At 42.0% G+C, this 56181-nt stretch carries 40 protein-coding genes and 3 pseudogenes (1 of these 43 running past the window's edge); 20 read left to right on the top strand and 23 right to left on the bottom strand.

Features of this window, described 5'->3' with window-relative positions; all coding sequences use genetic code 11:
• Window positions 1-329: 329 nt before the first annotated feature.
• The 3 genes and pseudogenes from V7K32_RS13535 to V7K32_RS13525 all read right to left on the bottom strand — a co-directional run.
• A complete protein-coding gene (locus V7K32_RS13535) occupies window positions 330-884 on the bottom strand; it encodes a pyridoxamine 5'-phosphate oxidase family protein (protein WP_334993948.1) in 555 nt (184 codons plus the stop codon).
• Window positions 885-1071: 187 nt separating this feature from the next.
• Window positions 1072-1596: a DUF937 domain-containing protein gene (locus V7K32_RS13530; protein WP_334993946.1), complete on the bottom strand. Its 525-nt coding sequence runs from the start codon at window positions 1594-1596 to the stop codon at window positions 1072-1074.
• Between the two features lie 128 nt (window positions 1597-1724).
• Window positions 1725-1961: pseudogene (locus V7K32_RS13525) on the bottom strand (sensor histidine kinase); the annotation flags it as partial.
• Between the two features lie 308 nt (window positions 1962-2269).
• Between V7K32_RS13525 and V7K32_RS13520 the strand changes: the two are divergent.
• Window positions 2270-3817: a YcjF family protein gene (locus tag V7K32_RS13520; RefSeq protein ID WP_334993944.1), complete on the top strand. Its 1548-nt coding sequence runs from the start codon at window positions 2270-2272 to the stop codon at window positions 3815-3817.
• Between the two features lie 475 nt (window positions 3818-4292).
• Window positions 4293-6050, top strand: a complete 1758-nt coding sequence (locus tag V7K32_RS13515; protein WP_334993942.1) for a serine/threonine-protein kinase — start codon at window positions 4293-4295, stop codon at window positions 6048-6050.
• Between the two features lie 179 nt (window positions 6051-6229).
• Here the strand turns inward: V7K32_RS13515 and V7K32_RS13510 are convergent, their stop codons facing one another.
• The 3 genes from V7K32_RS13510 to V7K32_RS13500 all read right to left on the bottom strand — a co-directional run bounded on the left by V7K32_RS13510 (window position 6230) and on the right by V7K32_RS13500 (window position 12396).
• On the bottom strand, window positions 6230-7528 hold the full coding sequence (locus V7K32_RS13510) for a hybrid sensor histidine kinase/response regulator (protein WP_334993940.1): 1299 nt from the start codon (window positions 7526-7528) through the stop codon (window positions 6230-6232).
• Window positions 7525-9957, bottom strand: coding sequence for a hybrid sensor histidine kinase/response regulator (locus tag V7K32_RS13505; RefSeq protein WP_334993938.1), 2433 nt, complete (start codon window positions 9955-9957; stop codon window positions 7525-7527). The genes V7K32_RS13510 and V7K32_RS13505 overlap by 4 nt, the downstream gene beginning before the upstream one ends.
• A 663-nt stretch (window positions 9958-10620) precedes the next feature.
• A complete protein-coding gene (locus V7K32_RS13500) occupies window positions 10621-12396 on the bottom strand; it encodes an N-acetylmuramoyl-L-alanine amidase (protein WP_334993936.1) in 1776 nt (591 codons plus the stop codon).
• An 80-nt stretch (window positions 12397-12476) separates the two neighbouring features.
• On the opposite strand from V7K32_RS13500, the gene V7K32_RS13495 reads away from it, so the two are divergent.
• The 3 genes from V7K32_RS13495 to V7K32_RS13485 all read left to right on the top strand — a co-directional run bounded on the left by V7K32_RS13495 (window position 12477) and on the right by V7K32_RS13485 (window position 15515).
• Window positions 12477-14114, top strand: coding sequence for a CTP synthase (locus V7K32_RS13495; RefSeq protein WP_334993934.1), 1638 nt, complete (start codon window positions 12477-12479; stop codon window positions 14112-14114).
• Between the two features lie 94 nt (window positions 14115-14208).
• Window positions 14209-14631: a hypothetical protein gene (locus V7K32_RS13490; RefSeq protein WP_334993932.1), complete on the top strand. Its 423-nt coding sequence runs from the start codon at window positions 14209-14211 to the stop codon at window positions 14629-14631.
• A gap of 698 nt (window positions 14632-15329) precedes the next feature.
• Window positions 15330-15515 (top strand): hypothetical protein, encoded by a 186-nt coding sequence (locus tag V7K32_RS13485; RefSeq protein WP_334993930.1) that lies wholly within the window; start codon window positions 15330-15332, stop codon window positions 15513-15515.
• Window positions 15516-15776: 261 nt separating this feature from the next.
• On the opposite strand, the gene V7K32_RS13480 is transcribed toward V7K32_RS13485, so the two are convergent.
• The 12 genes and pseudogenes from V7K32_RS13480 to V7K32_RS13425 all read right to left on the bottom strand — a co-directional run bounded on the left by V7K32_RS13480 (window position 15777) and on the right by V7K32_RS13425 (window position 29126).
• Window positions 15777-16679 (bottom strand): ROK family protein, encoded by a 903-nt coding sequence (locus V7K32_RS13480; RefSeq protein WP_334993928.1) that lies wholly within the window; start codon window positions 16677-16679, stop codon window positions 15777-15779.
• A gap of 135 nt (window positions 16680-16814) precedes the next feature.
• Window positions 16815-17009 carry a hypothetical protein gene (locus tag V7K32_RS13475; protein ID WP_334993926.1) on the bottom strand — a complete coding sequence of 65 codons (195 nt, stop codon included), beginning with the start codon at window positions 17007-17009 and terminating at the stop codon, window positions 16815-16817.
• Between the two features lie 66 nt (window positions 17010-17075).
• A complete protein-coding gene (locus tag V7K32_RS13470; protein ID WP_334993961.1) occupies window positions 17076-17972 on the bottom strand; it encodes an ABC transporter permease in 897 nt (298 codons plus the stop codon).
• 287 nt (window positions 17973-18259) lie between these two features.
• A complete protein-coding gene (trxB, locus tag V7K32_RS13465; protein WP_334993959.1) occupies window positions 18260-19630 on the bottom strand; it encodes a thioredoxin-disulfide reductase in 1371 nt (456 codons plus the stop codon).
• A gap of 655 nt (window positions 19631-20285) precedes the next feature.
• Complete coding sequence (locus V7K32_RS13460) at window positions 20286-21026, bottom strand: SDR family oxidoreductase (RefSeq protein ID WP_334993924.1); 741 nt, start codon at window positions 21024-21026, stop codon at window positions 20286-20288.
• Window positions 21027-21526: 500 nt separating this feature from the next.
• Window positions 21527-22651 carry a DNA (cytosine-5-)-methyltransferase gene (gene dcm, locus V7K32_RS13455; protein ID WP_334993922.1) on the bottom strand — a complete coding sequence of 375 codons (1125 nt, stop codon included), beginning with the start codon at window positions 22649-22651 and terminating at the stop codon, window positions 21527-21529.
• Complete coding sequence (locus V7K32_RS13450; RefSeq protein WP_334993920.1) at window positions 22620-23894, bottom strand: hypothetical protein; 1275 nt, start codon at window positions 23892-23894, stop codon at window positions 22620-22622. The genes dcm and V7K32_RS13450 overlap by 32 nt, the downstream gene beginning before the upstream one ends.
• A gap of 27 nt (window positions 23895-23921) precedes the next feature.
• Window positions 23922-24818, bottom strand: a pseudogene (locus V7K32_RS13445) (IS630 family transposase).
• 189 nt (window positions 24819-25007) lie between these two features.
• On the bottom strand, window positions 25008-27062 hold the full coding sequence (locus V7K32_RS13440) for a glycoside hydrolase family 10 protein (RefSeq protein ID WP_334993918.1): 2055 nt from the start codon (window positions 27060-27062) through the stop codon (window positions 25008-25010).
• A gap of 177 nt (window positions 27063-27239) precedes the next feature.
• Complete coding sequence (locus V7K32_RS13435) at window positions 27240-27812, bottom strand: HdeD family acid-resistance protein (protein ID WP_334993916.1); 573 nt, start codon at window positions 27810-27812, stop codon at window positions 27240-27242.
• Between the two features lie 167 nt (window positions 27813-27979).
• Window positions 27980-28531 (bottom strand): alpha/beta hydrolase, encoded by a 552-nt coding sequence (locus V7K32_RS13430; RefSeq protein ID WP_334993914.1) that lies wholly within the window; start codon window positions 28529-28531, stop codon window positions 27980-27982.
• A gap of 403 nt (window positions 28532-28934) precedes the next feature.
• Entirely contained in the window at window positions 28935-29126 is a 192-nt protein-coding gene (locus tag V7K32_RS13425; RefSeq protein WP_334993913.1) for a bromodomain-containing protein, read from the bottom strand.
• Window positions 29127-29479: 353 nt separating this feature from the next.
• Between V7K32_RS13425 and V7K32_RS13420 the strand changes: the two genes are divergently transcribed.
• The 7 genes and pseudogenes from V7K32_RS13420 to gshB all read left to right on the top strand — a co-directional run bounded on the left by V7K32_RS13420 (window position 29480) and on the right by gshB (window position 35256).
• On the top strand, window positions 29480-29713 hold the full coding sequence (locus tag V7K32_RS13420) for a DUF2281 domain-containing protein (RefSeq protein ID WP_334993911.1): 234 nt from the start codon (window positions 29480-29482) through the stop codon (window positions 29711-29713).
• Between the two features lie 98 nt (window positions 29714-29811).
• Window positions 29812-30078, top strand: a pseudogene (locus tag V7K32_RS13415) (type II toxin-antitoxin system PemK/MazF family toxin); the annotation flags it as partial.
• 63 nt (window positions 30079-30141) lie between these two features.
• Entirely contained in the window at window positions 30142-30312 is a 171-nt protein-coding gene (locus V7K32_RS13410; protein ID WP_334993909.1) for a hypothetical protein, read from the top strand.
• 381 nt (window positions 30313-30693) lie between these two features.
• Window positions 30694-32463, top strand: coding sequence for a GTPase HflX (gene hflX, locus V7K32_RS13405; protein ID WP_334993957.1), 1770 nt, complete (start codon window positions 30694-30696; stop codon window positions 32461-32463).
• Between the two features lie 246 nt (window positions 32464-32709).
• Entirely contained in the window at window positions 32710-33420 is a 711-nt protein-coding gene (locus V7K32_RS13400) for a hypothetical protein (protein ID WP_334993907.1), read from the top strand.
• Between the two features lie 311 nt (window positions 33421-33731).
• Window positions 33732-34004 carry a glutaredoxin 3 gene (gene grxC, locus V7K32_RS13395; RefSeq protein WP_334993905.1) on the top strand — a complete coding sequence of 91 codons (273 nt, stop codon included), beginning with the start codon at window positions 33732-33734 and terminating at the stop codon, window positions 34002-34004.
• Between the two features lie 277 nt (window positions 34005-34281).
• Window positions 34282-35256 (top strand): glutathione synthase, encoded by a 975-nt coding sequence (gene gshB, locus V7K32_RS13390; RefSeq protein ID WP_334993903.1) that lies wholly within the window; start codon window positions 34282-34284, stop codon window positions 35254-35256.
• A gap of 580 nt (window positions 35257-35836) precedes the next feature.
• Here the strand turns inward: gshB and ftsZ are convergent.
• From ftsZ to V7K32_RS13375, 3 genes are all read right to left on the bottom strand, one after another.
• Window positions 35837-37150 (bottom strand): cell division protein FtsZ, encoded by a 1314-nt coding sequence (gene ftsZ / locus V7K32_RS13385; RefSeq protein ID WP_334993901.1) that lies wholly within the window; start codon window positions 37148-37150, stop codon window positions 35837-35839.
• Window positions 37151-37210: 60 nt separating this feature from the next.
• A complete protein-coding gene (locus V7K32_RS13380) occupies window positions 37211-37495 on the bottom strand; it encodes a hypothetical protein (RefSeq protein WP_334993899.1) in 285 nt (94 codons plus the stop codon).
• A gap of 572 nt (window positions 37496-38067) precedes the next feature.
• Window positions 38068-38919, bottom strand: coding sequence for a cell division protein FtsQ/DivIB (locus V7K32_RS13375; RefSeq protein ID WP_334993897.1), 852 nt, complete (start codon window positions 38917-38919; stop codon window positions 38068-38070).
• 1028 nt (window positions 38920-39947) lie between these two features.
• On the opposite strand from V7K32_RS13375, the gene V7K32_RS13370 reads away from it, so the two are divergent.
• Window positions 39948-41279 carry a P-loop NTPase fold protein gene (locus V7K32_RS13370; RefSeq protein WP_334880077.1) on the top strand — a complete coding sequence of 444 codons (1332 nt, stop codon included), beginning with the start codon at window positions 39948-39950 and terminating at the stop codon, window positions 41277-41279.
• 101 nt (window positions 41280-41380) lie between these two features.
• On the top strand, window positions 41381-46432 hold the full coding sequence (locus V7K32_RS13365) for an nSTAND1 domain-containing NTPase (protein ID WP_334993895.1): 5052 nt from the start codon (window positions 41381-41383) through the stop codon (window positions 46430-46432).
• Between the two features lie 245 nt (window positions 46433-46677).
• On the opposite strand, the gene V7K32_RS13360 is transcribed toward V7K32_RS13365, so the two are convergent.
• The gene (locus V7K32_RS13360; RefSeq protein ID WP_334993893.1) at window positions 46678-47025 is read right to left on the bottom strand and encodes a hypothetical protein; all 348 of its coding nucleotides are present in this window, start codon (window positions 47023-47025) and stop codon (window positions 46678-46680) included.
• Window positions 47026-47654: 629 nt separating this feature from the next.
• Here V7K32_RS13360 and V7K32_RS13355 point away from each other — a divergent pair.
• The 6 genes from V7K32_RS13355 to V7K32_RS13330 all read left to right on the top strand — a co-directional run bounded on the left by V7K32_RS13355 (window position 47655) and on the right by V7K32_RS13330 (window position 55735).
• Window positions 47655-48488, top strand: a complete 834-nt coding sequence (locus V7K32_RS13355) for a photosystem II manganese-stabilizing polypeptide (RefSeq protein ID WP_334993891.1) — start codon at window positions 47655-47657, stop codon at window positions 48486-48488.
• Window positions 48489-49148: 660 nt separating this feature from the next.
• Window positions 49149-49925, top strand: coding sequence for an RNA polymerase sigma factor SigF (locus tag V7K32_RS13350; RefSeq protein ID WP_334993889.1), 777 nt, complete (start codon window positions 49149-49151; stop codon window positions 49923-49925).
• A 166-nt stretch (window positions 49926-50091) separates the two neighbouring features.
• Window positions 50092-50991, top strand: a complete 900-nt coding sequence (locus tag V7K32_RS13345; protein ID WP_334993887.1) for a hypothetical protein — start codon at window positions 50092-50094, stop codon at window positions 50989-50991.
• Between the two features lie 2 nt (window positions 50992-50993).
• Complete coding sequence (locus V7K32_RS13340) at window positions 50994-51245, top strand: hypothetical protein (RefSeq protein WP_334993885.1); 252 nt, start codon at window positions 50994-50996, stop codon at window positions 51243-51245.
• Window positions 51246-51599: 354 nt separating this feature from the next.
• Window positions 51600-51860: a helix-turn-helix domain-containing protein gene (locus V7K32_RS13335; protein WP_334993883.1), complete on the top strand. Its 261-nt coding sequence runs from the start codon at window positions 51600-51602 to the stop codon at window positions 51858-51860.
• Window positions 51861-51865: 5 nt separating this feature from the next.
• A complete protein-coding gene (locus tag V7K32_RS13330) occupies window positions 51866-55735 on the top strand; it encodes an ATP-binding protein (RefSeq protein ID WP_334993881.1) in 3870 nt (1289 codons plus the stop codon).
• A 220-nt stretch (window positions 55736-55955) separates the two neighbouring features.
• Here V7K32_RS13330 and V7K32_RS13325 read toward each other — a convergent pair whose 3' ends face one another.
• Window positions 55956-56181, bottom strand: partial view of a tetratricopeptide repeat protein gene (locus tag V7K32_RS13325; RefSeq protein ID WP_334993879.1) — the 3' end only. The gene runs 455 nt beyond the window's last position; 226 of the gene's 681 nt are visible here — the last part of the coding sequence; its start codon lies off the right edge, out of view — the gene reads right to left on this strand; its stop codon occupies window positions 55956-55958.

The raw sequence follows: 56181 nt of genomic DNA, 5'->3' as shown, positions 1-56181 counted from the left end.
GGCGACTTCTCAACCACCCCACTTCTTAATTAACCTGCGGTTAATGTTAGTCGGAGGTGTTTTCGTCGTCCCCCGGCTATCCATCCCCTGAGCTAGAGACGGATGGGGAATTCCGCCGAATTAGTTAAAGTTGAAAAAAGATGAATAAAACATTACTAACGATTTTGATCCTTGCGCTCTTACTCTTATTCATCATCTCTCCTTTTGCTGCCCTTGCTAGTCTAATGCTGATAGTGTTAGTTTCGGCGTTTTTCTCTTTACTAGGTAACTTGTTACAAGTAATAATTGGTGGTGACACCGATCCTAAAAGGTCTTAAGCATTGTAAAATTTAAAGTAATTTACTCAGTGGTGTGGCTAAACCGTCAATGCTGAGGAGATTTTTCTGCTGTTGAAATTCTCGAACTCCCTCTTCGCCTTTTTTACTAGCCCAGTTTACTAAAGTCTGGCGCTCACCTTGATATTCATAAAGTGGTACGCCAAAACCACAGGAAGTCTGGATTTTGTCAATGTCAGCGATGATAATTTGACGAGTTCCAGGAATCGGCACAAACAAAGAGTAAAGAGAGTCCCAATCTGGAGAATTCGGTAAAATCGTCTTTCCTTGGCCATAAAGCCGGAGGATACGCGCAGGTTCTTCAAAGGCGCAAAACATAAAAGTTATCCGCCCATTCTCTTGTAAGTGGGCTGATGTTTCGTTACCACTGCCTGTAAGGTCTACATAACCTACTCGGTTGGGAGAGAGGACGCGAAAGCAGCCTAAACCTTTAGGAGACAGGTTAACATGGGCCGTAGGACTCAAGGGTGCAGAGCCAACAAAGAAAAGGTGTTGGGCAGTAATAAAGTCTTGCAGTTCTTCAGTAATACAGTCAAAAAGTTTAGCCATAGACTGTCTGATATCTATTTACAAATTTACAAATTTTCTATCTTCTCAGCCTATGCTTTAGCTAAACATCTAGCAAGGGCTAATTGCCGATGTTTGGGGGAGTGGGGAGTTAGGAGTTAGGAGTTAGGAGTTAGGAGTTAGGAGTTAGGAGTTGGGAGTTGGGAGTGGGAGTGGGGTTTAATAAGTGTTACTTTTGCATATACCGACTTGCCATTTGAATGGCATCAGCGATATCGACATCACCATCGCCGTCAGCATCCAAGAAGGAATTTAGTACAGAATTACCGCCAGCTTGGGGATTTTGAGCATTTGCACCTGATTGCAAAAAATTCAGCACCAAAGGTACTGCTAAAGGCAGCAATTGTTGAACTATACCAGCATCTAATCCAGTCCGTTCGGCTGCAACCTGAGCTACCTGTTGTTGTATTTGAGGAGAAAATAGTGAATTGACGGCTTCGGGGTTAGGTGAAGTACCGGCATATTGATTAACTAGAGTTTGTGTGGCTTCATTACCATCTGTGGCTTGCTTTTGTTGTAAAGCAGAACGCACTTGACTACCGACAATTGACAAAACTGATTGGATGGTAGAAGGGTCTGTGCCAGTGCGAGCGCTCAACTGTTCTACACTGTTAACAATACTTCCCAATTGACCTAAGCTGCCTTGTTGATTGGGATTAGCAACGGCACCAAGAATTTGATCGAAAAGTCCCATAAGTTTTCTCTCTTTGTTCTCAAAAATCTTGCCAAAACTGGCATTAGTCCACTAAAAAATTAAACCACGCGAGCTTCATAATGAACGAATAAAATTTCAAAAGCTACTAGCTGAAGGATGATAATTGGTTAAAGGATACCTGCTTTAGGCAAAGCCAACACAAACTCTGTACCTCGATTTAACTCAGATTGACAAGTAATTTTACCCTGATGTTTTTCTACCACAATTTGATAGGCGATCGCTAGCCCCAAACCAGTACCAATCCCTCGTAGTTTGGTTGTGAAAAATGTATCAAATATCTTTTTCTGATTTTCTGGTGAAATACCAGAGCCATTGTCTGCAATTCGCAGTATCACCAAATCATTCTGACAATGGTGATTTCAGGGATAAAATTTTTTCTACCCTAGTCAAAAATACTGAAACTATGAAAATTACAAGTATCTTTCTTCTGAACGACATCCCGCCCAGAACTGAAGTTCAGGGCTGATATGAGACTCGGAATTCATTCCGAGGCGGGATAGAAACGCAGTGCGAGATTTAAAATTTTGTTAGTCAAGCAGATGAGCGTTCTTAGTTGAATCAAAAGCTGCTTCTGACTACTCTGGTAAAAAATACTGAAACTATTAAGATCAGAAGCATCTGCCTACTGAATATCCACTAATATTTCCCAGCCATGCCTCTGTCACGCATAGTAACGCTGATTGTTGGTCTGATCGTCATTTTGGGGCTAGCCCTATGGCTAATTGATTCCCTATCGCGCCTCTATTGGCAATTGTCCTATTCGCCGTTGCTAGGCAATTTGCTGCTGTTGCTGCTGATTGTCCTCATTGGAGCCTTGGTTGCCGCTTTTGTGTATTATGTATTGGTGATTCAATCTGGGGAAAAGCGATCGCGCCGCAACCCAAAGCGAGTAACTGCGGCGCAAATTCCTGCTGCTAAATCTGATGCTGCTTCTACAACTCTCCAAGCTGTGCGCCAACAGGTAGGGCAAATTCAAGATGAAGTAGCACGCCAAGCTTTATTAAGTAAATCACGAGAGATTGAAGCGAACTTAGCACGGGGTGAAATTCAAGTAGTAGTATTTGGTACGGGGAGCGCTGGCAAAACTTCCCTAGTTAATGCGATTATGGGACGCATGGTCGGTCAAGTGGATGCACCGATGGGTACAACCCAGGTTGGAGAAACCTATTGTCTGCGGTTGAAGGGATTAGAACGCAAGATTTTAATTACGGATACGCCAGGGATTTTAGAAGCGGGAGTGGCGGGAACGGAACGGGAACAAATGGCGCGAGAACTGGCGACGGAAGCAGATTTACTCTTGTTTGTGGTAGATAATGACTTACGACGCTCAGAATATGAACCGTTGCGGGGATTAGCAGAAATTGGGAAGCGATCGCTCTTAGTTCTCAACAAAACTGATTTATATACAGATGAAGATAAAGAATCCATCCTTGCAAGGTTGCGTCAACGGGTACGGGGATTTATTACTACTAATGATGTAGTGGCGATCGCTGCTAATCCCCAATCTGCCAAACTAGAAACTGGCGAAACCTTCCAGCCGGAACCCGATATTGTCCCTTTGCTGCGGCGCATGGCTGCTGTTTTACGCGCCGAAGGTGAAGATTTGGTAGCAGATAATATTCTTTTACAATCTCTGCGATTGGGAGACGAAGCGCGAAAACTCATTGATGGCCAGCGTCGCCGTCAAGCTGACAAAATAGTAGAACGCTTTCAGTGGATTGGGGCTGGTGTAGTATCAGTTACGCCTATCCCAGTCGTAGATTTACTAGCGACAGCAGCTGTTAATGCTCAAATGGTTGTGGAAATTGGCAGAGTTTACGGCTGTGAATTGAATATGGAACGCGGACGAGAGTTAGCCCTTTCTTTAGCGAAAACCATCGCCAGTTTAGGCATTGTTAAAGGAGCGATTGAATTATTATCTACAGCTTTGCAACTCAATGTTGCCACCTTTATTATTGGTAGAGCAATTCAAGGCGTGACAGCAGCTTATTTAACGCGAATTGCTGGTAAAAGTTTTGTTGAATATTTTCGTCATGACCAAGATTGGGGTGATGGTGGAATGACAGAAGTTGTCCAGCGACAGTTTCAAATTAATCGCAGAGATGAATTTATTAAGGCTTTTATTCAAGAAGCGATCGCCCGGGTGGTGAAGCCGTTACAAGATAAATCTGAGGTGGTTGAGGAAGATACGGAAACATAGGAAGGCAATATTTATTTTTGTTAAATTACTGACGGATAATTACAGTTTATGTTAAATAAAACTCGTTGTCTTGGAAAGAACTAAAGTTCCTTCTATTATAGCTATCATCTCTTGATGACTAAATATCCCCAAAAATTTTTAGTCTACTTCAGTAAACTTGAGCTATTAGCCATGAACTTCAGTTCAGGGCGGTTGAGAAAGGCAACAAATATTTTAAAATTTAAACTTATTTATTCATAAATCAAAGGTAACTCAGGTTGCACATCAGACGTTTTTGCATGAATTTTATCGAAAATAATTAATGAAATAAAAGATACGAATTTTAAAAAAAATTATATTTGTCTACGTAAAAATACTTAAAAATTAAACTTATATTTAAGGTATCAAAACTCTGTTTATTTATTTCTAAAGTATTCCGGAAACAGCAGGGAATGGCAGAAAAAGTAAATAAAAGGACTTACTGAGTAACCAGGTCATGACCAACCACATAATCGGTAAATTACTACAAGGGCGTTACCAAATTATCCAAAGCCTGGGTGCAGGGGTGTTTGGACAAACATACATAGCTGTAGATGTAGATTATCCAGAGAATCTCAAATGCGTTGTTAAGCAGATTAAAGTTAGCAGTTCCGACTCTGGCTACTTGGAGATGCTGAGATTACTGTTTCAGACTGAAACCCAAACCCTGAAGCTTTTGGGAAGCCATGACCAAATTCCTGAATTTCTCGCCTGCTTTGAAGAAAACGACCAGTTTTATTTAGTCCAAGAATGGATTGAAGGATATCCTCTGACTAGGGAATTAGCCATTGCTCAACAATGGGGATGTCTATGGAATGAAAGGGAAGTTGTAAAATTTCTGATAGATGTCTTAGATATTCTGGAATTTGTTCATTCTCACGGCGTTATTCATTGCGATATCAAACTAGAAAACTTGATCAGACGTAATAGTGATTTCAAGTTAGCTTTGATTGACTTTGGCTTAATTCAGTCTATCGATTTTGGTATAGGTGCCCAATTGCCCATTTATAGAATTCCTGTCACTTCATTAGGATATATACCGCCAGAGCAATTTATTGGACAAACACAGCCCAACAGTGATATTTATGCTTTGGGTATGATTGCGATCCAGGCTTTAACAGGGTTAGAACCACTACAATTAAAAGCTGATCCTTATACTAATGAAATTGTTTGGCGTTCTGAAAACACGCCAGTTAACGATTATCTAGCTGCTGTTCTCAGCCAAATGATCCGCTACGATTATCAAAACCGCTTTCAGTCTGCGAGTGAGGTGCTGCGGGTAGTTAAACAAATAACATGGGATCAGTCACCAGAAATATTAGAAGCAGATGATCGATTTTTGATCAAGGCGGCGATTGAAGATGATAATCCTACATCTAGGAAATTATCTCCGTTATTAACAGGAATGAAAGTAGGGCTGGCGGCTAATTCTTTAGTGATGGGATTTGGTGTATATTCTTTAATTCGTGCTGCACCTGCATACTCAGAAACAGAAACTTTATCTAAAGCCACACAAGAATATCAAGCAGGAGATTTAGAAGAAGCAATCGCACTCGCTAAATCAATTCCCCACCATAGCAATGTTTATCCAGAAGCGCAAGCCACAATTGAAAAATGGCAAGAGCAATGGCAAGTAGCTGCACAGCAATACCAAATAGCTCAAACAGCTTTTAATGAGAGCAAATGGTCAGATGTTATTCATGCTGTTGCTAAAATTCCAAATATTTCATATTGGCAATCTAAAACAAATAAACTAGTTCAGCAAGCATCCGTCAATATTGAAGCACAGACGCAGTATTTATTAGCAAAAGCTTACGAAAGTGCCGATACAAAAGATTTTTCTGCTGCATTACAATATCTGCGGCAAATTCCTCAAGAAAGTCGTGCAGGTGCTTTAGTTCAAGACAAGTTAGCTGAATACAATCGAAAGCGGCAGATTAGAGCAGCTTACTTTTTACAGAAAGCCTATAAACAAGCATTTGTTGGTGATTTTGATCATGCTGTAAAATTTCTTCAAAATATTCCCAACGATACTCTAGTTTATGCTCAAGCTCAAGTCAAATTGAATGAATATACTCAAAAACAACGCCTGCTGATTGATTATCAAAAGGTAGCTTCTGCACAAATTAAAAGTTCATTTATCTCTAAAAAATCAACCCCTAATATTCAATACATTCAGGTAGAAAAATATCTGCTAGAAGTGAATATTCGTTAGTTATACGATTTCACTTTAGATACAAATACGCTGGTAGGGGCATGACAATGCCATCCCCTTACGATAAATCTATACGTAAGTAGGCGAGAATAAACCAAAGTAAGTTAAGTAATATAAAAAATATTGAAATTAGTTCGTAGTGAGGAGTAAAGTCCTGACTACAAACCTTTTTTAAATTGTTATCGGATGGGTAGTTCAATGATAAACTCTATGCCTTCACCTGGTTTGGAATCGTATGTGAGCTTGCCGTGATGATTATTAACCACAATTTGGTAAGCAATAGATAGACCTAGCCCTGTTCCTTTACCGACGGGTTTTGTTGTGTAAAAAGCATCGAATATTTTTGTGTTTTTGGCATTATTATTTATACCTAGTCCATTGTCCGCAACTTTTAAAATAACTTGCTCTCCATTTGCCTCAGTTGTAATTTTAATAACTCCAGGATTTTGATAAATTGTATCAATGTCTTTATTTTTATTTTTTTCTTCGATTGCATCGATCGCATTACAAATTAAATTCATAAAAACCTGATTAATTTCCCCAGGAAAGCACTCAATAAGTGGCAAATTTCCATATTCTTTCACTAATTGGATAGCTGGGTGATGAGCATTATATTTAAAGCGATGTCCGAGAATGAGTAAGGTACTTTCTAACCCTTCATGCAAGTTAGCTAGTTTTTTACCCGCTTCTCTGTGGCGCGAGAAATTGTTTAAATATGACACAATTTCTGTAACGCGATCTGTACCAACTTGCATGGATTGAATAATTTTAGATAAATCATCTAACAAAAAGTTAAGGTCGCTTTTTTGAATCGCAGTTTGAACTTCATCTGGTGGATCGGGTAGATATTTCTGATAGAGATGCAGTAAACTAACTACCTCGTGTACATACTGTTCAACAAAATTTAAATTGCCAGCTATAAAATTGATGGGATTATTAACTTCATGAGCAATTCCTGCTGTGATTTGGCCTAAAGCTGCTACCTTTTCTGCTTGTATAAGTTGAGTTTGAGTCAGTTCTAATTCGGCGTTTTTAGCAATTAAGCTTTTCGTCAATTTTCTCAATTTTAGGTGATTTTCGATCCGCACTAGGACTTCTTCTTGCTGAAAAGGTTTGGTAATGTAGTCTACGGCTCCCAATTGCAAACCTTTGATTTTATCAGCAGTTTCTGAAAGGGCTGTCATAAAAATGACCGGAATATCTTGGACACGAGGATTGCTTTTTAGCTGTTTACAGGTTTCAAAACCATCTATACCGGGCATCATTACATCCAGCAAGATTAAATCAGGTAAATCATCATTTTCTAATCGCTGAAGGGCTTTTTCACCACTGCGTGCTGCCCAAACTTCAAAGCTAGACTGATCCAAAAAGCTGGATAAAACTTGTAAATTGGCAGGGTTATCGTCAACGACTAAGACAATTCCCCTCGAAGGAGCGTAATTGATAGAATTATTCTGGTCTTCAATAGTAGTTTTCATACTTTTTCCATTGCATATTGAGTCAAGAAGTTGAGGATTAAATCTTCATCAAATTGCCTTGCTAGTTGCCTTATTTCATTAGCAAATGGCGCGAAGTTTGTGTCTGTTTCCTCCAGTTGATCGGCCCACTTGAGAATGCCATTGAAGTTACCTTTACTGGCTAAGGTGACTAGTTCTTGCAAGATTTGGGGGGAAGGAGGAGTTAATTGAGCAGATTGGCTATTTGCTGTGGTTACTTCTTTGGCTTTTTCTCCATCAGGCTGAGATTGCTTATAAATCCATACCAAATTTAAATATTGTTGTAGTTGATGCAATAATTCATCTACCTTTATAGGTTTGCTCAAGAAGGAATTACCTCCAGCTTCAAGACTGCGATGTTTGTCTGTTTCAAAGACACTAGCAGAAGAAACGATAATCAATACATCCTTAATTTCTGGAGTGTGACGCAGATGTTGAATTAATTCAAACCCATCCATTTCTGGCATCAGCAAATCTGTGATGATTAAGTCTGGTTTGAGGCCGATCGCTATTTCTAAACCTTCTTTACCGTTGCTAGCTTCAACTACATTAAAACCCAGTGGTTGCAGTAAGTTTGTAATCACTGTGCGATTCTCCCAGCGATCGTCAACCATCAGGATGGTGTAGGGGCTACCCTCAAAGCCAATGATTTGTTTTTCTGATGCAGTTCCCGCAGATTCTACCCAGTCAGTAGCTTCGGGAATTTCCAACTCAAACCAGAAGCTACTCCCTTGATCGATCTGACTCTTAACATGAATATCGCTACCCATCATCTGTACTAACTGCCGAGTAATAGCTAAACCCAGCCCTGTACCTTCAGCTTGGCGCTTTTTATCACCTACTTGTTCAAATGGCAAGAAAATTTGGCTCAATTCTACTCCAGTTATCCCAATTCCCGTGTCTTCTACAGTGCAGCGAAGGCGATGTTTTACTGTCTGGCCACTAGGAGGTTGATCGATTACTTCAATATTGAAAGTAACCTGACCTTCATCTGTAAATTTGATGGCATTTCCCAACAGATTCAATAGCACCTGACGTAATCTTTTGACATCAACATGAACCCCTGTAGGCAAATTAATCGCAGGTTGATAGATAAACAAAATGCCTTTTTGTTTTGCCCGAATCTGGCATATTTCGACAATTCCTTGCAGAAAAGATGGGAAATGCACATCATAAGGATGCAGTTCTAGCTTTTTTGCTTCAATTTTGGAGAGATCCAAAATATCATTAATTAAAGTCAGCAGATGAGAGCCGCATTGTTCAATAATATTGACATGGTATTGCTCTTGATTAGGTAAAGCTGGGGAACGCAGCAAAATTTGAGCACAACCGAGAATGCCATTCAAGGGCGTTCGTAGTTCATGACTCATGTTGGCTAAAAATTCGCTTTTAGCATGGTTGGCTGTATCAGCCGCAGCTTTAGATTTTTTCAGTTGAGTTTGTTCAAATGCTTGCACTTGCCATAAGACGGTAATCATGGTGAGAGTCAATCCACCAACAATTAAGGCGATTAAATCGAGAAATTGCAATCGAGATTCGATATTTTGGCGGGGAATCACCAAAGCCACAGACCAATTAGCGGCTTGCAACGGCAGATAAGCTACATACTTTTTAGTGCCGTCAATTTCCATTAACTCAATTCCCTGTTGTTTATTTACCATCCTCAAGGCGATCGCATTTAAATTGCGATCGCCAATTTTCAGCAGGCTGGGTGCAGGTTTTTCTAAGGTTGACATTAACGCCGAGTTCGGATGGACGATGGCTTGTCCTTGGGAATTGAGAGCAAAAGCATAGCTATTAGCACCGTAGTGCAGGGAGTTGACAACCTCTGCAATGTGATCGACTCTCACATTGCCGTGGAAAGTCCCTATCGGTGAACTACTGCTAGCAGAATTTGACCAAATCGGGGTGGATATCGCAATTAAAGAAATTCCTGTAGAACGGCTAATGAAGGGATCGGAAATGTTGCTCTTTCCTGCAATTGCTTTTTTAAAGTAGTCTCGATCTCGAATATTTTTATTTGCTCGACCAACTTTTGTATTGGAATATGAACCATCTGGGCTAGCTAGTTGGAACAAGAAAAATTCATTGATTCGCTTGACTTCTGCCTTTAAATAAGGTTCTGCCACAGACCAGTTTAAGGAACGTACAGTTGAAGTATTCGCCAGGGTTTCTACCTCCACTTGGCGAACGTATAACCACTGCTGAATTTCGGCACCTCCTCTCTGTACCTCTAAAAAAGCGCTCTGTCTCAAATCTTTGAGCATCATATTTCTAGCGGCTTGATAGCTGAAATAAGCAGAAATACTGACTATAAGGGTAGTGCTACCAAGAATAAATCGAATTAGTAAATTTCGTGAGGGATGATTTTCTCTGTTAGATGCTGATAGGCTGGAGTTTGCTCGGATCAAGGGTTAGCTCCTTAATGGCATAGTTTGGTAAGAAGAAATTCTACGTTATCTTTAGATTGCCCAATAAATTACCGATGCTCACAGCTTTTGATAAAATAATCAAGAAATTTATAGTAAGTCCGTGTACTATAAGTTTTTATTTCCAAATATTCTTGAAAATCAACTAAAACTCCAATTATTGGCTATAGAAGTGTTGTTAAAAATTCGGAATTCGCAATGATTAGAGTCAGCATTAAATGAAAAACTGAAGAAGCTAGAATAATTTTCAAAAGACTAGAACATTACAGTTTTGAACATGGTATGGTTAAATATGGCAGTTCTTTCTCGCCAATGTTTAAATTGACGCATCCTAAATCAATAAATTTTAAAATCTGAAATCACAGCTTGGTAGCAGAACATAAATTAATAAAAAGCGACTGTTGAGTGGCGATTTACAAAAGTTTTCAGAGGTTCGTGGTGTTCAGATCCCCGACTTCTTGAAGAAGTTGGGGATCTCGCAGCCCCGCAAAATTAATGGGACAGGCCACTAGTAGTCTGTCTCATTAAATTTGATGAGTTTGTAATAAGCACAAAGGCTGCTTAAAAATCCACCACTAAAGTCCTAAAGAACGTGGATTAAATAAAATGCAAAACTTCATCAGTTATCTCAATCTCTCTCTAAATTTATCTCACACTCCTAAACCACTCAGTAATCCCCTGAGCGATCGCCTTTGCCGTTTTCTTCTGTACCTCTGGGTTCACTATCTGCTCAAATTCATTGGGATTGCTCATAAAACCCAATTCCAGCAACACTGATGGCGCAGCAGTTGGACGTGTCAGCGCCAGGTTATCCCAAAACACACCATAAGAAGGTTTGCCGATTTTTTTAACTACATACTTCTGTAAAAATATTGCCAGGTTCTGGGCTTGCGGTTGATACCAAAAGGCGGCGAATCCCTTGATCTTTTCGGCATCGCCATCATCGGGTAAAGAATTGTGGTGTATTGAAATAGCGATCGCAGGTTCTTCTTGACTGATAATTGCTTGACGTTCTGCTAAAGAAAGTTCGCGATCGTCCTCCCGTGTCATCACTACCGTTGCTCCTCGCTTCACCAATTCATCCCGCAGCAACTTCGATACCACCAAATTCAAATCTTTTTCTAAATATCCAGTTGGGCCACTGGCACCAGTTTCTTTACCTCCATGCCCAGGATCTAGTACAATCTTGAGATTAGCTAAAGGCTTGCGTCTTGTGTTACCAATTTTCGGCGGATGACGCAAAGCCAAAACCAGGGTTGTACCGTCGTATCTCAGCTTATATCCCCACTGTTGAGCTTTTTTGAGGTTAAAGGTGTATTTTACTTGTTCTGGAGCTTCCTGTTGCCAATCTAGGCGAGAAATTAGGGGGTCATCATCCAGGCGAATAATGTCTGTTTGGGCAGTGGTATTGTAGAGAGTGAGAGCGATCGCACCCTCACTTTGTTGCACGCTCACAGGTACGGGAACTTGCAAGGGGAAAACTATCTCTGTCGCACCAGGGAGTTGACGGTATCCGACACTGCGAATTATTGTCTGTGGCTCAACTGCACCAGGTAAAATGCGCGTTTCTTTACTATTAATCCAAGCGCCATAGTCTAGGCGCAACCATTCACCTTCCCTACCTGTTACTGTTGCGCGTGTGCCTTTGGGCAGTGGTGTAAGTCGAGAATAATCGGTGCTTGGGCCAGTGCGAGCCACGCCTGACTCTACTGTAACCTCAGAAACTGGCAACTCTGCTCTTGAGAGGATTTGAATTTTACCAGTTCCTGGTTGAGTTATCGTCTTACCATTGAGCGTTAGTTGAAACTGAGGTTGTCCCAGATCGGCGGCTGTTGCCACTGTGGTGCAACCTTTATAATTGCCTACGCTAGACTGGGCATAAGGCTGATTTTGCCCTGTCAAAGCTGCCAAATTACTTGGTAGTTGTGCCTGTTGAGGTTGGAGTGGAAGGGCAATAGTTTGATTAGCCAACTTAACAGATACGCTAGCTTTAGGGGGTGCGATCCCTTCGGGGAGCTTCGCTAACGCACTAAAACAAATTAGCTCTCCCGGTAGTGTGGCAATGTCAACTGCGGGAGTTAGGGAATCTTTAGCAAAAGCTAACCCCTGTGGTAGTTCAGGATCAGTGGTAAGCCTTGTCACTTCAATCTTGAGTTCTTGATTGTGGTAACGCACAGTAAAAAAATTTTCCCCCAACTGCAACGGTAAACTAGGGGAAAAATGACCAGCTTTGCTGCGGGTAATTGGCTTACTATTGATCAAAACCTGACCATCTGGTGGTGCAGTGCCCAGAAAGAAGATTTTTTCGGCACTTGTCTGGTAATTTGTTTCGGGAAAAATGACTATAAGAGATGGCTGTGCCAATGCTATGGAGGAGGAGAGAATAAAGCCTAATATTACTAGTCCTAGAAGTTTTTTCACAGCAAATCACAGAAGATTACACCACAATAACTGTGGCACAATGACGGGATGTATTTTTAGTGTTAGAAATTCAAACTAGTATGACTAAGTTTATCTTTGTAACTGGGGGCGTAGTTTCCAGTATTGGTAAGGGCATTGTAGCAGCAAGTCTAGGGCGTTTGCTCAAGTCGCGCGAATATTCAGTGTCGATTCTCAAACTTGACCCTTATATCAATATCGATCCTGGCACAATGAGTCCCTTTCAACATGGGGAAGTATTCGTTACCCAGGATGGCGCAGAAACAGATTTGGACTTGGGGCATTACGAACGCTTTACCGATACCTCAATGTCGCGGTTGAATTGTGTAACTACTGGCTCAATTTACCAGGCAGTTATCAATAAAGAGCGACGCGGAGACTACAATGGTGGCACCGTACAGGTTATTCCTCATATTACTAATGAAATAAAAGAGCGAATTCTGCGAGTTGCTAAAAGTACAAACCCATCTGTAGTAATTACAGAAATTGGTGGTACGGTGGGAGATATTGAATCATTACCATTTTTGGAAGCAATTCGCCAGTTCCGCAAAGAGGTAGGACGGCAGAATGTGCTGTATATGCACGTAACTCTAGTACCCTGGATTGCCTCTGCGGGTGAGATGAAAACTAAGCCAACACAGCATTCAGTTAAAGAACTCAGATCCATTGGCATTCAACCAGATATTTTAGTTTGTCGGAGCGATCGCCCCTTACCCAAGGGATTAAAACAGAAATTGTCTGGCTCTTGCGATGTGCCAGAAGAATGCGTTATCACTTCTCAAGATGCCAAAAGTATCTATGAAGTACCGCTAAATCTAGAACGGGAAGGAATGGCAGAACAAGTGCTGAACTTGCTGCAAATGGAACAACGCAAACCAGATTTGACGCAGTGGCAAACCCTGGTAAAACGGTTACATAGTCCCAAGCATGAGCTAGAAATTGCCATTGTTGGTAAATATGTGCAGTTAAGTGATGCTTATCTATCTGTGGTGGAAGCATTAAACCATGCAGCAATTTCTACTTATGGCAAACTGCGTCTGCGTTGGGTAAATTCAGAAGATTTGGAAACTGGATCAGCCGAAACTTATCTTAAAGGTGTCGATGGCATAGTTGTGCCGGGAGGTTTTGGGGTTCGGGGGGTGGATGGCAAAATTGCCGCGATTAAATACGCGCGCGATCGCCAAATTCCCTTTTTGGGTTTATGCCTGGGTATGCAATGTTCTGTGATTGAATGGGCTAGGCACGTAGGGGGATTAACAGGCGCTAATAGTGCTGAATTTGACCCTCATACATCCGATCCGGTAATTAATTTATTGCCAGGACAGCAGGAAGTAGTCGATTTAGGGGGTACAATGCGCTTAGGGCTATATCCTTGTCGTGTTCTTCCTGACACACTGGCTTTTAAGCTTTATCAAGAAGATGTGATTTATGAACGACATCGACATCGGTATGAGTTCAACAATGCTTACCGCGATTTATTGTTAAAGTCTGGCTACGCGATCAGTGGTACTTCTCCCGATGGACGCTTAGTTGAAATTGTGGAATTACCCAAGCACCCATTCTTTCTTGCTTGCCAATTCCATCCAGAATTTCAATCACGCCCCAGTAGCCCTCATCCTTTATTTAAAGGGTTTATTCAAGCAGCGATCGCTCTTTCTCTTTCAATTTCAGGTACAGCAACACCATTGGAGGTTTCATAACAATTGATAATTAATTGCAATATTACCTAAAGGCTTCAGTAGACTTGGATATACAGGGTGCATCATTCGTAAATTTCGGACTTGGGGAGATGTTGTGGCGTACTGGGTGAAAATCCTTTACGAAAGGAGAGAATATGTAGTTAATTTTGAACGAGTCCATGCTTTTTGTTATGAACTAAACGGCAGGGTTACTTTTTGGTTACCCGATAGTGCCATTTCGATAGTGATTAACCCCCAAAGCAACTTGGAAGATTATCAAAAGATCCTTTATTATTTAGAATGTGTGATTGGATGGGAATTAGATCATGCCCACTGGGTAAAAATCCATTACGAAAACAATGAATATGTAATTAATCTCAACTGCATCAGTTCCTTTTGTCATGAACCGAATGGCAGGATAACTTTTTGGTTGCCAGATGGCACTATCCCCATCATCATCAACCCTATGAGTAATCCTGAATCTTATGAAAAAGTTGTGAAATACGTTAAGAAAGCAACAGGATATTCTTTGTCTTAATCTTAATTAGTAATATAGCGACTTAAGTTTAAATAGTTGCTTTTTACTCGTGCGTAGACGTGTAACGGCTTGTCGTCAGACATCGCTTGCTTTTCACCATCAGTCAGAGTTGGTATTTCTGTCTATGTAAAGAAGTTGGTGTTTGTAGCAAGTTGCAAACCAAATTTTTCTTCTAATTTGTAAAGACTGATGTCTCTAGCTGGAATTGTTTAAACCATAATTTAAAATCCTGAATATTGTTAATCTGCAAAAATAGCGATCGCTTTTAAACGAATGCTATTTAACTCCTGACTAGCGATCGGACAAACCCCTATTTTCTTGTCAGTTTCCGAAAGTTTGCGATTTACTTAATGTAAAAGTTTGTAACCAATTGCATAATTCCTAAAACTCAGCCGTAATTATACATATAGGACTCCTATTTGATTTCTGAAATAGACGCAGGGTGTGTTAATAAAACGTAACGCCCCTAAATATACTTAGACTTTTTTAAAAATAAAATGGATTGCTATAAGTAGGTAGGCAAGATAAAACCAAATTATGTAACGAAAAGTAAAATCTCTATATTTGGCTCGTAGTTGCGCTTTAGCGCTAAAGCGCAACTACGAGCCAGTGATGATTATTTACGCCCACTTACTTAGCTTTATCTTGCAATATTACTATGTGCAACTTTGGTAGTGTCTTAATCAAGAAAAACAGCAATGCAGAATAAAATTGACTTTAATGGCGACGGCTTAAGCGACTTCATCCGCCAAGAAAAAGGTACATCGGTGGATGGTATTCGTGATGTTGAAGTATATCTGTCCAAAGGAAACGGTCTCTTTAATCCGGGCATCCCTTTAATAGATGCCTTTGCTGCGAAGGGGAACGTTGCCAATCTCGTATAGGAGCTAAACCTAGTAAGCTAATGCACTTTTAATTTGCATAACCAGGGCGGGCAAGATGCCCACCCCACAATAGTTTTACTTTTAGGTAATATGCAAGTTAAATGTCCAACAGCTTAGTCTGTCAATTTGATTTTGTTAAGCTTGTTTGTACTATCCAAAACCTTGTAGAGACGCGAAATTTCGCGTCTCTACATCCGTCTGTCATAAAGTTGCCCCACACTCCCCTGACGGATGAGACGTGGGGCAACTTTATTGTCTTAGCTAACATTCCGAATAGCGTTGCCATGCCAACTTTGCTGCACCTACTATCCCTGCAAAATTACCTAACTCGGCTGGCAATATTTGTAAATCTACCCGTGATAAAGGCTGAACTCGCTTCTCAATTTCTGCTTTCACACCTGGTAAGAAAAACTCAAAGCTGCCACTGATACCGCCACCAATGACGATCGCTTGCGGTGTGAGTACATAAATCAAACTCGTTAAACCAATTCCCAAATATATACCATATTGTTGCCAAAAAGTCAAGGCTGCGGCATCTCCTTGTTGGGCAAGAAAACCCAATTCGGCGGGTTCCTTGAGAGTGCGACGGCGAATTGCAGTAGCACAGGCATATTGTTCTAAAGAGCCTTGATTGCCACTATTACAAATTGGGCCATCAGGATTTAATGAAATTAAACCTAATTCGCCGGCGGCTCCTTGATGTCCAACAAATAGTTTGCCATCAAGGATAATTGCGCCACCAACCCCAGTACCTAAAGTTAGCAGAATCAGATTTTGAAAATGGCGACCGGCTCCTTGCCAAGCTTCTCCCAAAAGAGCGCAATTAGCATCATTAGCGATCGCAGTCGGTTTGCCAGTTTTAGCTTCTAACCAGTCTGCTAAAGGCACATCGCGCCATCCAGGTAAGTTAATGGCGATTTTAGCAATGCGTCCTGCGGCATCAGATGGGCCAGGAGTTCCAACACCAATAGCAACAGCTTGATTATCTGGATCAATTTGAGCGATCGCATCTACCATCACCGCCAGCACAGCCTCCGGCGTTGTCGGTTGGGGAGATGCCACAGTTAAAGAGAAGAGACAAGTACCATCAGCTGCAAAGCGCCCCAGCTTAATTGCCGTTCCCCCCACATCAATGCCAATTACTTGAATTTTGTCATTTGTCATTTGTCATTTGTCATTGTGCATTGGGCATTGGGCATTGGTAATTGGTGAACAGTTATTACCTATTCCCTATTCTCTATTTATCGAGTTCAAAATCAACAATTCGTCAGGATTTTAGGCAAATGTGTACTTAGGGTTTTAGGATTTGGCACGAAAATATTCTAAATTTTCTGTCCTAGTGGGTGCGAGTCGTAAATTAGCAACAGTCATAGTACGAACACTCGATTGCTCTTGCCAAGCTGTAATTGGCGCACCTCTTAAGATACCAGCAAGAGCAACGGAAAGGATAAACCCGCCAGTAGCGGCAGCAATTAACGTTAGATTATCTTTCATACAAATCTCTCTATTGTTTATTTGTCATTTGTCATTTGTCCTTTGTTTAAAACTAATGACCAATGACTACTTTCGGATTCTATTTTCTCTTCGTAAGCGGGGATTGACAAATTCATTTAACCCTTCACCAAGTAGTGATAACCCTACCACCATGAATGTCATAGTTAAACCAGGGAATAACGTAGTCCACCAAATGCCAGTAGGTAGAGCTTCTAAGGCTTGTTTTAAATCATGTCCCCATTCTGCCACTTCTTCGGGAAGCCCCAGCCCCAAAAAGCCCAAACCGCCCAACACCAAAATCGCATCAGCAGCATTGAGTGTGAATAGGACAGGTACGCTTTGAATGACGTTGAAAAATAGATAACGAGAAAGCACAACCCAAGTGGAAGCGCCCATTGCTTGAGCAGCTTCGATGAACACTTCAGTTTTCACGCTCACGGTGTGGTTGCGAACAACGCGGTAATATTGGGGAATGTAAGCAATACTAATAGCGATCGCTGCATTTAATATCCCCCGCCCCACCACAAACGCCAGCGTCACAGACAGCAGTAGCCCTGGTAGAGTGTAGATGCTATCCATAATAAACAGCAACACTTTATCCAACTTCCCGCCGAGATAACCACTCAGCATCCCCAAAGGCACACCGATAATCATACTCAGCGCTGTTGCCAAAATCACCACCTGCAAAGCGGCTTGAGCGCCGAACAATGTCCGCGAGAATACATCATAGCCCAGACGACTAGTACCAAACCAATGTTTAGCTGACGGTGGCTCGTGAATTGGATTAGAGAGAAAATCTTTCGGGTTTTGCAGCCATCCCCAAGCCTGGAATACGGGAGCAAAGAATGCCAGGAAGATGAAAAATAGGGTAATGGCTAACCCGATGAGCATGAGTTTTTGCGAAAGATTGGAAGTTTTCCCAAACTCTAAAAATGTCGGTAGTCGTCGTTTTGTAATGGCCATAGAGCGATCGCCTGGAGTAAAGCTTGATACGCTGACTATTTTACATATCAGATAGGCGATTGCGTAAACCATCCTGAATAAAAGTCCGACTACTTCGCAGTGGATACAGAGCTAAGTAAGTGGGCGCAAATAATCATCACTGGCTCGTAGTTGCGCTGTCTTGCGCTTTAGCGCAACTACGAGCCAAATACAAATTAAGAGGTTGTTTAAAAAGTTGTGAAGTCTACTCCAAACCCCACTTCCAAACCTCTCTCCGTTTCGGAGAGAGGCTTTGAAACCTCCAGTTTTTAAAGATTACTTTCAATCAACTGGCGGTATTCGCTCTTTTGCTTCACACCTTTGACTTCCTTCACCAGTTCCTTATTTTTGAACAATTGAACTGTTGGCGTTCCTGTCACACCAGCATTTTCAGCAATATCTCGGTCTTTGTCGATGTCAATTTCTACAAAGTGAATAATGCTTTCAAATTCATCCACCACTTTATTTAAAATCGGCTTCAGGGTATGACAAGGGCCACAACCAGGAGAGACGTATTTAACAAGGAGTAAGCGATCGCTTTCATGGAACAATTTCCGTAAAGCATAACCTCCCTGATGGCGTGTCTCATCCAAGTTAAATCCAGCTTCTTCCTCGGCTTCAGTCTTTTTAGCTGGCTGATGTTCTAATTCATTAACGGCTGTTTCTGGCTGTTGATGGAATTCTTGAATCAAGCCAGTGAACGACAACCAACGTTCTGCCAACATCGCCGCCATACAGCCAGTACCCGCAGCCGTAATTGCTTGCCGAAACTCATGATCTTGCACGTCGCCAGCAGCAAAAACGCCCTCTACACTGGTTTCTACAGAACCGGGCTTAGTGACAACGTAACCTAATTCATCCAGTTCTAACTGCCCCTTAAATAGAGAGGTGTTGGGACTGTGACCAACGGCGTAGAATAAACCCTTAGCGTGCAGTTTGCTCTCTTCACCAGTTTTGGTATTGCGGACTTTCACCCCTTCCATGTGACCGTTACCGAAGATATCCACGGCTTCTGTGTTCCAATGCACTTGGATTTTCGGGTTACTCAAAACCCGATCTTGCATAGCTTTAGAAGCCCGCATTTTATCGGTGCGTACCAACATATTTACCTTGGAACCATACTTAGTGAGGTAAATTGACTCTTCCGCCGCCGAGTCGCCAGCACCAATTACAGCCAATTCTGCGCCGTGAAAAATCGGTGTCGCACCATCGCAAATTGCACAAGCAGAGATACCCCGACTCCAAAATTCGTGTTCGTTGGGTAAACCCAAACGCTTCGCTGTTGCACCCGTAGCAATCACAATGCTGTTGGTTTTAATTTCTCTTTCTTGCGATCGCACTGTAAATGGACGCTGACTCAAGTCAACTGATATAACATCTTCAGTATATAGTTCAGCCCCCCAGCGCTCCGCCTGAGCCTTCATCTGATCCATCAGTTCTGGCCCAGTAATCCCTTGGGGAAACCCCGGAAAGTTCTCAACTTCCGTCGTTGTCATTAGTTGCCCACCAGGTAATCCCCCGGCTTGGAAACCTTCAAATACAACGGGTTTCAGGTTAGCGCGTCCGGCATAAATAGCAGATGTGTACCCTGCTGGGCCAGAACCGATAATTACCAAGTTTTCTACTGTGGGATTAGTCATGAAAATATACGAACTCATAACGACTACGTTTAATATAGCATAACAAACTGTGATTGGCTACGCCAGATGGTAAGCGATCGCTTACTTCATCCTTACCCGCGCCCTCATTTATCACCACGGTAGGGATTCGACATTAGCGATCGCAGTGGGCTAAGATTTCAAAGGAAAAATATCGCTGGTGTTCTATGCAGTGGCAATTCCACTTGCCTTTGTGAACTCATGGTTTGCCTGTATAGTATACGTTCTGGTTGCAGTTATGTGGCTTATTCCTGACCGTCGCATTGAGAACACTTTCACTCCCTGAACGTATTTGTCCAATATTCAATTGTATCGACTAAGTAAGTGGGCGCAAATAATCATCACTGGCTCGTAGTTGCGCCCTCTTGCGCTTTAGCGCAACTACGAGCCAAATATAGAGATTTTACTTTTCGTTACATAGTTTGGTTTTATCTTGCCTACCTACTTAACAATGCCATTGTTTCGACTGACAAAAACAAACCTATCCTTTCTTTTCCCTTGCCCCATCTAAAAAACTCACTCAATCACACAGAGATATTTAGATGAAAATGAAATAACCCTACCCTAACAGGACTAGTAATGCTCACATTATTGGCTGAGGTTTAATATCACATTCATGAGGAAAGCTTTGATCGCCTCACGCGATTCCACCGTTTACACGGATATTTTGCCCAGTGATCCACCTAGCTTCGTCGCTAGCGAGGAATGCTACTACGTCGGCAATTTCTTGCACTTGTCCCAGTTTGCCAAACGCAGCCATTTGGGCTAAACGATCTATCTGTTCTTGTGTTTTGCCTTCTCGAAACAGTTCTGTATCGGTGGGGCCAGGAGAAATAGCATTAACTGCGATCGCCTTTGCACCCAATTCTTTAGCTAGTACCCGTGTAATTTGTTCAACAGCACCCTTGGTTGCTACATAAGCACTATAAGTTGGCAGCATCATCGCCGTAGTTGATGAGGAAAAGTTAATAATCCGTCCCCCTTTTGCCATGTGTTGCGCGGCTTGTTGACAAGCAAAAAAAGTGCCTTTGACGTTAATGGCAAAAATCGTGTCAAAATCTTCTTCACTCACCTGAGTAATTGGTTTATAGAAGGCGATTCCGGCGTTGTTGATCAAAATATCCACTTTACCGAAGCGCTCAAGTGTTTGCTCAAATAACCTTTTGATGTCGGGTATTTTGCTAATATCAGCTTGGACGGCAATTGCCTGTACTCCCAACTTTTCAATTTCTGCAACAACTTCTTGTGCTTTGCCTGCATTACCCGCATAGTTAACGACAATAGATGCGCCATTACCAGCTAACTTTAGTGCAATCGCTCGTCCAATTCCCCGCGATGCACCAGTAATAATTGCAACTTTCCCGGCTATTGATGCCATAGATTAATCTAGTTTTATTTTGGTTAACCAAAGTCCGCCCCCTAACAATAGTAGTCCAACTAAAAACCAAAGCCACCGCCGTTTTCCAGAAGGTGGCTCAAATGAGGTTTGTGGAGTTTTGTCTCCATAATCAGTTTGAGGCTCAGGGGATGTCATGGCTTATGAGGAACTTAAGGAACAAATTAACTAGAATTCAATCAATATTTAATCTGTTGATATGGAAATTACTGATTTGGCATGAGGTTTTGTGGCAAATTATGTGTTACCTCCATCCAAATATACAGTTTTGATGATTCCCTCTAAATCTACCGAAAGGTGAATCCCTAATTTTGCATCAAGTTATCATGGACAAAGTTTGGTGATGCTGGGATACCGATGATTCCACCGCCCAAAGTCGATGATCTGCCTGAGTCAGTCAATATGTGAGTAATAATGATACAGCTAGTTGACTGTAGCTCAATCCCTTTAGAGTCTTTCTTGTCAAGCTTTTGATTAGAAAATTAACGGCTGAACTCTGCTTCTGGCAACTCAACAAAAGCCTTACCAACAGTTACGTAGGGTAGTAGCCCAAATAATTCAAGTTTAGGACTATGAGTAGATAAAGGTAAGCTAATACTACCAATGTCTTTTCGGCAACCAAGAAAAAATAATCGCCGCCTTAACTGGGGAGTACCGAAATCAGCAGCTAAAAGTACACCGACTGAGATGTTGTAACCCAAATTCGCCATCTTGTCCCAAATTTGCTGGTATAGTGTGCCACCTGCAATTCCTTTGAGATTAGATACATTCTCCATAACGAAAAAGGGCGGGTACAAGTACTCGACAAAACGTAAAAATTCATAAATAATACCGCCTCGATCATCCTGAAAACCTTTTTGTTTACCTGCCTGACTGAAGGCTTGGCAGGGTGGCCCTCCAAATACAATATCTGGTTTCTCAACTTCACCGGAAAACTTTTGCCATAGACTTAACGGGTTTTCTACAGTGGAAATATCATTTTCCAAAACGCAAATATGACCACCAAAAAAACCACGCAGTGTTGCACAAGCATCTGACCAACTATCGAGAGCTAGCTTAGTTTCTATACTACCTGTAAGATAAGCACCAATATCCATACCTCCTGCGCCGCTAAATAGGCTGAAAGCTTTGAGGGAACGATTTTCAAATCCTAGTGAGTTTGCTTGCTGAACTAAAGATTTAAACACAGCTTCTGCAAGCGGTACAGGTACAGCATTACCTACCTGAAGCTGAGTACTTGTTAGGCTTCCCTCGAATTTTATATTGTCAGGAAAACCTTGTAAACGCGCTGCCTCTCGCACAGTAATAAATCGGTTTTTATATGGATGGACGAATTTATTGAAAATGTACCCCGTCACTGTTAACGAGGGTTTATCTGGGTCAAGACGAATTATTCTTAAATTTGGGCCGCCTTGACGATTTGGATCGTCCTTGAGATAAAATTTAAAGCTATCGTGCCAAAGTTCTTCAGGCAAATCCTGCATTTTTTGCCCAATTTTTAAAGCATCGATCCGCTTTTGTACATCTGAACCAACCCGTCTAGCAATGTGATTTGCAACCAATTTGGACGGACTATTAAAATTGGAAATTTTCTGAAATCCAGTCATCTCTCACATGGCTTTGGGTGAAGGTGATTATACCATCAAAAAGATTGTAAATCTCTTTTTCAGGCGGCAAGTCTGCAACTTTTTTCGCTTTTCCTGTTTCATCTAGTGTCCATATAACATCCTGAAGTTCGAGCAGGTAATCATTATAGTGACGCACAGCATGAATGTTAGACAGCAAAGCAGTTTTTACTGCCATTTGACTATGTTTTGGCTTTCCTGTAGCAGCAATTTTTAAGACTTGATAAATTCCTTTTTTAATATCATCAGTTCTGTCCATTCCTACGCTAGATTTACCATCAGAGACGGATTCGTACCCATCACCACTCTTTCTCACTGGCCAAGTCAAAGGTCTAGGAGTAGGTTGTCCACAAGCATTTGTTAACCAATAAACAGGTTCAGGTATAGTTCCCCTACCTCGTGCTGCTTTATTATACGCAGAATAGGCAATATTCCAAAACTGAAAATATCGATAAAATAGTTGATTATCCAGGCCAAAACTTCTGCCAATTTGTTCGTATGCCCATGTCGGAGAACTATGGCTTGCTTTTACTCCTAAATCCACAAGTTCATAGTTCCAGGAATCTTCTTCTAACTTGGGCAGAATTATATGCAAGTTAGATGATGTCAGAAAGGAATTGTCTGTAGGAGAGTGCGAACAAGGTATTGGTTCTCCATTTTCTCCCATCTCGGTTTGTACCTCAACCTTCGCTGCTAGAGCAAGTGTTGCCAATGGTGCGGGTTTTACTTCTGCAAGTAAGACTACACTCTCTTTTTCATCATGAATTATTACATCAACGGGTTCAGTACCATGATAAATTTTTAAATTCCTCGAATTAATTTTAAATAAATGCTTTAGAAATACACACAGCAAACGACTTGTAGTTTTGCCAATAGTTCCAGATGGTAATTTGTTTGCCTGATGATAGTAAAAATTACCTTGTAAAACACATCTTGGGCAAGCATTAGTGTATGGGTAAATTAATAGAGGAATATTATTTACTGGACAATAAAGCCATCCTTTATTGGTTAGTTTTGTATAGTACTCAGCAGCTACAATCAGATCAAAAGCTGCTGCCAGTGATATACCAGGATTGGTAGCAGTGCGTTTGGCATTTTCCAAAGCTTGCTCAACCAGAATGGAGGTTAATGCTTCTTCATGGGGATTTACTTCCAGAGCTTTAACTCTTCCTAAAAGGCTGACTATCCAATCGGACTTAACTGGTTCAGGTTGATTACTTTGCACTAGTATTTATAGCAACCGCCAAGGTGGTTAGGACGCAAAATGTAAGACGTGCTCAATGGCATTTCGTAAACAATCAAACTGCGCTAGTTTTTTGCGGATTCGACTTTTTAACCAAGACCAGCATTTCTCAATGTTGTTAAGGTCTGGAGAATAAGGCGGTAGGTACAGTAGTTCACACCCCGCACTTTGAATCAGTTCTTGAATACGCCCACCTTTATGGAATGTGGCATTATCCATCACCACAACCTGCCCCGGCTTGAGTTTTGGAAGCAAACAAGTTACAAGCCTTGTCTCGAAGACGGTTCGATTACATGCCCCCTCAACCGTGAAAGGCGCTATGAGCTTTTGGTTACACAGCGCTGCAATCATGTTCACCCGACCCTCACGACGGCCTGACTTAAGTGCATAGAAGCGTTGCCCTTTCTCATTCCAAGCATAATCATATTGATCTCGGTTATCCATCCCAGACTCATCAAGATAGACAATTTTCTCTGTGGCTAGGGTGGACAACTGTGCTACAAAAGCCTCTCGTTTGCCTTCGTCGCGCTCACGGTAGCCATAAGTCTTTTTTTTCGAGTGAAGCCAATTTTCTGCAATGCCCGTGAGATCGTGCGTTAGCGTAGCTCGCCGAAGGCATCGCTAATCTGCTCCTCCCAGAGTTTTGCCATCTCAACTTGGGTTTTATCCCCATGAGATGAAGCAAACTCACGGAATTTTTCCCAGTTGGTGATTTTATGACCATTACCAGGAGGCTTATTGGGCAAGGCTTGGAAGTCGCCTGTAACGGAGAGTCGCATTGCTCCCTAAGTTTATGGTGTTGCGACTGATATTGAATAAAAGACTTGCTTCGCTTTTCTTTAAGCCATCAAGTTCGATGGCTTGGATGACCTTTTGACGAAGGTCGTAACTGTAGGGTTTGGGCATATGTACAGCGATCGCGCGCGAGCAGGAGAAGGAAGGGGACTATTTCCAGTTTATGCTCAAACCGCCTTGGCGGTTGCTATAAAGATCGATCGCACTCATACTACACAACAGCATAACAGCGATCGCATTGCTCGCCGCAGCGATGTTTACGACGGGCTGCGCCTACGCACTCATAGACAGCACTTTTATTCAACTCACTGTAATAACTGTTCCTACACTCTCATTCGCCAATCTATCCACCGCACATACGGCATAGGTTCCCGCTTGTTGGACGGTAGCGAAGGTTGTGCCAGCAGACAAAATTCGTTGAATTGTCCAAGTATCGCCAGTTTGTCGATAAAGTGTCCAGGAGCGAACAGGCTGATTATCTCCGGGCTGCCAACTCAGTTTGCGGTTATTGACTTGTAGTTGAATAGGCAAAGGCGGCGGTGTCGTATCCTGCCAAGACAAAGTAGGAGGTAGCGCAGGTTTGTTATAAAGCAAACTTTGGAATTTATCAGCTATGCCCTGACTATTTTCTGTCAAAACACCGATATTAAAGAAGATATTCCCCAGTGACAAATGTCCAGCTTGGCTACGACTAATTTTCACCTGCTTTTCAATCTCATCACTCTCCCGACTCTTGTTGCTTGGTTCTGTCAGATTGTTACCAGCGTAAACGTGTCTTTGCTTTGTGTTTACCTCTGTCCACCACTTTAGCAGGGCGGAATAACTTTGTTGTGGTTGATCTGTTCGCCAGTAAAGTTGAGGCGCGATATAATCAATCCAGCCTTCTGCTAGCCATTTCTTTGAGTCTGCATACAGCACGTTGTAAGCATCCAACCCAGTAATACCAGTGGGTTGTCCGGGGCGATAAATCCCAAAGGGACTAATACCAAATTTAACGTCAGGTTTAGTTGCTTTAATTCCCAGCCAGAGGCGCTGTACCATTCTGTTAACATTGTCTCGTCGCCAGTCGCCAAGGCTGAATATCCCACCGGCTGCCTTATATGCAGCATAGGTTCTATCATCGGGGAAAGGTTGTCCGTCAATGGGATATGGATAGAAATAATCATCTAAGTGAATGCCATCAACATCGTAGCGCTTCACTACATCGAGAATTACGTTGTAAGCTCTGTCTTGAACTATTTTCAGTCCTGGGTCCATCCAGCGTTGAGTTTTCCACAAATAAACGCTTTCTGGATTGGTAACTGCTATGTGGGGACGGACTGTTTTAGCTGGGTCGGTGGAAGTGCTGGCGCGGTAGGGGTTGAACCAAGCATGGAGTTCAATATTGCGCTTATGACATTCTGCGATCGCAAACGCTAAAGGATCGTAAAATGGTTCTGGTGCTTGACCCTGAGTTCCTGTAATCCAAGCACTCCAAGGCTCTAATTTAGATTCATATAAAGCATCTCCCTCCGGTCGCACCTGGAAGATAAGAGCATTGAAGTTTAGCGCTTGTAATTTACTAATAATCTCGCTGAGTTCAGCTTTTTGTTCGGCAACAGAAAGTCCTGACTTGGAAGGCCAATTACTATTCCACACAGATGCTACCCACGCCCCCCGGAATTCCCGACTATGATTTACCCTAGCGCTACCGATAGGTGCGGGTGTCGGCGTTGGTGTTGGTGTGGGTATCGGCGTTGGTATTGGCGGCTGCACTAGGTAACTAGAGGCAATTTTTTCTACCTGACCTAAATACACTAAAGCTTGATAAATAATCACTGCCACATCTGCACGGGTGGCTGCGAGATTAGGATTGAGTAATTTGATATTTGGAAAACTAACCACTAATCCAGCGCTGGTGGCAATAGCTACCTGATTTCTACCATACTCAGGAATCTGAACAGAATCTTGATAAATTTGTGGGAGTTGTAAGAGGAGGTCAGGTTTTACCTTGGTGGCAATTTCTAAGCCTCCTACCAAGGAAACTAAAACTTCTACCCTAGTAATTCGGTTAGCAAAACGGAAACTTTTATCAGGAAACCCGCTAAGAAATGCTTTTTCGTAAGCTGCTTGAATGGCGGCTGCTGCCCAATAATTAGTGGGTAAATCAACAAAGGGGACATATTGCCGTTTCTTGGAAACTGTCCCAAATGCGTTGGCGATGATAGCAGCAAATTCAGCGCGGGTAACAGAGTTATCGGGGCGATAAGTACCGTTAGGCAACCCATTGACAATACCACGTTGAGCTAAGGCTGTAATAAATAACCGCGCCCAATGGTTTTGAATATCCGAGAAGGGAGTAGCAATAGATACCATTGTTTATTGCAGCTAGCTGGCCTCGATTTTGATTTCCTTAGCTAATTTAGCAATAATATCAGAGCGATGCCTGCGGCGGGCTGCGCCTACGCTGCTGCAATATATTAGTAAATCACTACTGAAGATGGGGCGTTGGACATTGGTAATTGCTATTCCCCATTCCCCATTCCCTATCTACTAAGTAGGATTTGTAGCTTCATTAGTAGGATTTAAGGTAGAACGCGCATTCAATGACAGCATTACGCGGGAAATTCCAGTGAAAATAACGCTGACACCAACTAGTGTACCCAAAAGCCAGGGCCCATTGAAGGGCCACTGGAACCAAATCATTGCCCCTAAAACCAGCGTAATAATCCCATTACCTAGAATCCACGTCCAATTTTCTTGCGGACGTAACCTGAATGCCAAAATTAACTCGAATGTGCCTTCAGCTAGTAAAAAGCTGCCAAGCAACAGAGTAAGTGTGAGAATACCTGTAAAAGGATAAACAAACAGCATTATGCCAGTTGCAATATAAAGTCCGCTCAATAGAAGTTTCCAGATAAAACCTCCTTGGTGGCGGGATTGAGTTGCATAAACTAGTTTTGTAAATCCGGCGAAAATCAAAATCACCGCAATCCAAGTCTCGGTAAATAAGGTCGAGAGACTAGGCGCTGCGATCGCAATAACCCCCAGGATACTCAAAATAACGCCACTTATCAGTGACCCATTAACATCCTTCTTAATCTCTTTAGAAACATCGCTTGTCATACAAATCTTTTCCCTATTCTTAGACTCAACTCTACATTTAGGTTAGGGAATTTCTAGGTAACAGGGCATGAACCCTAAGATAGACTCATCAGTATTAACTTTATTGCGATCGTGACTAAAATTCACCGCTATTGAGACGCTAAACCAATCATCTGATGACCTAACCCTCACAATAGCTGTGCAAGATTACTTAGGCGTTCATAAACAGAGATGAGACGATCTCCTTGAAGTTCAACAGAACTAGTTGGATAATTCTGAATCGCTCCAAGCAGTGTAACTTCACCATTTTGTTGAATAGATGCACTTAAAGCACTTTGCAGCGCCTGCTGATTTAATTGTCCTCCAGGAGGGTGAACCACCTCACCAATTTGGTTAACCAAAACTGGCCCTGCCCAGCTAGACAGTAAGCTATTTAAAAAGGCAGGATTGGCTTTTATCGAAGCTTTCAATGCCTTACGAGCTACTGCGGGGTCTTGTTGCGCCGCTTGTAAATAAGCCCTTAACGTCGGGGTAGTTTTGCCAGTTTCTGTAAACTGAGTTAATTCTTGAACGGATATTTGCCCTTGAAAATCACCATATTTTAAAAAAACTTGCTCGGCAGCATTAGCATTAGTACTTGAAAGTAAAACAATAGCACCTATACCTAAAGCTACTGTTTGAGTGAATAACTTAGTAAATTTCCGATTGTTTAATCGGTTGAAAAGTTGATAAATTTCCATGTTGTCTTACTTTATGATAGTGCGGAGCAGAAGATAAGCAAAAAATGCCCAAGCGTTATATTATTTCACCAAATTCCTGTTCCAGATACATCCGGAGGGGGCATATTATATATCATACGTGTCAACTTAACGTGAAAGCGTTGTCTTGCAAGCAACTTTAGTTACTTCTCTTATGGCTCAAGTCATCTCTTAATGACTAAATCTCCCTCCCCAAAAATCTTTAGTCTACTTCAGTAGACTTGAGCTATGAGCCATAAACTTCAGTTCAGGGCGGGTGAGAAAGCCAACAGATAAACCATTTCTAGACTTTTGTTGACACCAATGATTATATATACGCCCCTACAATCAATTTGTTGCAAATATTTTTGGAAATGGTGTTATTAAGCCTTTTCGTTAGGCAAAGCTAATGAGGTAGTATTGACTGATATTCGTCTAAAGTTGGTGCCGATATGCCCAAATGCTTCCTAGCAGATTCTTCAGCTAGCTTTCGATCTTGCTCGTTATCGAACTGACTCTCATCTAACAAATGACGGTTTTTTGCCGCTTCATCTCGGCTTGGTCGATAGCCATTTTTCCACTTGTACTTCCAGTCCATAATTTGAAAGGCAGATATACTGCAATTGGATTTCCTAGTTATTCATATTAGCTGCTTAACTGAAAATGACACTCCTGCTATAGGTTGAAGAGGCTCATTCATAAGGTACAAATTTAACAGAATCAAAACTGACGCAAAAAGGCAGTGAAAGCCTTGATTTTCCGTAGGGGCAATTCATGAATTGCCCCTATATTTCGTACTTAATGCGTAAGTCATAATAATATTTTTAGTCAGAATCCTCTAGTGAGCAGGACTTGATAGATTAGCACGCCGATCGCAAGTATGATAAGTATGGTGATTAGTGGCGATCGCTATTGCTATCTCATATAAAATTTTCCAGATGTAGAATTTGTTTGGTTTTATATTTTTATTCAGAAGCCGATATAATAAATATTATTTTAGATATTGCCGAAACACAAAAGGAGACAATTATGCTTAATAAACAGATTACACAAGAACTAGAAAAATTACCTGAGCCTCTGTTACAAGAAATTTTAGATTTTATTCAATTCTCACAAGCCAAATACCAGAAAAAGAAAATTTTAGAAATCACCATTCTGAGTGAATTATTACTGCAAAAAGATTAGTTAACTCCAGAGGAAGATTCAGCATGGCAGGATTTATAAAAGGAGATGTCGTTATTGTTCCATTTCCATTTTAAGACTTAACTGAAACAAAATGCAGACCTGCTTTAGTTATTGCTACTCTTCAGGCAAATGACCTGATTATTTGCCAAATTACTAGCCAATCTATTGCCGATATCTATGCTATTCAACTAGATAACAGTGATTTTAGCTCCGGTCGATTAAATCAGCCAAGTAATATCAGACCAAATCGTATTTTTACTGCCGACAAACAAATTGTTTTATATCAAGCAGGTAAAATAAAACTTGAAAAATTAACAGAGGTGATTAATAAAATAATTGAAATTATACACTACTCAAGCCTGTAGTTGTATTGAGTATTTGACTAAGTTGAACTGCTGTCGTCGGGTGGTTGAGTAACTGGCGGTTGTGTGACAGGTGTACATAGACTTGGTGCATCTTCTGGTAAAACAGAGACACCAAAGCGTTTTAGTTGGGAGAAGTCCAGCAATACTGTTGCTGGCAAAGGTTTTGAATTTGATGGAACTGAGGAAGTTACTGCGGGATTATTAGTGTTAGCTAGAGTTGGTGTGTTTTTATAAATGCTTGTTCATACTGCTGTAATTTTTGTAGATAAGCTTCAACCTCAGCCGTAATTCTAGCTTCAATTGGAGCAATATCTTCATCTTTTAAACTTAAGTGTTTGCTGTTCTTGCAGCAGTTTATGACGCTTTGCTTCACCAACAGGATACTGCTGTTGTATTGCTATAGTAAATACCTGTTCATACTGCTGCAACTTTTTTATATGCTTCTATCAATGATGGGATTCGGGGTTAGGGGATGAGGGCTATCAAGGTTTTTGCACCTGACCGGATGCTCCCATTGACAACGCATCCCTAAAAGGAGAGATATAGGAGCCTAAACCCTGTTATAAAATAGACATATAAGGATTCGGGGGGCCATTTAACTGGTCATAAACGCCTATAGAAACTATTTTTGGAAATCTCCAAGGTCTGAAGTCCAGCCAGCTTAAACAACTACAGCGGCTGTATCACCAGCGTATACCGGGCGATCGCATCACCACATCCGAGTTCTCCCAGCGTCTGGCAGCAATTAGCACAGAAGTCAATCAGCCTGTGTGCGCCTACATCAACCGTCGCGGACAAGTGATTCGCGTCGGGGTAGGCACACCGCGTCAAACCCAAATACCACTGATGGAATTGCCCCGCTATGGTGCAGAACGACTCAGTGGTATTCGTTGCATTGCCACCCATCTTAAAGCAGAACCGCCAAATGAGGCGGCACTCACGGCTATGGCACTGCAACGCTTAGATGCCCTAGTTGTCCTAAACATTACCGGAACGGGATTTACACGACGGGGAGGTGGTGCGACTGGGTATGTCAAAGAAGCTTATCTAGCTCATCTGACACCCCAAGAGTCTCGCACTCTGATTCCTAGTCCTGCTGTTGTCAAACTAGAGGAAAACCAATTCGGCTTCGCTCACTGTAAACAAATCCAATCCCCAAGTTGGAATATCTCGCCACCTCTGAGCTTGGATGAACTGGCAGACCAGGATTTAGTAGACTTGGTAGAAAACCTGGAAGCAGAATTTCAACGGGAATTTGTCGCCCAGGAAGTAGATTCTGACCACGATCGCGTCCTAATTGTCGGGCTGATGACCAGTGAAATAACTCCCCTACAATTCCAAGACACCCTAGTAGAATTGGCACGTTTAGTTGATACAGCTGGGGGAGATGTATTACAGACAATACAACAAAAGCGATCGCGCATTCATCCTCAGACAGTAGTTGGCGAAGGTAAAGTCCAAGAAATTGCCCTAACCGCCCAAACACTAGGAGTTAATCTCGTCGTCTTCGACCGCGACCTCTCACCCTCCCAAGTCCGCAACTTAGAAATGCAAATTGGTATCCGGGTGGTTGACCGTACCGAAGTAATTTTGGATATCTTTGCTCAACGCGCTCAGTCCCGAGCTGGTAAATTGCAAGTAGAACTAGCACAGTTAGAATACATGCAGCCGCGACTCGCTGGTAGAGGTCGCACCATGTCCCGATTGGGTGGTGGTATTGGGACTCGTGGACCTGGTGAAACCAAACTAGAAACTGAACGCCGTGCCATTGGGCAGCGCATTTCCCGACTCCAAAAAGAAGTGACCCAGTTACAGGCGCATCGTTCGCGGTTACGGCAGCGACGACAGCATCAAGAAGTTCCCTCAGTGGCTTTGGTTGGATATACTAACGCTGGCAAGTCCACTTTGCTGAATGCTCTCACGAATGCAGAAGTTTATACAGCCGACCAGCTATTTGCCACTCTCGATCCTACTACCCGCCGTCTGGTAATTCCTCATGGCGAAGCTGATAAACCTCAAGAAATTCTGATTACAGATACGGTAGGGTTTATACATGAACTACCTCCATCGTTAATGGATGCCTTCCGCGCCACCTTGGAAGAAGTCACAGAAGCCGATGCCCTACTACATTTGGTCGATTTGTCTCACCCCGCTTGGTTACGCCATATTCGCTCAGTTAGAGAAATCTTGGCGCAAATGCCAATAACTCCAGGCCCAGCGCTGGTTGTTTTTAACAAAATTGATCAAGCCAATAGCGAGACACTAGCTTTAGCTAGAGAAGAATTCCCCCTAGCGGTGTTTATTTCTGCGAGTCAGCGCTTGGGATTAGAAACCTTACGTCAGCGTCTTGCCCAGCTGATTGAATATGCCGTTGACTATCGGTAAATACTGTTTTTCAAATAATTTCTAGTTTAAAAAAACTCAGTAGCAGTACTGAGTTTTTTCTTATATAAAGCCAAAAATAAAGTCTTTTTGAACTAAGGCTGGTATTATAGACAACTTCCAATTGAATCTCTAGAGTAGTAAAAGCCTGTCACTGGATGCATCTAATTTTACATGGATAGCAAACAGCAAAATTCCCATGATTAGCAATTGAATCTTACCATTTTGTTTTGCAAACATTGATATAACATGAAACATCCATTTTCCAACGCAGCAATACGTTCCTTCTTAGCTGCTACTGCTGTTGTGATATCATCTTCTGTTTTTGCCCCTGCTAACGCCGCTTCGATGAATTTTACTATCAATGACTTCACCGGTGCGGATACTCAGGTGAAGTTTACCTTGGATGACGCAATAGCAGGGTCTGGCAAAGTTCAGTTTAAAGTAGATTATTTATCCACTGGTAACAACACAATTGCTGACATCCGAGGCATTTTCTTCAACATTTTAGACGATACGCTTCTCAGTGGTCTGCAAGTAGCCGGTACAGATGTCACAAATAAACAATTTGGACCTGCTGGAACAATTAACTCTGTTGGTAGCGGTAGTAACAATCTAAACGGTGGTGGCGGCTTCTTTGATGCTGGAGTAGAAATTGGTCAGGAAGGAATAGGTCAAGGAAAAGGCGACATTCAATCTACCATCTTTACCCTATCCAATAGTTCCAAAGCTTTGACGTTGGCTCAGTTTTCTCAGCAAAACTTTGGAGTGCGCCTAATGAGCGTCGGTTCTGGAAGCAATCGTAACCTAAGTAGCAAACTCAAAGGACAAGCATCTTACTACACAGCCCCACCACCACCACCTAAACAAGTGCCTGAACCTACTACAGTAGTTGCCCTTGGTCTATTTGCTGTGGGTGCGCTGAAAGTAGCCAACAAAAAACCTTTAGTATCAGCTTGAATGACAGTCGCCTAGAAGCTTTACTGGGAGACACCAGATGCATCTCCTCATGGGATCAGGTGTGTCTCCCTCAATACTATAAAATTTACTTATTAACCACACATTAAAGTATTATATTACTAATTTATTGGACACTCCCACGGCTTATAGCCGTGGGATTTTTAAATCATGGGGTTCTAGTGAACTCACTCTCATCAAGCATCGTAAACCCAGTTAGCGATTTTTAAAGATCAGGTCAAAACGGGATAGAGCAGCTACAATCAGTGGCAAAGTTCTAAAATTAAGAAGCATGAAATCAATTTGAGGACTTTATGGCCGCAAAAGTAGAAATTTACACTTGGAGAACTTGCCCGTTTTGCATTCGTGCCAAAAGTTTGCTGAAGAACAAGGGAGTTGAATTTATTGAATACAGCATTGATGGAGATGAGAGAGCTAGAAATAAAATGGCTCAAAGAGCAGATGGACGCCGTTCTTTACCGCAAATTTTCATCAATGACGATCATATTGGTGGTTGTGATGATATCCACGCTTTAGACAGTCAAGGGAAGCTAGATGAGCTACTAACTTCTAGCAAGAGTGTGTAGTTTCAGAAAATATTGCTAGAAGCTTGCGACAAGCCGCTACACACGGCAGTCGCTACAATATATCGGAGAGGGATTGAGAGTGAGGTAAGCTGTCGGACATAAATTGTATGTTATTTAATTCTTATTCCTAAGTCTGTTACCCAGGTATAAAGCTTGTTTTACTCCTAAATCCTGTATTATGTATTCTGAATTCTGCTGTATATACGTCAATTGGGGAGAGCATCAAGAGATAATAATTGAATAACCATTTAATTTCTTGGTGATTGAGGTATAAAGGGTGAAACTGGCTTTTATCATTGATCCCATACATCTGCTTGACCCGTGTCATGATACCAGTGTTGCCCTAATTGAAGCAGCGCAAATCCTGGGACACGAAGTTTGGGTGACTCAGGCAAATTTGCTGAGTGTAGTCCAGAGCAAAGCTTGGGCTGTCCTACAGCGAGTCGAACTTATACCAGTGCAGTTGGTGGAGGGACGCTGGGTAGCGGTGAATCCTTGGTATAAGTTGAGCGATTCCGGCTTAACTTCTTTAGAGACAATGGACGCCGTATTTATGCGGACAGATCCACCTGTAAATGATTCATACCTCTATGCCACTTACATTCTAGATTACATTGACCAAAATAAAACCCTGCTGATTAATAGTCCTAGCGGCATCCGAGGGGCAAATGAAAAAATGTACGCCCTCCAGTTTACTAAAGCGATTCCAGAAACGATTGTCAGTGCTGATAAGCAGTTTATCCGACAATTTGTCGAAGCAAAGGAAGCTGCGGTTCTCAAACCACTGGGTAACAAAGCTGGGGAAGGAATTTTATTTTTGCAATCAGGCGATCGCAATTTTAACTCGATTGTCGAACTCAGTACCCTCCAAGGTCGAGTGCCTGTAATGGTGCAAACCTATTTACCGGAAGCAAAAGCAGGAGATAAGCGCATTATCCTACTCAATGGCGAACCAATTGGTGCGCTCAATCGCCTCTCTAGCGGAACTGATTTTCGCAATAATATGGCTACTGGTGGCACAGTCGCTCAAACCGAAATCACCCCAAGAGAGGATGAAATTTGTACCCAAGTAGCCGAACGCTTACGCCAAGATGGCTTAATTTTTGTCGGTATTGATGTTATTGGTGGCTACCTAACAGAAGTTAACGTCACTAGTCCTACTGGAATTCGTGAGATTGATCGCCTAGATGGGACTCACCTTGGTCATCAGGTTATTGAATGGATTGAACAGACAATAAAAAGCAAAAAATAATTTACATTTATTTTTTGCTTCGTGTCCTATAGCAGTTCTCACTTGAATGCAATACAGTCTGAACCTCACCCAGTATTTTGCTTACATAAACACTCTCCTGTCCTTGCCAAGGAGAGAGGTTGGGAGTGAGTTTTAAAAATGTACTTCATGCAAATGAGAACTCCTTGCTATATTTTCCCAGAAACAGACTTCCTTCGGACGCTTGTGTGGACGAATTACCCACGCAAACCATTCTAAGTAAATGTATTTACTTTTACTGTATATGAGTTTAATGAAACGCGGGGGTAGATGTAGCGATCACTACGACGGGCTATCAGTTTCGCATCTGTAGTTGGGCAGGTATTCTTCTTTATTTTTTCCAAAAGAATAGCTGGACATGTGAGCCAGCAGACTCCTGCCCAAGTTCATTCTATTTTTATAAAGTAGCGTTAACGAGTTTTTTACCCATTAGCAAGATCGGGGATGGCAACAGATTGCTTACCCCTGCCCTTAGTAAAACCCTGAAACTAGCAGATTTTATACAGTACTCAACCTTACCTGAGACTGCTAATTTAATCTAAAACCTCAAATCCAAAATCTTTTAATTCCGTGGTGTACGTCGTTTTTGAAGAAAATCAGGTATATCCAATCCAGGTTTTTCTTTTGGTTCTGGAATTGGAGTTGGAGTTGGAGTTGAAGTTGGAGTTGAGGTTGGGGGATTAACTGCTGGTTGCTGTGTTGTTGGTCGCTTCGAGGTATTAGGTGCTACTCGAACGTTAGCCACGGTTTGTTGTACCGCAGCTTGCACTTCACCTGTAAATCCGGTGGCAATTACAGTAATTCTTACCTCGCCTTGGAGTCTGTCATCAATTACAGCCCCAAAAATAATATTGGCGTTGGGATCAACTACTTCATAGATTGCTTCTGCGGCTGCATTCACTTCATGCAAAGTCAGGTCAGTACCACCTGTAATATTAAATACAACGCCTCTAGCACCTTCAATAGAACATTCTAGTAAAGGTGAAGAAATAGCTGCGATCGCAGCTTCTCTGGCTCTAGATTTTCCAGAGCTAACGCCAATTCCCATCAATGCCGATCCCGCATCTGCCATCACAGCGCGGACATCAGCAAAGTCAACGTTTACCAAACCGGGGATCGTAATGATATCAGAAATACCTTGCACCCCTTGACGCAGTACATCATCTGCATAACGAAAAGCTTCTTGCACAGGTGTTTGTTCGGGGATCACTTCCAACAGTTTGTTGTTGGGGATAATGATCAGTGTATCTACTCTACTTTTTAGTCCTTGAATACCTTCTTCGGCTTGGCTGGTACGGCGGCGTCCCTCAAAGACAAATGGACGTGTGACGACACCAACAGTTAGAGCGCCCATTTCTTTTGCTACTTCTGCCACTATCGGCGCTGCACCTGTCCCAGTGCCACCCCCCATCCCAGCAGTGATAAATACTAGGTCTGCCCCCTCCAAAGCTGTAGCAATTTCGTCTCGTGATTCCTCAGCTGCCTTTTGACCGATGGCAGGATTACCACCGGCTCCTAAACCCCGCGTTAGCTTCTGTCCAATTTGCAATCTACTGGGAGCGCCAGCTAAGGTAAGAGCTTGGGCATCAGTGTTAATTGACCAAAACTCTACCCCAGAGACATCAGATTCGATCATGCGGTTAACGGCATTGCCACCGCCACCACCTACACCAATCACTTTTATGTTGGCAACCCGGCCAGGAACAATCTCGCCAATTCGGCTATTTTCCGGAGAAATCTTCTTACTATCGTGATTTTGTCCGAAGTTCAACCCATTATTAAAGGGATTGGTCGAGTTAACTGCCAGAGAGAACCCCGGCTGTCCCGTAGATTGGGAATTTTTATAGTTAAGTCCTTGGTTATTATCAAGTGTCATTGGATTTGTCAAAGGGTAGATAAACGACTTTTTCAGGTGTTATTCACCTAAGAGTCAACTTTAGTTTGACAATGCCACAATACTAGGGCATTGTTCTTTATTGTTTTCACTACTGCCAAGCCTAACAGAATTGGCAGTGCGAAAATTTGCTATGGGATAAGCTTTCAGGGCAGCCGATCGCACAGCCAATTCTAGAGAAGTATACCTATATTTATCTAAAACTGAGATGTGTAACATCAAAGAGACATTCTTTGCTTGATTATTCTCAGTAGAGGGCAGACCTTGTAAAGACACACCATAGCGCATCTTATCTACCTCAATAATATTGTTAATAGATTTCACCATTGGGGATAACTGCAACTTTAGACACAAAATTTACTTTCTACTTACTTATCCCTAAGGTTGAAGTAAGCAAGAATTTACTTGTCAGACTATACCTGATTAATTTGTTGTTTGGGGGGTCTTAATGGACACTTTGCTTGAGCAATAGTCTATCTTACGAGAACCCTCACTACTGTGGTCAACAAATCAAGATTTTTCCAGAGGTTTCGTAACCCAATAGGAATTACAGTACAGAATAGTCTAAACTGATTGCCCAGAAGCAATGCTTACGCAACTTTGGGCGGCATTTTCCTTTACAGATTGAAAATAAAGGTAAACTGTTTTTGGAATAGAAGGCGTTTTGCACGCCATCGCCCATCATTAGATTGTCGGACATTTTGCACCCTACTATTAGATGTTAGGGGTCATAATTGAAAGTGTTTTACTCGTAATAGAGATTTTAGGATTTATTTTCTCATTTTAATTAGAAGTTAATGCCGATTTTCGTGCGGTTTGCTCGAAAACTGAAAATAATAAATATATTTATCAGCATAAAGCTTCTTAATTTACTAAGAGCTATCAATACATTAAACACGCTAAATGTTTTTAGGGGTTTTGGAAGTTAATTTTTGTTTTTCTTGGTTCATTTGTACTAATGGAAATTCGGGATTTTTCAGATCAATATACTCTATTTGGCCGGAATTGAGTTTTGCTGTTAAAGGGCGCATTTGGGCGAGTACTTTAATTTGTTCAGACACTTGGGGGCCTGGAACGCCGAGATGCACATTTCCTAGTTCTGTTTTCAAAATTAAATTCGTTGGATTTTGGCAATCAATTTCCATCACTTTTACCGGACTTTGGCTTATAGCTTGATGAAGTTGAGTCCAATAGAGACAGTATTGTTTGGGTAATCCAATTACTCTGAGGTTGGGTAATTTCTTAGTGGGATTAAGTGATGTATATTTTTCTAAAGGCATCCAGGCCCCGCTTGCATCTAGTAAGCCGATTGTGACTTTTTTGTTAGGTCCTTGATTTTGCCCACTTGGTGTTTGAGTCACGGCTACAGGAACTCGTTCTTGGATTTCGATGTTTAATCCAGGAGGAAACAAGCGGCGTCTAACGATCGCTTCGGCAATAGTTGGTTGTTTCTTCAAAGAGTTAGCGATCGCTGCCGGTTCAATCCGCCACAAAGATTGGGGGTAAGATAGCACCAACAGTGATTGAGTTGTCTCATCCGACAAGGACTGATTGCCTGATTTGATCGCTACTTGTTTGGAACTTTTTAGCACCCACACTGGTTGGACTGCCAGCCAGAGCAATCCACCCGCAAAACTGGTAATGGCAAAAGTTCGCCAAATAGCTTGAATAATTCTCATCTGCCTCTCTCGACGTAATTTCTGACGACGCTGGGCTAGATCCGTGCGGGAAACTGATATTATGCCAGGCATTCAAACCCCTTTCTGGTTACAATCCAAATTCCTTGACGCGCTTGTAAGTAGGTAGACAAGATAAAACCAAACTATGTAACGAAAAGTAAAATCTCTGTATTTGGCTCGTAGTTGCGCCCTCTTGCGCTTTAGCGCAACTACGAGCCAGTGATGATTATTTGCGCCCACTTACTTAAGTAGGTAGGCGTAATTAAACATCTATATCAAACCTTACCCTCAATCCCTCTCCGAACTCACAAAGAGGGAAGCCGGAGGTAGGATGAGGTTTTATATTTAATTTGACCTACTTACAAGTCATTATTAATCTCAGTAAACGCTGTCGGCATCTGTTAGCCGCTCTCCTCAAGACTTTTTTATTTTTAGTAACACTTTACATTAACTACACAACGAACGTGGCCTAGTCATCCTTACAATTAAAGTTTCCGGTGTCCATTCTTAACTTACTGTTGTCTTTTCGACAAGCGATCGTCAAATATTTTGTCTTTAAAGATTACAAAATATTAATTTAGATATTTTTAATATTTTCTTGACAAAAAAAACATAAAATGATATAAAAAATTTTCTAAATCTCTGTATAGCTTGCTATAATTCATACCAGTCCTTATCATTAACGATACAAATTGGGAACTATATGATCTAGTAGCTTTTTTTACTGATTAACTCAAGCCTACAAGGTTTGTGCCAGATCAAACAAAAGCTACAGATTGTCAAAACCTCAATAGCAGGAGTAAAAAGGACAGATACGCTTAAGTTTACTAGTACAGATGGCGCGTAAATAAACATACCATTTCAAATGGCGCAAGAAGCTCGGAATACAATTATGCATGAATGCGTGACTTCTGCCTTGCGCTACTAGGGTCAACTAAATCTCTACCATACTACTGACAGCGATTTGTAATAAGTGCTGTCTTTTGCAAGATACTACCAACTTGCGAAGTAATCCTGTGCTTACATCCAGGTTAGAGATTTTTTGTATAAAAAATACAAGTTAATTGCATCGACACATACATCTACACACCTCTACGTACATGAAAACGACATTAAATTTGTCACGTTTTTATAAAGCATGTAACCCAAGCTACACACTTAATATAAGTAACGTGCTAGATCGCCAGTATTACATAGATTTTGCTGATGTCCGTGGTTGCAAGATTGTCGAAGAATTGCAACGGACTATCGTTCGGATTTCTCCTGATGAGCCAACCTGCCAGTTATTTACAGGTCACATTGGCTGCGGGAAGTCAACGGAATTGCAGCGCCTCAAGACAGAACTAGAATTGGCGGGATTTCATGTAGTTTACTTTGAGTCCAGTCAAGACTTAGATATGGCGGATATTGATATCAGCGATATTTTGCTGAGTGTAGCCCGTCAAGTCAGCGCCAGTTTAGAAGGCATTAGCATTAAACTCAAACCTGGTTACTTTACCAATTTATTTAAAGAAGTAGGCGATTTTTTGCAAACCCCCATAGAGCTTTCTGGGCAAGCAGAGTTGTCGTTGGGTATTGCCAAAATTACCGCTAAAACCAAAGATAGCACCCAGATGCGGAATCAACTAAGGCAATATCTGGAACCACGTACTAATAGTATTTTGCAAGCGATTAACGAAGAAATTTTAGAAAAGGCTGTCGAACAGCTAAAGCAGCGGGGTCAAAAAGGATTGGTAGTAATTGTAGATAATTTGGATCGAGTGGATATGCGTCCCTTAGCATCGGGGCGATCGCAACCAGAATATCTTTTTATCGACCGAGGCGAACAGCTACGCCGACTCAAATGCCATCTAGTTTACACCATTCCCCTAACGTTAATTTTTTCCAATGAGTACGAGACACTAAAAAATCGCCTGGGGGGAGGGATTGCGCCAAAAGTATTACCGATGGTATTAGTGCGCCAAAGAGATACCAGTGACTACGAACCAGGGATGTCATTAGTGCGCCAGTTAGTTCTAGCTAGAGCTTTTCCAGAAGTTCCTTTGAGTGAAAGGTTTTTATTGATTACAGAATTATTCGATCACTCCCAAACTTTGGATCGTCTATGTCGCGTTAGTGGTGGTCACATTCGTAATTTATTAGGTTTACTTTATAGCTGCCTGCAACGACAAGATCCGCCTTTTTCTAGGGACTGCTTAGAAGCCGTGATTAAGGACTACCGCGACGATTTGCTATTAGCTATTGATGAATCCCAGTGGGAATTATTGTTTGAAGTCGTGCAGCAGCAGAGAGTTAAAGGTGAGTCTGACTATCAGAGCTTACTAAGAAGCATGTATCTGTTTGAATATCGCGATCCTTTGGGGCGCTGGTTCGGCATCAGTCCAGCGTTAGCAGAAACAGAAAAAGTTTTAGCTTGGCAAAAAAACAAGTAACAGTGCTGGGTGAGTCATTAGTCATTAGTCCTTTGTTCTTTGCCATTGGACTAATAACTAATGCCAATTTCCCATTCCCCATTCCTAATGCCCAATAACCAATGAATATTGACAAGCAGTTACAAGTCTATACAAAAGAAAATCAGCATACTTTGCAAAGACTGGTTAGAGCGATCGCACTTTCTGAAGGTCAATTTGCCCTAATTTTAGTTCGGTGTAACTATGGGCAATTACGTGAGCAAATGTTAGAAAATATTCGTTCCATCACCAAAGACATATATATCAGAGAAATTGTTCTCAATCCATCAACGACTTCCTTACACAACACAATAGTTTCAGAACTATCTTTAGATAATCCTGCTGTCCTTACAGACTCTTTGCCATCTGCTGTGATGGTTTTCGGTATTGAGTCAACTATGAACCTGGAAAACTTACTTACAGGCATCAACCAAGCGCGAGATATCTATGCCGCGACTTTTCCATTTCCAGTGGTGTTATGGCTACAAGATGAAGTTGCATCATTGCTTTCAAGATTAGCGCCTGATTTTAAAAGCTGGGCTGCAACCACGATTAAATTTGAAATGGCAAAAGCAGATTTAATTGCTTTGATCAACCAAGAGGCAGAATCATTATTTGCCAAAGTTTTAGAAGCAGGTGCCGAAACATTTTTATCTAACGCCTCCCTAGATTTAGATCCTAAGTCTCAACACCGCCACGAAATAGAATCAGCGCGTAATGATTTGCTGCGCCTTTACGGCTTTCAATTAACACCAGGATTAGAAGCTAGTTTAGAATTTGTTTTAGGGCGAGATAAATATGCCAACGATCAAATTAATGGTGCTTTAGCCAATTATCAAAGAAGCCTAGCATTGTGGCAGCAAGAAACAAAAAAAGTAGCAGGATGGGAAAGTAATTCTTCTTTACGCCTATCATATCCTCACCCTAGCCCTGCCTCATCTTTACTGAAGCAAGCAATAGTACTATTCCATCTGGGGCTGTGTTATCACCGAATGGCAGACTTACACCAAAATAGTAATAGTAGCTATTGCGAACATGCTCTGTTGTGGTTTAAACAATGCCTAAAAATATTGGAGGAGGTAGAAAGAGAAGACTTAGTTGCTAAATTTATTTTGCCTGCTTGTGAAATGTTGCAACGTTCACAAACCTGGGATGACTTAAAAGAATTAGCTCAAAAGTCATTACATCTACATGAAACCTATGGAAGTCCTGCACAAGTTGCTCAAGATTATGGATTTTTGGCAAATGTGGCAGTTTCTGAGTCTAATTGGGTACTGGCTCATGAATTAGCGAATACAGCACTTTCTATCTCCGAAGAAGTAACACAAGCTTCTCTGCAAGACGCTTTGCGAAGACGACGACAAGAAAGTTGGTATCTTCTCTTGCTCGCCCGGACACAGAGGCATCTAGGTGAGCCAGAGGAGGCTATCAATAATTTGGAATGGGCGAGGATAGTTTGTGAGCTACAACATCAGCCATCTCTTTATTTAGAGATTTTAGAGGAACTGCGATCGCTTTACTTTTTTGAGCGTCATGACTATACAGAAGCCTTTAAGCTCAAGCAAGAAAAAATTCAAATAGAACATCAATATGGCTTTCGTGCTTTTATTGGAGCAAGCCAATTGCAGCCGCAACACTCTAAAATTAACCCAGCCTTAGAACCTCAAAAAATCCCGTTTATTCCTGAGGGAGTTGCCCAAGAAATATCTGCTTCTGGACGGCAGCAAGATGTCAATCGTTTGATTGAAAGAATTACTCGTGCAGACTACAAGCTCACAGTAATTTATGGCCCATCCGGTGTAGGTAAAAGTTCAACTCTCAAAGCTGGTTTAGTCCCAGCACTGAAAGGTAAAGTTATCGGTGAACGCATTCCTATACCTATTGTTTTGTCTGTTTACACTGATTGGCTCACAGTCTTGATAAGCAGTCTAAATCAAGTGCTGGCACCCACAGGAATATCGGTTAATCTTGACTCTACACCCAGTATACTCCTAGAAAAAATTCGGTTAGCAACGGAGCGCAATTACACAATAATTATCATCTTAGACCAGTTTGAGGAATTTTTTTTTATTAGTAATCTTCCCACAGAACGAATAGAATTTTATCAATTTTTTAGCGAATGCTTAAACATTTCTTATGTCAAAATTATTTTGTCATTAAGAGAAGATTATTTACATTATTTACTAGAATTTGAACGGTTGAGCCAAAAAAATAGTATTGGTCTATATGATTTAGGCGTAATTAATAAAAATATTCTTGATAAGGATATTCGCTACTATCTAGGAAAATTCTCTAGCCAGGATGCTAAAGCCATAATTCATAGTCTTACTCAGCGTTCCCATTCTGAACTGAGTGATGAATTAATTAACCGATTAGTCCAGGATTTAACAGGAGAACTAGACGAAGTACATCCAATTGAATTACAAATAGTTGGCGCTCAACTACAAATAGAAAACATTACCACACTTGCACAATATAAGCTTTGCGGCGGCTCGACAAAATTGGTGGAACGCTGGCTTGGGGAGGTTATTAAAGATTGTGGTCAGGAGAATGAAGAGTTAACTTGGAAACTATTATTTGAGTTAACTGACGAAAAAGGGACGCGACCGTTAAAAATTAAAGCTGATTTAGCGGCTGCATTAGTTAATAATCATGATATAGATACAATATCAAGCTTTGACACAGTTGGGGAACTAATTTTAGAAATATTGGTGGGTTCAGGTTTGGTGTTGCGAGTTAGAGAAGAGTTAGGCGATCGCTACCAGCTAGTTCACGATTATTTAGTTGAACCAATTCGCCAAAAAAACAATTATGGTATGCTCGCGGAATTAGAAAAAATCAAACTTGAAAAAACTCAAGCTGAAGTTGCCCAACAATTTAGTCAAAAGCAACTCAATTTGATATTGCAACGGCGACTGCGGGAAGCACGAATAGCAGGTGCAGTGCTGGCAATCATGGGGGGAACAATAGCAGCATTATGGTGGCAAGCCGACTTGCAAAAAACAGCCGCAATCCGCCAAACTCTACGAGCCGAACACAGTGAAAGCAACTTGAACATTAGTGCGATCGCGGCTGCTAGTGAAGCTTTATTTGCCTCTAATAAAGAATTTGATGCCCTATTAGAAAGTTTGCGGGCTTGGAGAGAACTTAAACAGGCTGATGGAGTGCAGCCAGATACCCGAATGCGGGTGGTGACAGCCCTCCAACAGGCAGTTTATGGGGTAACAGAGGCTAACCGCCTAGAAGGACACGCTGATATTGTCTGGGGAGTAGCTTTTAGCCCAGATGGTCAGTTGCTAGCATCAGGTAGCCGAGATCAGACAGTGAAAATTTGGCGTCCTGACGGTACCTTACTCCAAACCCTGAAAGGTCACACTGATGCTGTCAGCTGTATAAGTTTCAGCCCGGATGGTCAAACCCTAGCGTCCGCCAGCCTCGATAAAACAGTACAAATCTGGCGCAAAAACCGGGTTACAGGTGAATTTGACTCCAAGCCATATAAAACCCTCAAAGGACATAAAGATTGGGTTTATAGCGTTAATTTCAGCCCTGATGGCCAGTTGTTAGCTACTGGCAGTAAGGATAAAACCGTAAGACTCTGGCGCAAAGACGGTAGCCTAGTAAAAATACTGACAGGACATCAAGGGTGGGTTAACTGGGTAAACTTTAGTCCCAATGGTCAATTCATCACCTCGGCCAGCGACGACAAAACAGTGAAAATCTGGCGACGGGACGGTAGCCTCGTTAAAACTTTGCAGGGACATCAGCAGGGTGTGGTTGTAGCTGTTTTCAGTCCAGACGGTAAACTGTTGGCGTCAACAGGTCGAGATAAGACAGTGAAACTTTGGCGACAAGAAAGTAACAGCACAGACGGGTTTAATTTTTTTCCTTACAAAACTTTACGGCAGCATAACGGTACAGTCTGGAGTTTGAGCTTTAGTTCCGATAGTAAAAAGTTAGCTTCCGCAGGTGATGACAATATCATAAATCTCTGGAGTATCACTGGTACCTTACTCAAAACCTTCAAAGGACACAGCGATGCTGTTGTCAGCATCGCTTTCAGCCCAAATAATAAATTTCTAGCTTCAGCGAGTTATGACAAAAGCGTGAAACTATGGAGAATAGATGCTCCAACACCGTCTATTCTTCAAGGGCATCGGAAGCGAGTTTTGAGCGTTGCTTGGAGTCCCGACGGTCAGATGCTAGCTTCTGGTAGTCGCGATCGCACTGTCAAACTTTGGCAACGATACACCAGTAGAGGTGAGGTCAAAACCCGACTTTACAAAACTTTAGTGGGGCATACTAATCAAGTTCCTAGTGTCAGTTTTGACCCTAAAGGTGAAATGCTAGCTTCAGGAAGTTATGACAAAACTGTGAAACTTTGGCGACTTGACGGTACTTTAATCATGACTCTCCACGGACATACTGATAGTGTGATGAGTGTGAGTTTCAGCCCCGATGGTCAATTTTTGGCATCAGCTAGCAAAGATAAAACAGTGAAACTTTGGAACCGTCAAGGCAAGTTGCTCAAAACCTTAGTGGGGCATCAGGGTTGGGTAAATAATGTAAATTTTAGTCCTGATAGTCAGATTTTAGCTTCCGCCAGTGATGACCAAACTGTGAAACTGTGGCAACCGGATGGTACTTTACTCAAAACTTTTTCACCCCATGACAGTTGGGTGTTAGGCGTTAGCTTTAGTCCCACTGACGAGTTACTGGCTTCTGCCAGTTGGGATAATACCGTAAAATTATGGCGACGGGATGGTACTTTGTTAAAAACCTTATTAAAGGGGTACAGCGATAGCGTCAATGCCGTGACTTTCAGTCCCAATGGTCAATTGCTCGCCGCCGCCAGTTGGGACAGTACAGTGAAACTCTGGAGCCGTGATGGCAAATTAATTAAAAGTCTCAATGGGCATCGCGCTCCGGTATTAAGTGTCAGTTTTAGCCCAGATGGTCAAACCCTAGCCTCAGCCAGTGATGACAACACGATCATTCTGTGGAATTTACATCTTGATGATCTGCTTGTTCGTGGTTGCAACTGGGTGGGCGATTATCTTAAACACAACCGCAATCTTGAAAAGCGCGATCGCATTCTTTGTGATGGTATAACTAGTACCGCAGGGCGGAATTAAAAATTAAAAATTAAAAATTAAAAATGAATACAGCAGAAGGGTTTCGTTGATTTGGAATGGGTGGTTTATTTCCGCCGTGCTGTACTAATACAAACCCTTTTTAATTACGAATTACGAACTTGTACTGAGGGTAGCCGAAGAATTACGAATTAGCTTGAAGCCTCAATGGGCAACCGCTCTTGGTTTAGCGGTTGATGAGGCGATCGGAGTTGTTAATTCATAGCTAGAAATTTATTTCGAGACGATCAGCCGCATGAGCCATCGCTCTCCAAAACTTCTTGATTATTTTCTGCTGGAGCCTCTTGTGGCAAATTCGCTAAAAAGGCTTGTAGTCTCATGCGCTCAATATAAGGCCAGCCTCCCTCAGACTCAATATCTTTCAGCAGTGAGTAGAGTTGCCGACGGTTAACAGGCAAACTCTCTTGAAAAACCCCATCCCGGATCTCTCGATGTAAATGCTCCAATTGCCTAAGCATTGCCAAAAGAGCTACACTATCGCCTTGACAATCTTGAACTGCATCATCCACCACAGTTGCGATCGCTTGTAGTTTACTAGACAACTCCCCTAATTCAAGATTTTTCTTATCGTTCATGCCATCCTTTCCGTATAAATGAGGTCAACTCAAATTTACCGGAGATTTTTAATTTTCCCTAGTTTGGCAATAGTTGCTCTAGAAAATGAACCTTCTGTAAGCTTCTAAATGAGTTTTTTCTAGAAGAATTTCCCCAGCAAGAACTGCCTCTTCCTTAAGTCAGGGGTGAATATAACTAGATTTGTATCTTTATCAAAAGCAATTGCGATCGCTCGTAAAAGAGCGTAGTAACCTTTACCATAGCCTCCACGGCAGCTAGATGCGATCGGGATGAGACTTTCTTGGATTTTGAGTACTTTGATTTTGAGTTAAAAAAAATCGTATGATCTGGCTGATTTACCCATCAAACAATGGGCTGTATGTAGTGGCGTCACATACATGATACAAAAAGACTTGGGCGACGCCGCTTTTGCTATATGCAAGAGCAAAGTGCGAAGCAGCGACACGTTTAAGTACGTTTAGCAGAGAAAAGTTTGAGTGGCGACTAGCCAACCTATACGCCCGGACACTTGTTTAAACTCAAGAATCAGAGCAATGCAGTGTCCGATAAAGGATGGCTTATCGTCAGAAATCAAAGCTTCGATGCAGTTTTACAACTTAGATATTAATTTTTGAGATTGAGGTTGACCATGAGGTATCGCGCTTTAATTGTTGCATTCTTGGCTTTGTGCCTGGGGCTAATAACTGCTTGTAGTGATGCTCCTGCTACTAGTAGTAGAGATGTACTCACTTACGATCAAATTCGCGGCACTGGTTTGGCTAACAAATGCCCCCAACTAGCTGAAACAAGCCGTGGCTCCATTCCCATTGATTCTAGCCAGTCATACACCATCAAAGAACTTTGCTTAGAACCAACTAGCTTCTTCATCAAAGAAGAACCTGCTAATAAACGCCAACAAGCAGAATTTGTTGCTGGCAAATTGTTGACCAGATACACTTCCACCATTGACCAGGTGCAAGGCAATCTAAAAATCAACCCAGATAATAGCCTCACCTTTGTGGAAACTGATGGTCTTGACTTCCAAGCCATCACTGTGCAACTTCCTGGTGGTGAGCGAGTACCTTTCCTCTTCACCATCAAAAACTTAGTTGCTCAAACCCAACCCAGTTTGAGCAGTATTAACACCTCCACGGACTTTGAAGGCACCTTCAAAGTTCCTTCCTATCGTGGTGCTGCCTTCCTAGATCCCAAAGGTCGTGGTGTCGTCAGTGGCTACGATAATGCTGTGGCTCTCCCCGCCCAAGCAGATGATGAAGAACTTACCCGCACTAACGTCAAGCGTGCTGAAAATCTTAATGGCAAGATTTCTTTGCAAATCGCTAAAATCGATAGCTCTAGTGGTGAAATTGCTGGTACTTTTGAGAGCGAACAGCCATCTGATACTGATTTAGGTGCTGGCGAACCTAAAGAAGTTAAGATTCGCGGTCTATTTTTTGCACGGGTTGAACCGGCTCGTACCTAAACTCTCTGGAGTTAGGTAAGCATCAGTCATCGCAAGGCAGGGTAACCCAACATAATCAAAGCTTTGTTGGGTAACACGAATGTTTAACCCAACCTACTAATATTCAAAACCTACGCAGTATTGAGTTAAATCCAACAAAGGGCGAGATACCTTTTGTTGGATTTTTTTGCGTAATTTTACTTATAATATCGGAAAATTATTAGTAAATTTTAATTATTCGATGGATTTCGGTTTAATGAACACGTAATTTTACTGTAAATCAAACTTTTGCTTATCTAATAAAATTCCGGCTACTGTTGTTTTGTTTATAGAAATTAGCTTCAGCATTAATTAATTAAAGTTAAGTACAATCTCGGTTTGATATTTGGTAACTAATTTTATATTTTATTTCTATGTAGTTCTAAAAACAGCTACAGATTAGACCGAAGATCAATAAGCAACTAAATACCAATTTTGCTTATTTAAGCTTTGCTCGATTGTCAAGCAAGTCTATAAAATTTTCTTTAGAAAAACGTTGTTATCTACTAGAGAATTTGCTCCCGGCATGTACGACATTATCTTTGATATCGTGCGATCGCCACCAAAAAAGGCCGGTACGCGATCGCAGATGAGTTTAAAAGACAAAAATTAATTGTTGATTTACTTAATAAACAAACATCTATGCCTACCACAACCACCAATGAACTGAAACATGAAATTTGGCAGTTGTTGCGAGAATATCAGCAATTTCCGTCAGAAAATGTTCGCAATAAGCTGGTAAAACTAAATTTTGGACTTGTGAGAAAAGAAGCTCACTACTGGACGAATCAATGTCATGAAACCTACGATGATTTGCTCCAGGTTGGATGTTTGGGTTTAATCAGGGCGATTGAAAAATTTGAACTTTCCAAGGGACATGCTTTTAGTTCCTATGCTCTTCCCTATATTCGGGGTGAAATTCAACACTATCTCCGAGATAAAGGTGTTACCGTGCGAATTCCTCGCAAGTGGTTAGCACTGCAACAGCAAGCAATAGGAGTGTCACGTTCTTGGCGTGAAAAGCATAATCGCCAACCAACAGACTCGGAATTAGCAACAGCACTAGAAATTTCTGCAAACGAATGGCAAGAAATTAAATTAGCGTGGGTAAATCGCGCTCCCTTGAGTCTTGATGTACCAATCCAAGATGGAGAAGAAGGCTCTACCTGTTTGGGAGATTTAGTTCCAGATCCTCACTATCGGAGCTTTCAACTAGTACAAGAAGACCAACTTCGTTTGCAACAAGCATTGGTTCAGCTAGAACAACGCACCCGCGATGTGTTGGAATGTGTGTTTTTACAAGATTTAACACAAAAACAAGTTGCAGAACATCTGGGAATCAGTGTCGTAACAGTTTCCCGTAGAGTTAAAAAAGGTCTGGATTCGATGAAGGAGCTTATGGGTGTGGCAGAAGATTGACTGTAAATAAACACCAAGCCGCAGTTCTGCTGAGTAGGCAGTGCTAAAAATAACCCTAAAAATGTAAAAAATTAGGCTATAAAGGGAACATACTTTGCCTTTGATACAAATTTCAGGCATGTTAATTTCCACTTTCAAATTTTCCAATGGCTTTTGAGAACAGCTCATGGGCAGAAATTTAAAAATTACAATTGCAGCTATTTTAACTTTGGCGATCGCTGGATGTGCTTCTGAAGATACACCACAAGCGCTCAATCCTGCGCCAATTCCCAAAATAGCAGCAAATTCGCCATCAACGACTCAATCCTTTAAGAATCCAGTGATACCTGCCAAAGAGGTTTCACAAGTTACTCCTGCATCTGCTAACTTGATTCAATCCACTAATGCTACAGAGCGGGCACGCTTTCTTCAGGTATCAAAAAACCGGGCTGATCCATTTGCACAACTTTTCGGGCAGACGGTTCCTGGAATACCTAAAACATCTGGAAGACCTGTTCCCGTGTTACCTAAGCTACCTACTCCATCGATAGCAGTCCGAAAACTTCCAACACGGACTATAGCTTTAAATCAGAATAAAAATAAGATTGCTTCTGTACCAAAAAAAGTCAATCCTACTTTGGCTAAAAAAGTCAATCCTATTTTGGCTAAAAAAGTCAATCCTACTTTGATTTCAGTCTTACCTAAGGTTTTGCCTCAAGTTGTCCCCAACCCAGCTTTAGTATCTGTATTGCCACCGCCAGCACAACCTGAGTTAGCAAAGGCAGTTGTTGTGACTGGTGTAGTTCTAATTAGTAAGGAACCACAAGCAATTATCAAAGTACCGGATGAGCCGACAAGTCGCTATGTGCAAGCAGGACAGCGATTAGCAAATGGCGTACTGGTTAAACGGATTGAAATGAATCAGGGCTACAACCCCATTGTGATTCTGGAACAATATGGTATTGAAGTTGCCAAAATGGTAGGGGAAGGTCCTGTCAATTCAACGCCCTCAGCTGCATCTGCTACCGCCAATCCTATTTCAGTGACAACGCCCCCCTCAAATCCTTTTAATGGTGGAGCTTCATAAAGATGGAGACTAAAGAAAAAATTGAATTCGCTGGTTTGCCTTTAGCTGTCTATAGAGAGATAGCAGCTCATTTACATCAAGTCGAAGGGGTAGAAGTGGATTTAATTCCCCAGTTATCCCAAGAGTTTGATTACAATCAAAGTCAAATTGGTGGTTTGTCTATCTCTTGTACAGCAAACTCTGGTTCAGAAAGTCGGCAACGAGTTCACCAAATTTTGGCTTACTATCAAAATCGCTATATGAATCCTATTTGATTTGTGAAAATTGAAATTTTAGATTCCCGATTTCTCAAAGAAGTCGGGAATTTTGTTGTTCACGAATGACTAAGTAGAGCTTACACATTGACAGGAAAGACCAAATATGAGTGTTTTAAAAAACCACATCTGTCGTCTCTGGTACAGCGCCTCAGAATTAATGAGACAGAGTACTAGTACTGCCATGCAAAAATCAAAAGTAAAAAGGTTTGTATATCAAGGCTTTTGCAAGTTTTAAAATGGTAGCTTGATTTACGCCAAGCTGTACTAGTAAGAAAGAGCCTTCATTGGCAATAAACTCTATTTGCGGATATTTTTGCATCTATCACATCTGTTATAGTCTAGACAGTTTAATTGAGAAAGCCTAACTTGATGGCAGCCTTGGAAGATATAAAAATTGCAGCGTTGATTCGGGAAGCTCGGCAGCTACTGCAACTGTCTAAAGTTGAGTTTGCTAGCAAAATCGGTGTGTCATTTCAGAGTGTCAATCGATGGGAGAATGGACGAAACAGAGCAATACCCTTAGCACTCAAGCAGATTGAAAAATTGTTACATAATAATATTGGAGAACCAGGTGAGAACCTGTTAACCAAATACTTTAGCAATCAGGACTAGCAGCGATGGCACCTGAAGAAGGTATAGCTGTTAACAGTGTTTTTATTGAAGGTGGCGAAATTGGCAGCCTGATGCGATCGCTCGATTGGTCGCAGACTGCTTTAGGTTATGTAGCTGATTGGCCTCAGAGCTTACGGAGTGCCATTAGCATCTTGCTGGCTTCTAAAGCTCAGATTTGCCTCTTCTGGGGTTCGGAATTAATCACGATTTATAACGATGCCTATCGCCCTGCCCTTGCCTCAAAACATCCCTGGGCTCTCGGTCGCCCTGCTCATGAAGCGTGGAGCGAAGTCTGGAATGTTGTAGAACCTTTACTCAAGGGAGTTGTGGCGACAGGAGTTGCATTTTGGGCGCAAGATCATTTATTTTTCCTGAATCGACACGGTTACATTGAAGAAACTTACTTCGATGTCTCCTACGATCCCGTGCGAGATGAAAGCGGGAAAGTTGGCGGAGTCTTTTGCATTGTTAGTGAAACAACAGGACGAGTGCTGGGCGATCGCCGTTTACAAACCCTGAGCTTACTAAGTAGGCAGGCTCAAGCAAAGACCGTAGAAGCAGCTTGTTTGTTTGCAATTCAAGCCTTAGCAATCAATTCTTATGACATCCCGTTTGCCATGCTGTATCAGGTAGAGGCAGATGGCACCAGTGCAAAGCTGGTTACAACTACTCCAATCGAGGAAACAAAAGCAATTCCATCGAGGGTAAATTTAACTCAACACAGCGATGCATGGAAACTCACACAAGTTTATCATACCGGCGAAGCAGCAATCGTTGATGATTTGACAACTCGGTTTGAAGCTCTGCCCACAGGAGCTTGGGACAAACCCCCCTCTGCTGCTTGGGTCGTACCGCTCATTCCAGCTGGACAAAAACAAATTGTTGGATTGCTGGTATTGGGTATCAATCCCCACCTGGCTTTTGAAGAAGAGTACCGAAAGTTCTTCGATTTGCTGGTAGGTAACATGACGATTGCGATCGCTAATGCCTATGCTTATGAAGAAGAACGCAAGCGATTGGAGGCACTAACAGAACTGGATCGAGCTAAAACAACCTTCTTCAACAACGTCAGCCACGAATTTCGCACTCCCCTAACGCTGATGCTGTCGCCACTGAAAGAGACGTTAACCGAATTAGACGGAATTCTTCCAGCCAAAGCCCAAGCAAAATTGGAGATGGTGCAGCGCAATGGCACACGGCTGCTGAAGCTAGTTAATACACTCTTAGATTTCTCACGCATTGAAGCCGGACGCACCATAGCTAGTTATGAGCCAATTGATTTAGCCACGTATACCGCAGAACTAGCAAGTATTTTCCGGTCTGCTGCTGACTCGGCGGGGCTGCAATTAATTGTGGATTGTCCTCCCCTAGCAGAACCCGTTTACGTAGATCGTGAAATGTGGGAGAAGATTGTGTTAAATCTGCTCTCCAATGCATTGAAGTTTACCTTTGTTGGAGAAATTGCAGTTTCTTTGCACCCAATTGGGATGATGGTTGTATTGGTAGTACGTGATACTGGTACGGGGATTCCGGCAGATGAGGTTCCCCGGTTATTTGAGCGGTTTTATCGAGTTAAAGGTATCAAAGGTCGCACCTTTGAGGGTACGGGCATTGGGCTGTCGCTAGTGCAAGAATTAGTCCAAATGCATGGTGGGACAATCACCGTTGACAGCACCTTCGGTCAAGGCAGTACCTTTACTGTGCAATTGCCAACTGGAAAAGCTCACTTACCAGTAGATTGCCTTAATGCTAGCCAAAGCAGTGTTTCTACCGCTTCTAGAGCAATGTCTTATGTTGAGGAAGCTTTAGGGTGGCTCCCGAAAGAAACTCAAGAGCCGGAAGAATTCTCTCCTGGGTTCCTTCACCCCCTTGCTTCTTCTGCCCGGATTCTGCTGGTGGATGACAACACCGATATGCGGAATTATTTGCGACGGATTCTTAGCGAGTACTACAAAGTGGACGTGGCAATTGATGGTGAAACCGCTCTAGCTGCCGCGTATAACGATCCGCCTGATTTGATCCTCAGCGATGTCATGATGCCAGGAATGGATGGCATTGAGTTGCTGGGGCAGTTACGGGCTGATTTAAGAACGCGTGAAATTCCCATTCTGCTACTGTCTGCCCGCGCTGGAGAAGAATCGGCAGTGGAAGGATTGGAGTCTGGGGCAGATGATTATTTGGTGAAGCCATTCAGCCGACGGGAATTACTGGCAAGGGTTGCCGTTTATGCATTCCGCATTGGGCAGCCGCAGCAGCGACAAGTCGCCGTCCTTTTCAAGGATATCAGCGATCGCAAACTTGCCGAAGCAGCTCTGCGAGAAAGTGAAGAGTTAAAGCAACGAATTTTGGACAGCACTCATGATTGTATCAAAGTTTTAACGTTAGATGGGCAGGTCCTCTACTTGAATAAAGGCGGGCTACATCTTCTAGATATTGATGATCCTGCTTCCTTTCTTAACACCGAGTGGATTAATTTATGGCAAGGCGAAGACCAAGAAAATGCAAAAGTGGCGATCGCTGCGGCCAAAATAGGTAATGTCGGTCAATTTCAGGGTTATTGCCCCACAACAAAGGGTAAGCCGAAGTGGTGGGATGTAATTATTACTTCGGTGCGAAATGCATCAGGAATTATTGCACAACTCTTAGTCGTCTCCCGCGATATCACAAAGCAAAAGCAAGCAGAAGCAGAACGCGAACAACTTTTATTGCGTGAGCAAGCTGCGCGTGAACAAGCTCAGACAGCGAATCGAATTAAAGATGAGTTTTTGGCAGTGCTATCACATGAATTGCGATCGCCCCTCAATCCCATCCTGGGTTGGTCTAAGTTGCTTCGCAATGGGACATTAAATGCCGCAAAAACGGCTACTGCTTTGGAAACAATCGAGCGCAATGCCAAACTCCAAGCACAATTAATTGAAGATTTGTTAGATATTTCTCGCATTTTGTCTGGCAAACTCAATTTAGAAATGGCTCCTGTTAACTTAGCATCGACCATTGAAGCGGCTATTGAAACTGTGCGTTTAGCAGCAGAAGCGAAGTCAATTCAAATTCAGAGAGTATTTGACCCAAATATTGGGCAGATTTTGGGAGATTCTGCTCGGTTACAGCAAGTATTTTGGAATTTGCTTACTAACGCTGTAAAATTTAGTTTCGCTGGTGGACGGGTCGAAATTCGCTTAGAGTGCCGAGACTCCCAGGCTCAAATTACTGTTAGCGACACGGGTAAAGGTATTAATCCTGACTTTCTCCCCTACGTGTTTGAATCCTTTCGTCAGGCAGATGCGACAACAACTAGGAAGTTTGGCGGACTAGGGTTAGGGCTGGCGATCGTCCGTCATCTAGTTGAAGTGCATGGCGGTACTGTTCAAGTAGACAGTCGTGGAGAAGGACAGGGAGCCATCTTTAATGTCAGGTTTCCTTTGATGAAAGCACAACGTTCTAGCCAGAAAGCAGAAGAAAACCGCTCATTTTTTACTTTTAACACCTCACCTCTGACAGGAATACGGGTATTAATCGTTGATGATGATGAAGATATCCGTGATTTTTTGGGCTTTGTCCTTGAGCAGGCGGGAGCAGAGGTTAGTATTGTCACATCGGCAATAGAAGCATTGCAAGCGGTAGAGCAATCACCACCAGATATTTTGTTGAGTGACATTGGAATGCCAGATATGGATGGCTATATGCTGATTCGACAAATTCGAGCCATGCCAGCCGAACAAGGTGGGCAAATTTTGGCTTTAGCTCTCTCGGCTTATGCTGGAGAAGTTAATCGCCAACAAGCTCTAGCCGCCGGATTTCAGCAGCACGTTGCCAAGCCAATCGACCCAGACGCATTAATTGCAGTCATTCTAGATATAATTGCCAAGGTAAATTAAGCTCTGAGCGCATTTAGATACTTCGTAATATCAAGGATTAGCAGACTTGATTGATACTACTAGCCATTTGTGCAGATCAATCGCTGACAAAAATTTAACAAAGTTTAGGGGTTTAATTCCCCTGCCTAATGACGGCAGAACGTTTTGGGTCGGGGTCTAAATCCCCGTCACAAAAATTAATTACGAATTACGAATTACGAATTATTTAATTTTATTAACTTCATCCTCCTAACTGTCGCAGCATGGCTTCTACTCTGTTGACGCCATCTGAGTCATTGCGCCGCTTGTACAAGTCACGGGCTTTCTGAAGCAAGCTGTTGGCTTGTTTGGTTTGTCGTCGCTGTTTATACATCGAACCCATTAACTCATAAGTCTGGGCGTTGTTCTTATCCAAGTCGATTGCTTGTTGGTATGCCCAGCTAGCAGCATTATAGTCTCCCATCCGA

This window comes from Nostoc sp., assembly GCF_036917635.1.
GTDB lineage: Bacteria > Cyanobacteriota > Cyanobacteriia > Cyanobacteriales > Nostocaceae > Nostoc.
The sequence above is the reverse complement of the archived record's forward strand: the minus strand, read 5'-3'. Positions and strand labels throughout refer to the sequence as shown.

What these genes read in the sequence shown, in the direction of transcription:
- V7K32_RS13510 (WP_334993940.1), bottom strand. Translation starts at nt 7,528, where the DNA reads ATGAAAACTACTATTGAAGACCAGAATAATTCTATCAATTACGCTCCT.
- V7K32_RS13520 (WP_334993944.1), top strand. Translation starts at nt 2,270, where the DNA reads ATGCCTCTGTCACGCATAGTAACGCTGATTGTTGGTCTGATCGTCATT.
- V7K32_RS13480 (WP_334993928.1), bottom strand. Translation starts at nt 16,679, where the DNA reads ATGACAAATGACAAAATTCAAGTAATTGGCATTGATGTGGGGGGAACG.
- dcm (WP_334993922.1), bottom strand. Translation starts at nt 22,651, where the DNA reads ATGACTGGATTTCAGAAAATTTCCAATTTTAATAGTCCGTCCAAATTG.
- V7K32_RS13460 (WP_334993924.1), bottom strand. Translation starts at nt 21,026, where the DNA reads ATGGCATCAATAGCCGGGAAAGTTGCAATTATTACTGGTGCATCGCGG.
- V7K32_RS13350 (WP_334993889.1), top strand. Translation starts at nt 49,149, where the DNA reads ATGCCTACCACAACCACCAATGAACTGAAACATGAAATTTGGCAGTTG.
- V7K32_RS13360 (WP_334993893.1), bottom strand. Translation starts at nt 47,025, where the DNA reads ATGAACGATAAGAAAAATCTTGAATTAGGGGAGTTGTCTAGTAAACTA.
- V7K32_RS13495 (WP_334993934.1), top strand. Translation starts at nt 12,477, where the DNA reads ATGACTAAGTTTATCTTTGTAACTGGGGGCGTAGTTTCCAGTATTGGT.
- V7K32_RS13435 (WP_334993916.1), bottom strand. Translation starts at nt 27,812, where the DNA reads ATGACAAGCGATGTTTCTAAAGAGATTAAGAAGGATGTTAATGGGTCA.
- V7K32_RS13430 (WP_334993914.1), bottom strand. Translation starts at nt 28,531, where the DNA reads ATGGAAATTTATCAACTTTTCAACCGATTAAACAATCGGAAATTTACT.
- V7K32_RS13475 (WP_334993926.1), bottom strand. Translation starts at nt 17,009, where the DNA reads ATGAAAGATAATCTAACGTTAATTGCTGCCGCTACTGGCGGGTTTATC.
- ftsZ (WP_334993901.1), bottom strand. Translation starts at nt 37,150, where the DNA reads ATGACACTTGATAATAACCAAGGACTTAACTATAAAAATTCCCAATCT.
- V7K32_RS13375 (WP_334993897.1), bottom strand. Translation starts at nt 38,919, where the DNA reads ATGCCTGGCATAATATCAGTTTCCCGCACGGATCTAGCCCAGCGTCGT.
- V7K32_RS13400 (WP_334993907.1), top strand. Translation starts at nt 32,710, where the DNA reads ATGAAACATCCATTTTCCAACGCAGCAATACGTTCCTTCTTAGCTGCT.
- V7K32_RS13340 (WP_334993885.1), top strand. Translation starts at nt 50,994, where the DNA reads ATGGAGACTAAAGAAAAAATTGAATTCGCTGGTTTGCCTTTAGCTGTC.
- V7K32_RS13365 (WP_334993895.1), top strand. Translation starts at nt 41,381, where the DNA reads ATGAATATTGACAAGCAGTTACAAGTCTATACAAAAGAAAATCAGCAT.
- V7K32_RS13355 (WP_334993891.1), top strand. Translation starts at nt 47,655, where the DNA reads ATGAGGTATCGCGCTTTAATTGTTGCATTCTTGGCTTTGTGCCTGGGG.
- trxB (WP_334993959.1), bottom strand. Translation starts at nt 19,630, where the DNA reads ATGACTAATCCCACAGTAGAAAACTTGGTAATTATCGGTTCTGGCCCA.
- V7K32_RS13485 (WP_334993930.1), top strand. Translation starts at nt 15,330, where the DNA reads ATGCAGAATAAAATTGACTTTAATGGCGACGGCTTAAGCGACTTCATC.
- V7K32_RS13470 (WP_334993961.1), bottom strand. Translation starts at nt 17,972, where the DNA reads ATGGCCATTACAAAACGACGACTACCGACATTTTTAGAGTTTGGGAAA.
- V7K32_RS13380 (WP_334993899.1), bottom strand. Translation starts at nt 37,495, where the DNA reads ATGGTGAAATCTATTAACAATATTATTGAGGTAGATAAGATGCGCTAT.
- V7K32_RS13345 (WP_334993887.1), top strand. Translation starts at nt 50,092, where the DNA reads ATGGGCAGAAATTTAAAAATTACAATTGCAGCTATTTTAACTTTGGCG.
- V7K32_RS13530 (WP_334993946.1), bottom strand. Translation starts at nt 1,596, where the DNA reads ATGGGACTTTTCGATCAAATTCTTGGTGCCGTTGCTAATCCCAATCAA.
- V7K32_RS13425 (WP_334993913.1), bottom strand. Translation starts at nt 29,126, where the DNA reads ATGGACTGGAAGTACAAGTGGAAAAATGGCTATCGACCAAGCCGAGAT.
- V7K32_RS13535 (WP_334993948.1), bottom strand. Translation starts at nt 884, where the DNA reads ATGGCTAAACTTTTTGACTGTATTACTGAAGAACTGCAAGACTTTATT.
- grxC (WP_334993905.1), top strand. Translation starts at nt 33,732, where the DNA reads ATGGCCGCAAAAGTAGAAATTTACACTTGGAGAACTTGCCCGTTTTGC.
- V7K32_RS13370 (WP_334880077.1), top strand. Translation starts at nt 39,948, where the DNA reads ATGAAAACGACATTAAATTTGTCACGTTTTTATAAAGCATGTAACCCA.
- V7K32_RS13330 (WP_334993881.1), top strand. Translation starts at nt 51,866, where the DNA reads ATGGCACCTGAAGAAGGTATAGCTGTTAACAGTGTTTTTATTGAAGGT.
- V7K32_RS13440 (WP_334993918.1), bottom strand. Translation starts at nt 27,062, where the DNA reads ATGGTATCTATTGCTACTCCCTTCTCGGATATTCAAAACCATTGGGCG.
- V7K32_RS13515 (WP_334993942.1), top strand. Translation starts at nt 4,293, where the DNA reads ATGACCAACCACATAATCGGTAAATTACTACAAGGGCGTTACCAAATT.